This is a genomic window from Longimicrobium sp. (assembly GCF_048594345.1).
Lineage (GTDB): Bacteria > Gemmatimonadota > Gemmatimonadetes > Longimicrobiales > Longimicrobiaceae > Longimicrobium.
The window spans coordinates 1-57,671 of record NZ_JBMDXM010000117.1 but is presented as its reverse complement, the minus strand read 5'-3'; the positions used below and the strand labels follow the sequence as shown (position 1 = coordinate 57,671).

General features: G+C 66.5%; 37 protein-coding genes (1 of these 37 running past the window's edge). 20 read left to right on the top strand and 17 right to left on the bottom strand.

The window, feature by feature from the left end; genetic code table 11:
* Together ACOJUJ_RS12920 and ACOJUJ_RS12915 are read left to right on the top strand one after the other, a co-directional pair.
* A protein-coding gene (locus ACOJUJ_RS12920; RefSeq protein WP_420127295.1) for a M20/M25/M40 family metallo-hydrolase crosses the window boundary here: on the top strand, positions 1-841 show its 3' portion. The gene continues 734 nt to the left of window position 1, outside the view; only the last 841 of its 1,575 coding nucleotides appear in the window; the start codon falls outside the window, past its left edge; the stop codon is at positions 839-841.
* A gap of 158 nt (positions 842-999) precedes the next feature.
* Positions 1,000-2,574, top strand: a complete 1,575-nt coding sequence (locus ACOJUJ_RS12915) for a M20/M25/M40 family metallo-hydrolase (RefSeq protein WP_420127294.1) — start codon at positions 1,000-1,002, stop codon at positions 2,572-2,574.
* A gap of 187 nt (positions 2,575-2,761) precedes the next feature.
* Here the strand turns inward: ACOJUJ_RS12915 and ACOJUJ_RS12910 are convergent, their stop codons facing one another.
* Positions 2,762-3,817 carry a metallophosphoesterase gene (locus ACOJUJ_RS12910; protein WP_420127293.1) on the bottom strand — a complete coding sequence of 352 codons (1,056 nt, stop codon included), beginning with the start codon at positions 3,815-3,817 and terminating at the stop codon, positions 2,762-2,764.
* Positions 3,818-3,897: 80 nt separating this feature from the next.
* Complete coding sequence (locus ACOJUJ_RS12905; RefSeq protein WP_420127292.1) at positions 3,898-4,977, bottom strand: GIY-YIG nuclease family protein; 1,080 nt, start codon at positions 4,975-4,977, stop codon at positions 3,898-3,900.
* A 361-nt stretch (positions 4,978-5,338) separates the two neighbouring features.
* Between ACOJUJ_RS12905 and ACOJUJ_RS12900 the strand changes: the two genes are divergently transcribed.
* Positions 5,339-5,569 (top strand): hypothetical protein, encoded by a 231-nt coding sequence (locus tag ACOJUJ_RS12900; protein WP_420127291.1) that lies wholly within the window; start codon positions 5,339-5,341, stop codon positions 5,567-5,569.
* 71 nt (positions 5,570-5,640) lie between these two features.
* On the opposite strand, the gene ACOJUJ_RS12895 is transcribed toward ACOJUJ_RS12900, so the two are convergent.
* From ACOJUJ_RS12895 to purD, 3 genes are all read right to left on the bottom strand, one after another.
* Positions 5,641-6,933: a tetratricopeptide repeat protein gene (locus ACOJUJ_RS12895; RefSeq protein ID WP_420127290.1), complete on the bottom strand. Its 1,293-nt coding sequence runs from the start codon at positions 6,931-6,933 to the stop codon at positions 5,641-5,643.
* A 145-nt stretch (positions 6,934-7,078) separates the two neighbouring features.
* Positions 7,079-7,894 (bottom strand): bifunctional DNA-formamidopyrimidine glycosylase/DNA-(apurinic or apyrimidinic site) lyase, encoded by an 816-nt coding sequence (gene mutM, locus ACOJUJ_RS12890; RefSeq protein ID WP_420127289.1) that lies wholly within the window; start codon positions 7,892-7,894, stop codon positions 7,079-7,081.
* Positions 7,887-9,179, bottom strand: coding sequence for a phosphoribosylamine--glycine ligase (gene purD, locus ACOJUJ_RS12885; RefSeq protein WP_420127288.1), 1,293 nt, complete (start codon positions 9,177-9,179; stop codon positions 7,887-7,889). The genes mutM and purD overlap by 8 nt, the downstream gene beginning before the upstream one ends.
* Before the next feature lie 280 nt (positions 9,180-9,459).
* On the opposite strand from purD, the gene ACOJUJ_RS12880 reads away from it, so the two are divergent.
* Positions 9,460-10,407: a hypothetical protein gene (locus tag ACOJUJ_RS12880; RefSeq protein WP_420127287.1), complete on the top strand. Its 948-nt coding sequence runs from the start codon at positions 9,460-9,462 to the stop codon at positions 10,405-10,407.
* Positions 10,394-11,476, top strand: coding sequence for a hypothetical protein (locus ACOJUJ_RS12875; protein WP_420127286.1), 1,083 nt, complete (start codon positions 10,394-10,396; stop codon positions 11,474-11,476). Before ACOJUJ_RS12880 ends, ACOJUJ_RS12875 begins: the two co-directional genes overlap by 14 nt.
* Before the next feature lie 338 nt (positions 11,477-11,814).
* Here ACOJUJ_RS12875 and ACOJUJ_RS12870 read toward each other — a convergent pair whose 3' ends face one another.
* Positions 11,815-12,981 (bottom strand): cystathionine gamma-synthase, encoded by a 1,167-nt coding sequence (locus ACOJUJ_RS12870; RefSeq protein WP_420127285.1) that lies wholly within the window; start codon positions 12,979-12,981, stop codon positions 11,815-11,817.
* A gap of 405 nt (positions 12,982-13,386) precedes the next feature.
* Here ACOJUJ_RS12870 and ACOJUJ_RS12865 point away from each other — a divergent pair, with 405 nt between their 5' ends.
* The 10 genes from ACOJUJ_RS12865 (at position 13,387) to ACOJUJ_RS12820 (ending at position 27,746) form a co-directional block, all read left to right on the top strand.
* A complete protein-coding gene (locus tag ACOJUJ_RS12865; protein WP_420127284.1) occupies positions 13,387-13,860 on the top strand; it encodes an Lrp/AsnC family transcriptional regulator in 474 nt (157 codons plus the stop codon).
* Positions 13,853-14,842, top strand: coding sequence for a drug/metabolite exporter YedA (gene yedA / locus ACOJUJ_RS12860; protein ID WP_420127283.1), 990 nt, complete (start codon positions 13,853-13,855; stop codon positions 14,840-14,842). Before ACOJUJ_RS12865 ends, yedA begins: the two co-directional genes overlap by 8 nt.
* 81 nt (positions 14,843-14,923) lie before the next feature.
* Positions 14,924-16,294, top strand: a complete 1,371-nt coding sequence (gene glmM, locus ACOJUJ_RS12855; protein WP_420127282.1) for a phosphoglucosamine mutase — start codon at positions 14,924-14,926, stop codon at positions 16,292-16,294.
* A gap of 328 nt (positions 16,295-16,622) precedes the next feature.
* Positions 16,623-18,476 carry a glutamine--fructose-6-phosphate transaminase (isomerizing) gene (gene glmS / locus ACOJUJ_RS12850; RefSeq protein WP_420127281.1) on the top strand — a complete coding sequence of 618 codons (1,854 nt, stop codon included), beginning with the start codon at positions 16,623-16,625 and terminating at the stop codon, positions 18,474-18,476.
* A 190-nt stretch (positions 18,477-18,666) separates the two neighbouring features.
* Positions 18,667-20,586, top strand: a complete 1,920-nt coding sequence (locus ACOJUJ_RS12845; protein ID WP_420127280.1) for a TnsD family Tn7-like transposition protein — start codon at positions 18,667-18,669, stop codon at positions 20,584-20,586.
* A gap of 40 nt (positions 20,587-20,626) precedes the next feature.
* The gene (locus ACOJUJ_RS12840) at positions 20,627-21,475 is read left to right on the top strand and encodes a TnsA endonuclease N-terminal domain-containing protein (RefSeq protein ID WP_420127279.1); all 849 of its coding nucleotides are present in this window, start codon (positions 20,627-20,629) and stop codon (positions 21,473-21,475) included.
* Positions 21,475-23,655: a hypothetical protein gene (locus ACOJUJ_RS12835; RefSeq protein ID WP_420127278.1), complete on the top strand. Its 2,181-nt coding sequence runs from the start codon at positions 21,475-21,477 to the stop codon at positions 23,653-23,655. Before ACOJUJ_RS12840 ends, ACOJUJ_RS12835 begins: the two co-directional genes overlap by 1 nt.
* A gap of 14 nt (positions 23,656-23,669) precedes the next feature.
* Positions 23,670-25,268 carry an ATP-binding protein gene (locus tag ACOJUJ_RS12830; RefSeq protein WP_420127277.1) on the top strand — a complete coding sequence of 533 codons (1,599 nt, stop codon included), beginning with the start codon at positions 23,670-23,672 and terminating at the stop codon, positions 25,266-25,268.
* A gap of 487 nt (positions 25,269-25,755) precedes the next feature.
* A complete protein-coding gene (locus tag ACOJUJ_RS12825) occupies positions 25,756-25,890 on the top strand; it encodes a hypothetical protein (RefSeq protein WP_420127276.1) in 135 nt (44 codons plus the stop codon).
* Positions 25,887-27,746 carry a TnsD family Tn7-like transposition protein gene (locus tag ACOJUJ_RS12820; RefSeq protein ID WP_420127275.1) on the top strand — a complete coding sequence of 620 codons (1,860 nt, stop codon included), beginning with the start codon at positions 25,887-25,889 and terminating at the stop codon, positions 27,744-27,746. Before ACOJUJ_RS12825 ends, ACOJUJ_RS12820 begins: the two co-directional genes overlap by 4 nt.
* Positions 27,747-28,168: 422 nt before the next feature.
* Here the strand turns inward: ACOJUJ_RS12820 and ACOJUJ_RS12815 are convergent, their stop codons facing one another.
* The 4 genes from ACOJUJ_RS12815 to ACOJUJ_RS12800 all read right to left on the bottom strand — a co-directional run bounded on the left by ACOJUJ_RS12815 (position 28,169) and on the right by ACOJUJ_RS12800 (position 38,190).
* The gene (locus tag ACOJUJ_RS12815; RefSeq protein ID WP_420127274.1) at positions 28,169-29,683 is read right to left on the bottom strand and encodes a DUF1998 domain-containing protein; all 1,515 of its coding nucleotides are present in this window, start codon (positions 29,681-29,683) and stop codon (positions 28,169-28,171) included.
* Positions 29,684-29,870: 187 nt separating this feature from the next.
* Entirely contained in the window at positions 29,871-34,010 is a 4,140-nt protein-coding gene (locus tag ACOJUJ_RS12810) for a DEAD/DEAH box helicase (RefSeq protein WP_420127273.1), read from the bottom strand.
* Positions 34,011-34,135: 125 nt separating this feature from the next.
* Positions 34,136-34,984, bottom strand: a complete 849-nt coding sequence (locus tag ACOJUJ_RS12805) for a hypothetical protein (RefSeq protein ID WP_420127272.1) — start codon at positions 34,982-34,984, stop codon at positions 34,136-34,138.
* 266 nt (positions 34,985-35,250) lie between these two features.
* Entirely contained in the window at positions 35,251-38,190 is a 2,940-nt protein-coding gene (locus ACOJUJ_RS12800; protein WP_420127271.1) for a hypothetical protein, read from the bottom strand.
* 525 nt (positions 38,191-38,715) lie between these two features.
* Between ACOJUJ_RS12800 and ACOJUJ_RS12795 the strand changes: the two genes are divergently transcribed.
* Together ACOJUJ_RS12795 and ACOJUJ_RS12790 are read left to right on the top strand one after the other, a co-directional pair.
* A complete protein-coding gene (locus tag ACOJUJ_RS12795) occupies positions 38,716-40,239 on the top strand; it encodes an ATP-binding protein (RefSeq protein WP_420127270.1) in 1,524 nt (507 codons plus the stop codon).
* A gap of 20 nt (positions 40,240-40,259) precedes the next feature.
* Positions 40,260-42,266, top strand: coding sequence for a Druantia anti-phage system protein DruA (locus tag ACOJUJ_RS12790; RefSeq protein WP_420127269.1), 2,007 nt, complete (start codon positions 40,260-40,262; stop codon positions 42,264-42,266).
* Positions 42,267-42,736: 470 nt separating this feature from the next.
* Here the strand turns inward: ACOJUJ_RS12790 and ACOJUJ_RS12785 are convergent, their stop codons facing one another.
* From ACOJUJ_RS12785 to ACOJUJ_RS12770, 4 genes are all read right to left on the bottom strand, one after another.
* Positions 42,737-43,195 carry a YunG family protein gene (locus tag ACOJUJ_RS12785; RefSeq protein ID WP_420127268.1) on the bottom strand — a complete coding sequence of 153 codons (459 nt, stop codon included), beginning with the start codon at positions 43,193-43,195 and terminating at the stop codon, positions 42,737-42,739.
* A complete protein-coding gene (locus ACOJUJ_RS12780; RefSeq protein WP_420127267.1) occupies positions 43,192-44,556 on the bottom strand; it encodes a hypothetical protein in 1,365 nt (454 codons plus the stop codon). The genes ACOJUJ_RS12785 and ACOJUJ_RS12780 overlap by 4 nt, the downstream gene beginning before the upstream one ends.
* A 3-nt stretch (positions 44,557-44,559) precedes the next feature.
* On the bottom strand, positions 44,560-45,318 hold the full coding sequence (locus ACOJUJ_RS12775) for an HAD family hydrolase (protein ID WP_420127266.1): 759 nt from the start codon (positions 45,316-45,318) through the stop codon (positions 44,560-44,562).
* 463 nt (positions 45,319-45,781) lie between these two features.
* Positions 45,782-47,107, bottom strand: coding sequence for an IS1380 family transposase (locus tag ACOJUJ_RS12770; protein ID WP_420127265.1), 1,326 nt, complete (start codon positions 47,105-47,107; stop codon positions 45,782-45,784).
* Positions 47,108-47,324: 217 nt separating this feature from the next.
* On the opposite strand from ACOJUJ_RS12770, the gene ACOJUJ_RS12765 reads away from it, so the two are divergent.
* The 3 genes from ACOJUJ_RS12765 (at position 47,325) to ACOJUJ_RS12755 (ending at position 51,669) form a co-directional block, all read left to right on the top strand.
* On the top strand, positions 47,325-48,566 hold the full coding sequence (locus ACOJUJ_RS12765) for a hypothetical protein (protein ID WP_420127264.1): 1,242 nt from the start codon (positions 47,325-47,327) through the stop codon (positions 48,564-48,566).
* A gap of 1,076 nt (positions 48,567-49,642) precedes the next feature.
* Positions 49,643-50,611, top strand: a complete 969-nt coding sequence (locus tag ACOJUJ_RS12760) for a PD-(D/E)XK nuclease family protein (RefSeq protein ID WP_420127263.1) — start codon at positions 49,643-49,645, stop codon at positions 50,609-50,611.
* Positions 50,612-50,964: 353 nt separating this feature from the next.
* Positions 50,965-51,669 (top strand): GNAT family N-acetyltransferase, encoded by a 705-nt coding sequence (locus tag ACOJUJ_RS12755; RefSeq protein ID WP_420127262.1) that lies wholly within the window; start codon positions 50,965-50,967, stop codon positions 51,667-51,669.
* A 750-nt stretch (positions 51,670-52,419) separates the two neighbouring features.
* Here ACOJUJ_RS12755 and ACOJUJ_RS12750 read toward each other — a convergent pair.
* From ACOJUJ_RS12750 to ACOJUJ_RS12740, 3 genes are all read right to left on the bottom strand, one after another.
* On the bottom strand, positions 52,420-54,297 hold the full coding sequence (locus ACOJUJ_RS12750; RefSeq protein WP_420127261.1) for a M28 family metallopeptidase: 1,878 nt from the start codon (positions 54,295-54,297) through the stop codon (positions 52,420-52,422).
* A gap of 121 nt (positions 54,298-54,418) precedes the next feature.
* Complete coding sequence (locus ACOJUJ_RS12745) at positions 54,419-55,231, bottom strand: hypothetical protein (protein WP_420127260.1); 813 nt, start codon at positions 55,229-55,231, stop codon at positions 54,419-54,421.
* A gap of 29 nt (positions 55,232-55,260) precedes the next feature.
* Positions 55,261-57,543, bottom strand: a complete 2,283-nt coding sequence (locus ACOJUJ_RS12740; RefSeq protein ID WP_420127259.1) for a CHAT domain-containing protein — start codon at positions 57,541-57,543, stop codon at positions 55,261-55,263.
* Positions 57,544-57,671: the final 128 nt, after the last annotated feature.

Below are 57,671 nucleotides of genomic sequence, written 5' to 3'. Positions count from 1 at the left end.
CCCCGTGCTGAACGTGGGGTGCGAGGACTACGGCCTGCTCGCCCGGCTGGCGGAGCGCGGGCAGGGGCCGCGGCTGCGCGTGGACGCGAGCGCGGAGTACACGGGCGAGGCGCGGGCGATGAACACGGTCGCCATGGTGCGCGGCCGCCGGCTGCCGGACGAGTACGTGGTCCTTTCCGCCCACTTCGACTCGTGGGACGGGGCGTCGGGCGCCACGGACAACGCCAGCGGAACGGTGGTGATGATGGAGGCGATGCGCATCCTGCGTCGCGTCTATCCCCAGCCGCGGCGGACGATCGTTGTCGGCCTGTGGAGCGGGGAAGAGCAGGGGCTCAACGGCTCCCGCGCCTTTGCCGAGGACCATCCGGAGGTGCTGGCCGGGCTGCAGGCGCTGCTGAATCAGGACACCGGGACGGGGCGCATCGAACGAATCTCCCTGCAGGGATTCAGCGAGGCGGAGCCGTTCTGGCGCCGGTGGATGGGCCGCCTGCCGCCGGAGCTGACGGACGGTGTGGAGCTGGATGCGCCGGGGATGCCCAGCGCGGGATCCAGCGACCACTCGTCGTTCGTCTGCCACGGCGCGCCGGCGTTCTGGCTGCTGTCGAAGTCGTGGGACTACGGCACCTACACCTGGCACACCGACCGCGACACGTACGACAAGCTGGTCTTTTCCGACCTGCGCCGGAACGCGGTGATGCTGGCCATGCTGGCGTACCAGGCTTCGGAGGACCCGCGCCGCATGCCGCGTACGATGCGCCCGGACCTGCCCGCGGCCACCGCACCCGGCGAGCCCGGCCGCTGGCCCCGATGCGAGGCGGCGAGCCGGACGATCGGCGGATAAAAGGTTGCGATGGCGCGGATCCCTCTCCGCCGGAGCGCGCCGGCCGATCGTCGCCTGCTAAAAAACTCGCATTTTCCGCGAGACCACCCCTAGATTACGCGCGGACCCACCCCCCCCGCCGGCGGATACGGCCGGCATTCACACCCCCGGAGACTGGGATGAAGAAACTCGCATTGTGGGTGATGGGCGCGGCCGCGCTGGCCGCCGCGCCGCTGCAGGCGCAGCCGGAGTGGACGTCGAGCGATCCCGTGCTGCGCGGGATCTGGGAAGAGGGGACGCAGCGCTCCCGGCTGGAGCCGCTGGCGCAGGCGCTGATCGACTCGCTGGGGCCGCGGCTCACGGCGTCGCCGGGGATGTTCGCCGCGCAGGACTGGGTGGTGCGCACCTACGGACAGTGGGGGATCACGGCCCGCAACGAGCGCTACGGCACCTGGCGCGGGTGGAACCGCGGCTACACGCACGTGGACCTGCTCACGCCCCGCGTCCGCACGCTGGAGGCGATGTCGCTGGCGTGGAGCCCGGGCACCACCGCGCCCGTGGAGGCCGGCGTGGTCGTCCTTCCCGACGTGGCGGACTCGGCCGCGTTCCGCGCGTGGCTGCCCAGCGTGCGCGGCAAGTTCGTGATGATCAGCTTTCCCCCGCCCACCTGCCGGCCGGACGAGAACTGGCAGCGCTGGGCGGTGGCGTCGGACTGGGAGCGCTTTCGGCAGGCGCGCACGGAGGCGGCGCAGGCGTGGACGCAGCGCCTGGCGCGCACGGGTCTGGCCGCGCGCGACCTTCCCGTGGCGCTGGAGCAGGCGGGCGCCGCCGGCGTCCTGAGCAACCTGTGGTCGGCCGGATGGGGTGTGGAAAAGATCTTCAACGCCCGCACGCGCATCGTCCCCACCATCGACCTGAGCTGCGAGGACTACGGCCTGGTCTACCGCCTGGCCACCAACGGCGACAACCCCACGCTGCGCATCGACGCGCGCGCGGAGTTCACGGGCGAGGAGACGCCCGTCAGCAACACCATCGCCGAAGTGCGGGGGGCGCGGAAGCCGAACGAGTACATCATGCTCAGCGCCCACTTTGACTCGTGGGACGGCTCGTCGGGCGCCACGGACAACGCCACGGGGACCATCGTGATGATGGAGGCGATGCGCATCCTCCGCGAGGTGTATCCGCGCCCCAACCGCACCATCGTCGTGGGGCACTGGAGCGGCGAGGAGCAGGGGCTGGTGGGTTCGCGCGCGTTCGCGGAGGACCACCCGGAGATCGTGCGCGGGCTGCACGCGCTGTTCAACCAGGACAACGGCACCGGACGCATCCGCAACATCAGCATGCAGGGCTTTACCGGCGCGGCGCCCATCTTCCGCCGCTGGCTGGCCGCCATGCCTCCGATGGTGACGGACAGCGTGAACATCGACGATCCGGGCATGCCCAGCGGCGGCGGATCGGACAACGCGTCGTTCGTCTGCCACGGCGCGCCGGCGTTCGGGCTGGGGTCGCTGTCGTGGGATTACGGCACCTACACCTGGCACACCAACCGCGACACGTACGACAAGATCTCGTTCGATGACGTGCGGCGGAACGCGCTGATGGTGGCGATGCTCGTCTACCTGGCGGACCAGGAGCCGGAGCTGATGCCGCGGGACCGGCGGACGGAGTTCCCCGTGAACCAGCAGACGGGGCAGCCCGGATCGTGGCCCGCGTGCCAGGCTCCGTTCCGCAGCGCCGCGCAGAGCACGCGCTGAAAGAAGGAAAAGAATTGTCTCACGCAGAGTCAGCAGAGTTACCAGAGTTGAAGGATAACGGCACGAGCAAACTCTGCTAACTCTGGTAACTCTGCATGAGGCACATCTTTGGGGAGGGCTGAGGACGAACGAGAGCGGGCGGGGATCGCGATGATCCCCGCCCGCTTTCTGCTCGCCGCCAATCGACTCAGCCTTCGGGGGCGGAGTCGGGCTCGGCGCGGCCGGTGGTGTCGGGGGTGAACGTCTGGATGAGCGAGTCCACGTTCACGCCGGCGGGGGCCTGGACGGAATCGGCTTCTTCCTCGCCGCCCACGCCGCGCAGGGTGATCATCGCCACCTCGGGCGCGGCGCCAAAGCGCACGGGCACGTATCCAAATCCCAGTCCACAGGTGACGAAGAGCGTGCTGCCGCGCACCCGGTAGATGCGGGTGGAGGCGGGATTGGGCGTGCCGGGCAGGACCTCGGTGTTCAGCCAGGTAAGGCGCGGCGTTCCCGGCACCTCCACCTGGCCGCAGAAGGTGTGGCCGGAAAGCACCGCCGGGTACTTGTCCGTGGGCAGCGTGACGGCGGCGACGGGCATGTGCGCCAGGACGATCGGCGTTTTTCCGCCGCCGGGGATGCCGCCGAAGATCTCCGCACGGCGCCAGTCCGGCCGCCGCGCCGTGTACGGATCGATCCCCGCGATGTACGCGGTGTCGCTGCGCCGGATGAAGGGGGCGCGGCGGTTCTCCAGCAGCTGCACCCCCGCGCGGCTCAGCGCCTGGCGGGTGCGTATGGCGGTGCTGTCAGGGCCGTCGTCGGAGCGCTCCAGCATGTCGCGGTCGCCCAGGACGGCGAACACCGGCTTTCCGCGCAGCGGCGCCAGCACCTGCTCCAGCGCGGCAAAGTCGCTTCCCCGCGACACGTAGTCGCCCAGCAGCACAAAGATGTCCGGCTGCTCCGCGGCCGCGCGCTCCACCGCGGCGCGCGCCGTGGCCGCGTTGCCCGACCACATCCCCAGGTGAAAGTCGGAAAGGGCGGCGATCTTCATCCCCTCCCACCCGGCGGGAAGGCCGACGACCTCGATCTCCACCGGCACCAGCCGCACGTTGTCGGCGCCGGTTGCGCCGTAGATGATGCGCAGGCTGTCGACCCGCTGGGCTTCGTCGGCTTTCGCGCGGCCGCCGCCCGGCCCCCGCTCGCAGGCGGCGAGGGAGGCGGCGATGAGCGGGATCAGAACAAGAAAGCGGAAGGCGGTCCGCATCAACGGCTCCGTCGTGGGTCAGCGGCGTGGGGGAGAATGCCCCGGATGCGCTGGCCGGGCGCAACGGCTGTGCCGTGGGGTCAGGCGCTCAGCGGCAGCGCCTCCACGCGGGCCGGCGGCGTGGTGTTTTCCATCTCCTGCGGGCGGGCGCGAAACCAGCGCGCCAGCAGCAGGATCTCGTCCACCTGGTGCCGCTGCACCAGCGCCGCCTCCTGCTCCGGCCGGCCAAAGTGCTCCTCGCACAGCCGCGCCAGGCGCCGCTTTTCCGCCGCCGTCCGCGGGACGGAGATGGTCGCGCGCACCGTGCCGCGGCGGACCAGGTAGATGCGGTCGTCGCCGTCCACGCCGGGGACGCGGTAGGCAAAGGTCAGGCTGTCCAGCGCCTCGCGCAGCCGGGCAAACTCGTCGCGCAGGTGCTCCAGCCGGTGCAGGCGGTCGCGCAGCAGGCCGGCGTACTCGAACTCCCACCGGTCGGCCGCGGCGTTCATCCGCTGCTCCAGCCAACGGGTGGGCTCGTCGGCGTGTCCGTTCAAAAACGCCTTGGCCAGCTCCACCCGCGCATTGTACTCGCCCTCGCTGCACCGCGCGGCGCAGGGCCCCAGGCACAGGCGCAGCTCCGCGCGGTGGCAGCGCGGGACGTGCTCGAACGAGAACAGGTCCGGCTGGTCGGCGAAACGGATGGGGGTGGCCTGGGGGCAGTCGCGCAGCCCCAGCAGGTCGTTCAGCTCGCGCACCGCTTCCTGGATGCGCCTGCCCCCGCGAAAGGGGCCGTAGTACGCCGCCGCGTCGTCGGACACGGCGGCCACCACGAACAGCCGCGGCGCCTTGCCGGGCGCCAGCTTGAGGAACGAGTACCGGCCGTCGCGCTTGTGCTGCACGTTCATCCGCGGCCGGAACCGCTTGATCATCTGCAGCTCACGCAGCAGCGCGCTGAACTCGCTGGGCTCGTAGTCCCAGGTGAGCGTGTGGCACTCGTTGATGATGCGGTGCTGCTTGTCGCCCTTGCGCGCGCGCAGGTACGACAGCAGGCGCGTGCGCAGGCTCTTGGACTTGCCCACGTACAGCACTTCGCCGTCCGGCCCCAGCATGCGGTACACGCCGGGAATGTTGCGGGCTTCTCTGACGAGCGCGCGAAGCGGATGCGCGATGGTGGACTTCAAAAGGGCAGCAGGCGCGGCGGTGAACAAAAGCCGAAGCAATGCCCAAGGTACTGCGCGGTGACCGCAAGCGAAAGGGAAGCGGTTTCGATTCACGGAGTGGACAGGCGGAAGCCCGCGCTCTGGAGGGCGAAACTCTGGCAACATTGCTTTGTAAGGCGTGAAATGTTCATCGATCTATCCTTCACAAAGATTGTACACACGGGAAGGATGAGATAAAGTAGGCACGGTGGCGGAAATGGTTAAGGGTGCGAAGTCGCTAAGGGAGCGTTAACAGGCTACCAAGGCGTGGTCAAATGGATCGTGACGCATTATCTTGGTAGTGGTTCCCTGCCCATTTCGCCCCCCGATGGAGAATTTTCCCATGAAGATCAAGCGTAGTCTGCTTGCGGTGGCCATTACCTTTGCCGCCGCTGCCTGTTCAGGCGACGTTGCCGGTCCCGACTCATCTGCCCGTGTCCCTGCGCACCAGTCCGGCACGACGCCGCAGGAACCGGCAACTACGAATGGTTCGGCGACGACGACGACCGTGCCCCCGGAGCCGGACCCCGGCGATACCGGTTCGACGGGATCCGGCTGCTGCATGGGCCGGTAAGCTGGAGACGAGAAAGGGCGCGGCGCCGATGGTGACGCCACGCCCTTCACGTTGTCCAGCGGACGGGAAGCTTACACGGTTGCCAGTCCGGACTGCAGCGACCGGATGAACTCCGCGGCCAGGCTGTCCTCCGCCTCGACCACCTCGGGCCGCGCGGTGGCCCGGTGCGTTTCCACGGCCCGATGGTGCCGGACCGAATCGAGCGCCGCTTCCGCGGCAAGGCGGATGCGCCCCTCGCTGCGGCGCGACCCGGTTTCCAGCGCCTCGCGCGCGGCCTGCTCGGCCTTGTCCCACATCCCCAGGTTGGCGGCGCCGAGCGACATGTCCAGCAGCGCCTCGGCCGCACGCTCGTCGGCCGCGGTGCTCTGCATCTCGTCGTAGCATGCGTCCCACGCCTCGCGGAAGGCGGCGCGGTCGCCCAGTCCCCCCGCCGCCCGTGCAATGCTGCTCCACGCGCTCAAGCGGTCATCCGCCTGCGTGAAGTGCGCGAGCGAGGAGCGCAGCACCGGGAGCGCACGGGCGTAGTAGCCCTGCTGCGTCCACCAGTACCCCACGTCCTGCGCCAGCGCCGGGATGCGCGGGTGGTGGGGACCGTACGCCTCGAACGCGGCGCGGGCCAGGCGCTGTGCCTCTTCGGGCCGGTCGCCCTGGTTGGCCACCACGAACCAGTCGTGAAGCGCCGAGCCTTCGATGGAATGCAGGCTGTTGCGCTGGGCCGCGCGGACGGCCCGGGCAAGGAACCGGCGGGCCGCGGCGAAATTGCCGCGCTGCCTGTACAGGTTGCCCAGGCCGTTGAAGGCCTGCGCGTAGGTGGCCCAGTCGCCGACCTGCCGGGCCAGCGCGATGGTGCGGCGGAACCAGGTTTCGGCGCGCGCGTGCTCGGCGCGGCGGCGGGCCAGCTTGCCGACGGCGAACGCGGCGGTGGGGTCACCCGGGGTCACGGTGGCGGCCGCCTGCGCGAATGCCAGCGCCGTGGCCAGCAGTCCCTCGTCATCCGACCACTGCGAGATGCGCCGGCACGCCAGCGCCACCATCTCTTCCGAAATGCGGGTGGGCTCGCCCAGCATCCGCGCCAGCACCGACATCGGCTCTTCCACTTCGGCGGCGGGCTGCGCGGCCAGGATCATGGCCATGCGCGTGCGCTCGGCGTCGGACGAGAAGAGCGCGGCGCGCTCGTCGTCCTGCGCGTCCGCCCACAGAAGCGCGTCGCGAAGGGACTGCCACAGCACGAGCCCTCGTTCACCGGACAACTCGTCCAGCACGCCAAGGCCCTCGAAGATCTCGTCGCCGCGCTTGAGCGCGGGCGGAACGCGCCAGCGGCGCTGGGTCTTGCGCTGGGGGACGCGGAATTTACGTGCTTGCATGGTATGGGAAGTTCGGAGGAGCGCAGGGCGGGTTGGATGAATGGAGCAGGATGGGAGAATAATAATGCACCAGGCGAAGAAAACAAAGCATTTCATGCGCGCGGTGGCGCAAAACTGGGCTGCACCGCTCCTCTAGGGCGCTCCCCTAGTGCTGGCACGCCGGACAAAAGAAGGTGGAGCGGCCTCCCTGCACGATCCGCTCGACCGTTCCGCCGCACACGCCACACGTCTGTCCCTCGCGGTCGTACACCTTAAGCCGTGCCGCAAACGCGCCCTCCTGGCCGCTGGCGTCGCGGTAGTCCAGAAAGGTGGTGCCCCGGAACTCGATAGCCTCGGCCAGCACCTGCCGCACGCCGTCGCGGATGCGCGCCAGCTCGTCCGGCGCGAGCGAGTTGGCCGGGCGCCGCGGATCCACCTTCGCGCGGAACAGCGCCTCACTGGCGTAGATGTTTCCCACCCCCACCACGCGGGCCTGGTCCATCAGCCAGGTCTTGACCGCCACGCGCGAGCGGGGCGCGGCCTGCTGAAGCCACTCGGCGGTAAAGTTGTCGGAGAGCGGCTCCACGCCCAGCTCGCCATCGAACGTCCGCCACGCGTCGTCGGCCAGGGTCCACAGCCGGCCGAAGCGGCGCACGTCGTGGTAGCGCAGCTCGCGCCCCTTGTCCAGCGTAAGCCGCACACCCAGGTGCGTGGGCTCCTCCTCCCCCGCGCGGGCGACGAGCAGCCGGCCCGTCATCCCCAGGTTCACCAGCAGCCGGTCGCCGCCCAGGTCCATGACGATGTTCTTGGCCCGGCGGGTGACGCCGCGGATCTTCTTTCCCTTGATCTTCTTCGCGAAACCCTCGGGCGTGTCGTCCTCGATCAGGTCGGGGCGCACCACCTCGACCTTTTTGATGGTGGAGCCGGGAAGGAGGCGCGCCAGGTCGCGGACGATGGTTTCGACTTCCGGAAGCTCAGGCATGGTTGCCTGCCCGCGCGATCTCGCGCCATCCGATGTCGCGGCGAAAGTGCCGGCCCTCGTACGTGATGCGCTCCGCCGCCGCGCGGCTGCGCTCCGCCGCCTGGGCGACCGTCGGCGCCAGCGCGGTGACGGCGAGCACGCGGCCGCCGGAGGTCGCCAGCGCGCCATCTTCCGCCCGCTGGGTGCCGGCGTGGAAGATCACGACGTCCTCCATCCGCTCCACCTCGGCGGGAAGGTCGATGGCGACGCCGGTGGAATAGTCGCCCGGGTAGCCTCCGGAGGCCAGCACGGTGGTGGCGGCCGCGCCGGGGGCCCACTCCAGCGTGGTGCCGGCGATGGACTCGCCGCGGGCGATGGCCAGCATGGGGACCAGCAGCGAGGAGCGGAGGAGCGGAAGCACCACCTGCGTCTCCGGGTCGCCGAAGCGGGCGTTGAACTCCACCACTTTCGGCCCGTCCGGGGTGAGCATGAGGCCGGCGTAGAGAAGGCCGCGGAAGGTGTGCCCCTCGGCGGCCATGGCGGCGATGGTGGGGCGCAGGATCTCGGCTTCCACGCGCGCCATCAGCTCCGGCGTGGCCAGTGCGACGGGTGCGTACGCGCCCATCCCGCCGGTGTTGGGCCCCGTCTCGCCCTCGCCCACCCGCTTGTGGTCCTGCGCCGGAAGCATGGGGAGGACGTTCTCGCCGTCGGTGAGGGCAAAGACGGACAGCTCCTCGCCGGTCATCCGCTCCTCGATCACCACCTGCGCCCCCGCGACGCCGAACGCGGCGTGCTCCATGATCTCCGCCACGGCCGCGAGCGCCTGCGCGGTGTCGTCGCACACCATCACGCCCTTGCCGGCGGCCAGCCCCGACGCCTTGACGACGAGCGGGCCACCCATCTCGCGCACGTAGGCCTTGGCGGCGGCGCGGTCGTCGAACACCTGGAAGGCGGCGGTGGGGATGCCGTGCCGCTGCATCAGCGTCTTGGCGAACGCCTTGGACGCCTCAATCTGCGCGGCCGCTTTCGTGGGCCCGAACACGGGAAGTCCGTGGGTGGAGAAGTGGTCCACGATCCCCTCGGCCAGCGGCGCCTCGGGCCCGACGATCGTGAGGTCGATGGCGTTCTGCTCCGCCCAGCCGGCGATCGCCTGGATCTCACCGGAGGCCAGCGGGACGGAGGTGGCCAGCCCGTGCATCCCGCCGTTGGCGTGGGTGACGAACAACTCCGCCTCCGGCGCGTCGCGCCGCAGCTTCCACAGCAGCGCGTGCTCGCGCCCTCCGTTGCCCACCACCAGGATCTTCAAAGATCGCCCCGTCTCGACAGGTATGTTTGGATGAAAGGGGATTCTACGGTGCGAGCGAACTCCAATCAACGGGCGTCCTGCCGGTCGGGAAAGGAGCCGCGCATCCGCGGAGTCGCATTATGCCCGTTCGCCGCGAAGGTGGGCGATCGTATCAACAATGTACGGGTCAGACTTCAGGCCGTGCGGATTGGCCGAAAAAATGCTGGACGGCCGGTGCCGGTCATATTGCTCCCACCGGCAGGTTCGTTATGCCTCATCGACCCCTTTCCGGGAGTTCTCGATGACGAAACCGAGCGTTCGATGGCCGTTTGTCATGCTCGCGGTCAGCGTGGCCGCGGCAGGGGCGTGCGCCACTGACTCGCCCGCGCCCACCCACGCGCTTTCTCCTCCCCCTGACATCGAACGGTACGTCACCGGTGCTGCGGCGGCGGCACTCGGGGCTGACGGCCTGTTCCCGGACGCGGAGCCCGCGCCCCGCGAACGGCCCATGATCTCTCGCGCGCGGGCCAAAGCACTCGCGCTGGGCTATGTGAACAGCTACGGGCAATTCCTTGAGCCATCCTGGGAGGAGCGGCGCGGCGCCCCGATCAATCTCAAGGTCCTGCAAGCCTCACCGCGCGTGCATTACGCGGAATCGCCCTATGGCGCCTTTCCGGAAGGGCCCTATCACCCGGCGTTTCGGCGTGAGTTCGGACCGTACTATCTGGTTACGCTGACGGATGGGAACGCACCGGTGCTGCTGGTCGCCGTTTCGGCTTTCAACACCGACGTGGGGCTGGACGAGCGGGGGCAGGTGCACGAAACGCCACTCGGCGGGAACGAGTTCGTGAGCACCGCGATTCCTCGTGATCCGAAAGGGTACCGCATGCCAGGCGCCGAGCAAGCGGTCGAGCGGGTTGCCTTGATGACCGGCGCGCGGGCGAACGGCCCGCCCGAACTCCTGCAGCGGCCGCGCTGGCATCCCGCCGCCGCGTTGTGGAAGATTCCACTCGACCGCGTGGTGCGGGTGCGCGTGCGCAGAACATCCGCCCCGGCCATGGCGGACGCACTGTACATCGACGGCGGCGGCCGCTCCTTCGTGCCGAGTGCCGAGCAGCCGGATGCGGAAGTGAGGGACCTTGTGATCGGTCCTCCCTGGGGCCGCGGAGCGCGCACCATGCAGGCGCGCATCCCGGTGGCCCCCGGTCGAGCGACCCGGTTTGAGGAGGTGACCGTTGAGTCGAGCTGAGGCGGCTGTCGGCGCTCATGCCGCCCGCGATGCACGCGAAGTTCGTATCTGGGTCGTCCGGCGCCGGGCCGCGATGTTCATCCTCGTTCAGGCCGCCATGCTGGCTGGCGCGTGCGACGCCCCCAACACCCGGAACTGTCCTCTCATCGGGAAGGGTGGGTCGGATGTATACGAACTGGAATACGAGCTCCTGATTCCGTCCAACTGCCCGGTTCCGATCGGCACACCCGGTGAAATCAAGCGCGCCGGAGCGTACGTTCGTGACCGCGGCAAGGACGAGTTCGTGTACGCGGTCGCGATCGTCACGAACTCCGCTGGGCAGAACGTAGGCTTTGACTTCGACCTGTTCAGGTTGATTGACGGCGGAGATGACGGGGCCGAGGCGGAACCGACGACCACCTACCGTGCGGCGACCGCGGGTTCGGTGAATCTCGACAATGCGTATGACTACGGCTATTTCGAAGCGACAAACGATCTTAGCCGCACGGGGAGTGGTCCGCACGGGGAAATCAAGATCACCTACACCCGTTCCGCGATCGCCAACGTGATCGACGGCACCTCCATCCCGCCGCGCAACTCCACCGCCACGTGGCGTGCGTCGGTCACGGGCGGTGCGCCGCCGTACAACTACTACTGGTACCGCGATGGGACGCTGGTAGGCACGTCGGAGTTCTACACGGGAAACACCGGCACGGAGAACTTTGGGCTGCGGGCCGCGGTGGTGGACCAGACGATGACGGAACGGGTGGCGGTGATGCCGGTGGACGTGGGAGGCGCGCTGACGCACATCGACGGCCCCGGCATGGCGTACCTCTACACCAACAACCCGGGGATGAGCAGCGCCACCTGGACCGCGGCGGTGCAGGGTGGGACGCCGCCGTTTACGTACCAGTGGTACCGCGACGGCTACCCGACGGGTGCGAACGGCGCATCGCACACCGAGCACATCGACGAACGGGTGGATTTCACGCTTCGCGCACTGGTGCGGGACGCAACCGGGAAAACCGCGTCCAACGAGAAGTTCGTGCGGGTAGCGCAACGGGACTGCGCAACCTGTCCGGCGTACTGAACGCAGCGGGGAAAGCGAGCCGCTCCGGAGCACGGGCTCCGGAGCGGCTTTCACATCTACCTCTCGATCCTTGTCATACGGAATCCGGGAAAACACCTGTCATTCTGAGCGAGCGCCCCCGTCGGGCTCTCGGGAACGCCACGAAGCCTGTGGCGCGACCGAAGAATCTCCTTCCCCTCGCGCGGAACCCCTTTCCGGGCAACGCCCGGGAACCCCATCGTGACGGAAAGAACCGCGCGTTTCAGCATGGAGATTCTTCGGTCGGCGCCACTCTCCTGCGCGAACGGAGAGCGTTGCGCGGCGCCTCCCTCAGAATGACACTTTTGTCGGATCTGGTATCAGACGTGCGACAGCGCCTGGTCCAGGTCGGCGATCAGGTCCTCCACGTCCTCAACGCCGCAGGAAAGGCGCACCAACCCGTCGGTAAGGCCCATGGCGTAGCGGCGCTCGCGCGGGATGGAGGCGTGCGTCATCATGGCCGGGTGGCCGATCAGGCTCTCCACGCCGCCCAGCGACTCGGCCAGGGCAAAGATGCGCACCTGGTTCACGAACGCGGCGGCCTTTTCGAGGGAGCCCATCTCGATGCTGATCATCCCCGTAAAGCCGCGCATCTGCTTCTTCGCCAGCTCGTGCTGCGGGTGCGAGGGCAGGCCGGGGTAATAGACGGCCTGCACTTTGGGGTGCGCGTCCAGCCACTCGGCGATCTGCTGGCCGTTGGCGTTGTGGGCCTTCATCCGCAGGTGCAGCGTCTTGGTGCCGCGCATGGCCAGCCAGCAGTCCCACGGCCCCGGCACGCCGCCGGCGGCGTTCTGCAGAAAGCGCAGCCGCTCGTGCAGCTCGTCGTCGCGGACGACGATGATGCCGCCCACCATGTCGCTGTGGCCGTTGACGTACTTGGTCACGGAGTGCAGCACGATGTCGGCGCCCAGCTCCAGCGGCCGCTGGTTGTACGGCGACGAGAAGGTGTTGTCGACGCTGAGCCACGCCCCGGCCGCGTGCGCGATCTCGGCGGCGGCGGGGATGTCGGTCAGCTGCATCATGGGGTTCGTGGGCGTTTCCACGTGGACCAGCTTCGTATTGGGCTTCACCGCCGCGCGGATGGCGTCCAGGCTGCTGCTGTCGACAAAGCTGAACTCGATGCCCATTCGCTCGATCACCTGCTTGAACAGGCGATAAGTGCCGCCGTACACGCCCTCGCCGCAGACCACGTGGTCGCCCGCGCTCAGCAGCTTGATCATGGTGTCGGTGGCCGCCAGCCCCGAGGCAAAGGCGATGGCGTGCGCGCCGTTTTCCAGCGCGGCCACGTTGCGCTCGTACGCCTCGCGGGTGGGGTTGTGGGTGCGGGCGTACTCGTATCCCAGGTGCCGCCCCAGCTCCGGCTGCACGTAGGTGGACGTCTGGTACACCGGCGTCATGATGGCGCCGGTGGTGGGGTCCGGATGCTGGCCGGCGTGGATGGCGATGGTCCCGATCCCCAGGCCGGCCGTGTTGTTTCCGTCTTTCATCAGTCCGTACGCGTGTGATGGTGTGCGCTTTCCGGCCCGGGCCGCGGCGGTCCCGCGGCTGAAGGGGGGCAAGATACTTCCCGGTCGGACGGCGGAGCAACGGCGGTGCCCCTCCCCCGGCCCCTCCCCGTTCGTTCCTCACGGAGAGGGGAGAACTTCGATCCCGCATCCATGCATCCAGCCGCGTCGGCAAGATGCCCCTCCCCCGGCCCCTTCCCGTTCGTTCCTCACGGAGAGGGGAGAACCGCGGGTGCGGTTCGGCGGATTACGACGATGGGCGACGCTGCTTCGGCTCGGCGTTGCAGCTTGCGGCGGATGTTCACCGCATCTGGCGATTGGCCGAACGAAGGGCGTTGACATGATCTCACTGACGAATTATCGTCGGTGCGGGAGGAGAAAGCAAGAATGATCGACGAGATGGATATCAGGATCGTGGAGATCCTTCAGCAGAACGCCCGCACGCCCAACGCGGAGATCGCGCGGCAGGTGGGGATGGCGCCGTCGGCGATCCTGGAGCGCATCCGCAAGCTGGAGGAGCGCGGGGTGATTCAGGGATACGCGGCGCGCATCAACCCCGAAGCGTACGGCGTGGGGCTTACGGCGTACGTCTTCGTCCGCGCGGACGAGCGCGCGGGGGCACCCACCACGGCGGACCGCATGGCGGAAATCCCCGAAGTGCAGGAGGTGCACCACGTGGCCGGCGAGGACTGCTTTCTCGCCAAGGTGCGGGTGAAGAGCCCCCGGGCACTGGGCGAGCTGCTGCAGAAGAAGTTCGGCGCGATCGAGACCATCCGCTCCACGCGGTCGACGATCGTGCTGGACACGGTAAAGGAGAGCGCGGTGCTGCCGCGGCCGGCCCGAGGAGACGAGGATGACTGAGACGAAGACGGCGCACCCCTCGAAGGCGCTGCTGCTGGCCGCGTTCGCGGCGGTGTACCTGGCGTGGGGAAGCACCTACGCGGCCATCCGCATCGCCATCGACACCATGCCGCCGCTCCTGATGGCGGGGGCGCGATTCCTGCTTGCGGGCACGCTGCTGTACGCAGTCATGCGTTTGCGCGGCGAGCCCGCGCCGGAGCGCCGGCACTGGAAGAACACGGCGCTCATCGGCCTGCTGCTGCTGATGCTGGGCAACGGCGGCGTGACCATGGCGGAGCGCACGGTGCCCAGCGCGATCGTGGCGCTGCTGGTGGCGATGGTGCCCATGTGGATGGTGCTGCTGGAGTGGCTGCGCCCCGGCGGCACCCGGCCCACGGGGCGAACCCTCCTGGGGCTGGTGATCGGCTTTGGCGGCATCGTCCTTCTGGTGGGGCCGGGGAGCCTGGCGGGCGGGGAGCGGGTGGATCCCCTGGGCGCGGGGATCGTGACGGTGGGGGCGCTGGCGTGGGCGTTCGGCAGCATCTGGTCGCGAAGCGCGGCGCTGCCGAAGAACGCGCTGGTGGCGACGGGGATGGAGATGCTGTGGGGCGGCGTATGGCTGCTGCTGGCGGGAACGCTGCGCGGCGAGCTGGGCGCGCTGGATCCGGGGGCGTTCACCACCGCGTCGGTGCTGGCGTACCTGTACCTGGTGGTCGTCGGCTCGCTGGTGGGCTTCAGCGCGTACATCTGGCTGCTGGGGGTGAGCACGCCGGCGCTGGTGAGCACCTACGCCTACGTCAACCCGATCGTCGCCGTTCTGTTGGGGTGGGCGCTGCTGAACGAGCCGCTGAGCGGGCGCGTGCTGGCGGCGGCGGCGATCATCGTGGTGGCGGTGGCGGTGATCACGTTCGGAAAGCGTCCGCAGCCGGCGGCGGAGGCGGTAGTGGAGGATGAGGGAGGCGTGGACGGACGGGGTGCGGAGGGGCGGCGCAGCGCGGCTTGACGCGCCCCCGCACGGAAGAGACATTGCCGCCCCGGCCGGATGCGCCGGCGTGACAAAGCCGTTTTCAAGCAGCGGATTGCCGTGATCGATACGTCGAAATTGATGGTGAGCGTCTCCGGGGTGCGGGGACGGGTGGGCGACGGGCTTACGCCGGAGGTGATCGCCACCTTCGCGGCGGCGTTTGGCGCCTACGCGCGGAGTCGCGGGCCGGGCAACACGGTTGTCCTGGGCCGCGACTCGCGCGTGTCGGGGGCCATGTTTGCCCGCGCGGCGACGGCGGCGCTGCAGTCCGTGGGCTGCAACGTGGTGGACGTGGGCATCGTCCCCACGCCGACGGTGCAGCTGGCGGTGGAGGACCTGCACGCGGCCGGCGGGCTGGCGGTGACGGCCAGCCACAACCCGATCGAGTGGAACGCGCTCAAGTTCATCGGCCCCAGCGGGATGTTCCTGGACGGGGCCGAGGGGGCGGAGATGCGGGCGTTCCTGGACGGCGAGATCCCCCGCGCCACCTGGGACGGGCTGGGCGGATGGAGCGAGGACGGCGGCGCGGTGGAGCGCCACCTGAAGCGCATTCTGGCCATCCCCTTTCTGGACGTGGAGGCGATCCGGGCGAAGCGATTTCACGTGGCGCTGGACTGCGTGCGCGGCGCGGGCGGGAACATCTTTCCGCAACTGCTGGAGGCGCTGGGCTGCACGGTCGACGCCATCAACATGGAGACGGACGGGCGCTTTCCGCGCGAGCCGGAGCCGGTGGCGGAGAACCTGAAGGAGCTGGAGGAACTGGTCCGCCGCACCGGCGCGGTGATCGGCCTGGCGACGGACCCGGACGTGGACCGGCTCTCCCTTGTCAGCGGCGAGGGGCGGGCGATCGGCGAGGACTACACGCTGGCGCTGGCGTCGTCGCTCGTCCTTCGGCACCGGCCGGGCGCGGTGGTGACCAACCTGTCCACCAGCCGTCTGCTGGACGACGTGGCGGAGCAGGCAGGGGCCAAGCTGGTGCGCGCGGCGGTGGGCGAGATCAACGTGGCGCGGCGGATGCAAGCGGAGGGCGCCACCATCGGCGGAGAAGGGAACGGCGGGGTGATCCTGCCGGACGTGCACCTTACGCGCGACGCGCCGGTGGCGGCGGCGCTGGTGCTGCAGCTGCTGGCGGAGACGGGCCAGCCGCTGCAGGCGCTGGCGGACGGAATTGGCCGGTACGAGATCGTAAAGGAGAAGGTGGCGCGCCCGTCGCAGCCGCTGGACGCGGTGTACGACGCGCTGGCGGCGCGCTTTCCCGAGGCGGACGCGGACCGGCAGGACGGGCTGCGGCTGGACTGGCGCGCGGAAAAGAAGTGGGCGCACCTGCGGCCGTCCGGGACGGAGCCGATCGTCCGCGTGATCTGCGAGGCGCAGACGCGCGCCGAGGCGGCGGGGCTGGTGGAAACGCTGCGGGCGGCGCTGCCGGAGTAGGGGACGGCAGGGAATAGGGAATAGCGGGCAACGGGTGAGGCTGCGGCTAGGAGAGATCGGAGCGAGATGGTGGGCGCCCCCCTCCCCGGCCCGCCCCCACAAACTGCGTGGGGGCGGGAGGTGCGACGCACCTGGTCGAAGCGGGATTGAATTCTCCCCTCTCCGCGAGGAACGAGCGGGGAGGGGCCGGGGGAGGGGCGCACCGGCGGGCGCAGTTCGGAGCTGTTCGAAGCGCTTCGACCCTGCGCCGCAGGGACACGCCCGGAACTTGCCCTGTTCCACCATCGGTTGCATCAAGAGAGTCACACTCCACGCAGGACCATGAGCCATGTGCGGAATCGTTGGATACATCGGTGAGCAGCAGGTCGCCCCGCTCCTGATCCAAGGGCTGAAGCGGCTGGAGTACCGCGGCTACGACTCGGCGGGGATCGTCGTCTCCAAAAACGGGCACCTGGAGGTGCGCAAGGAGGCGGGGAAGATCGCGGAGCTGGAGAAGCTGATCCAGGCGGAGCCGGTGGAGGGCTGGTACGGCATCGGCCACACGCGCTGGGCCACGCACGGCCCGCCCAACACGCGCAACGCCCACCCGCACCTGTCGGAAAAGGGTGACTTTGCGGTGGTGCACAACGGCATCATCGAAAACGCCGGCACGCTGCGCAAGCTGCTGCAGGAGCGCGGACACGTCTTTACCAGCGACACCGACACCGAGGTGCTGGTGCACCTGATCGAAGAGGTGTACACCACCGGCGAGGGACGCGCCACGGAGTCGCTGGAGCGCGCGGTTGAGACGGCGCTTACGCAGATTGAGGGGACCTACGGCATCGCGGTGGTCAGCACGCGCGACCCGGGCAAGATCGTGGTGGCGCGGCTGGGAAGCCCGCTGCTGATCGGCGTGGGCGAAAACGGCGAGACGTTCGTGGCCAGCGACGCGGCGGCGGTGATCGCCCACACCCGCGACGTGATCTACCTGAACGACGGCGACATGGCCACCATCACCAAGGGCGGCTACACGGTGCACCGGCCCAAGCACGGGCCCGTGGACCGGCCGATCAACCGGGTGGACTGGGACCTGAGCGAGGTGGAGCGCGGCGGGTACGACCACTTCATGCTCAAGGAGATCATGGAGCAGCCGGAGACGCTGCGCGAGACCATGCGCGGCCGTCTGCTGGAGGAAGAGGGCGGGGTAAAGCTGGGCGGCCTGCAGGGGATGGACGAGGAACTGCGGCAGGCGCAGCGCGTGGTGATCCTGGGGTGCGGCACCAGCTGGCACAGCGGCGTGATCGGCGAGTACCTGCTGGAGGACCTGGCCCGCATTCCCTGCGAGGTGGAGTACGCGTCGGAGTTCCGCTACCGGCGCGCGGTAGTGGAGCCAGGCACCATCGCCATCCCCATCAGCCAGTCGGGCGAGACGGCCGACACGCTGTGGGCCATGCGCGAGGCCAAGCAGCAGGGCGCGACCACGCTGGGCATTGTGAACGCGGTGGGATCGACGATTCCGCGCGAGACGGACGCCGGTGTGTACCTGCACGCGGGGCCGGAGATCGGCGTGGCGAGCACCAAGGCGTTCACCAGCCAGGTGGTGGTGCTGGCGATGATCACGGTGCACCTGGGCCGGCTGCGGGGCACGCTTACGCAGTCGCGCGGCCGCGAGATTGTGCGCGCGCTCAAGCAGCTGCCGGAGCAGGTGGCCGAGATCCTGAAGATGGACGACGAGATCAAGAAGCTGGCGGAGCAGTACAAGGACAGCAAGAACTTCCTGTACCTGGGCCGCGGCTACAACTTTCCGGCGGCGCTGGAAGGTGCGCTCAAGCTCAAGGAGATCAGCTACATCCACGCCGAGGGCTACCCCGCGGCCGAGATGAAGCACGGCCCCATCGCGCTGATCGACGAGAACATGCCGGTGGTGGTGATCGCGCCCAAGGACGCGGTGTACGACAAGGTGCGCAGCAACATCGACGAGGTAAAAGCGCGCGGCGGCTGCATCATCGCCGTCGTAAGCCAGGACGACGACGAGCTGGAGAAGGTGGTGGACCACGTGATCCGCATCCCCCGCACGCACGACGCGCTGACACCGATCCTGGCCAGCGTGCCGCTGCAGCTGCTGGCCTACCACATCGCCGTGCTTCGCGGCGCCAACGTGGACCAGCCGCGCAACCTGGCGAAGAGCGTTACGGTGGAGTAGGACGGGGCCCGGGGCGCTTCTCGCTGTGGTGAACAAATAGTGTTGGCTAGTGACGAATAAAGTTGGCTAGTGGGAAATAAAGCTCGCTAGTGATGAATAAAGCCGGCTAGGAGGAAACAAAGTTAGCTAGTAGAATGGCTCCGCGCTTCCGAAGCGCGGAGCCGTTCCACTTTCAGCATCCAGTGTACCGGTGCCAGCGTTCTTTCCAGAGCCGCTCCCCGACGAGCTGTTCTACAGCATTGTGGCGCGCTACGCCACGATGAGTGGCCTATCGGGCGGACGTGTACGGCTCGATCTCTTCGGGCACAGCGAATACCGCGTTACCTCACTACCGACCGCTCTCAAACCATTCCTCGGCCGCCTCCCACCCGGGCACCCGTTCACCTTTCGAGGCTTGGTCGAGGAGCATACCTCGTTCCCGTACCACCGGCCGTTCCTTCCATCCGAGCGGGTGCAGAAGGTCATGCGCCTTATGCGCTATGGCGGTCGAAGCCCTGGAGCACTCGCTACTGGGACGAAGAACACTCGGCTGAGACACCCCGGGACTCTTCGGTGGTGTGGTGAGTGCGTAATCTCAGACCAGGCGGCATACGGATTACCCTACTGGCACCGGGTCCACCAGCTACCGGGGGTCCTTGTATGCCCAATGCACCGTTGCAACCTCACAGCCGGCTCGACCCCGCAGTGGAGTAGTTCACTCCTGATGGAACTTGTCCCGCTTCCCGAAGCTTTGATTCGTGGTGGGGTGCCGGTGGAACATCCCGGGAATTGCGCCGAACTCGTGCATGCAATCGCTGCGGACTCGGAGTGGTTGCTCAACCATAAGCTCAACTCACGCAGGCGGAGAGTCCTGGTGAATCGGCTTCACGGCTTTGGCGCGGCCGCGGGATGGGCGCAATGCACCGCGCAGCCGCGGGCGCGGAGAGACGCTATTGCGGCCGCACTCGTGGAGCGCGTCGGAGAGGAAACCCTCGCGGCACTCGGGGCCCCGTTGATGCCGAGGGGGGATGGTAAAGACTGGGTCTGGCTTGCATTCCGACAGGGGGGTGGGAATCCACCACCGTTGCACTATCTCATCCTGCTACAGTTCTTCGGGTTTTCGATTTCGGATTTCTTCACGGGCAGGCTGGTACCGCAGCCGCCGATGACGAGGCGGGTCGTACTCAGGGGCCCCTGCGGAAATCCACTCTGTAACCGATTTGATCCCCCGGTCCCGCGAACGCTTCCAAGCAGTAAGGTGGGGAGTGCAATCCGGGTACGCGTTGAATGCCCGGCGTGCGGGTTCGTCTACGGCCATCGCGCGCTGGACCCACTCGTTCGCCAAATCCTCAGTCCCGGACCTCTGTTTGAGTCGCGATTGCGTGCTCTCGTGACCGACTCCGCAAACTCGCTCCGCAAAATTGCGGAAGAGCTGGGAACGACCCCGAACACTGTCAAAGGCATTGCGAAGAAGCTCGGTTTATGGCGTAGCGATTGGCTGGGCCGCGAGAGGTTCGGGCGGAGCGCGGGCTATGCCGCCAAGCGCCAGAAGCTGCGTGACGATTTCAGGAGCCGGTTCCTCGTGCTTCGCCGTGACTACCCCAGCGCCACCAAGTCGCAACTCGCTCTCCTCAACCCGAGTGCAACGGAGTTTCTTCGTAAATACGATCGCGAATGGCTGGCTGAAAACGCGCCGCCAGACCGTCGCTCCACGGGTAGGCATCGGGTCGGCTGGGCATCACGAGATGACGAGGTCCTGCGGGCGGCTCGTAATGCCGTGGCAGGGTTAGTCGGTGGCCCAGCGCGTCCGCCTAGAATCACGCTTCACGGAATTGCATCAGTGCTCGGAACAAGCGGCCGAATGCTGGCGATGCGCATGGCGCAGATGCCGAGGACGCGCCAGTTCGTCGAAGGTGCCGTCGAGTCGCGGGTTGCAGCCGCTCGCCGCCGATTGCGCTGGGCAGTTCAACAATACGCGGAAGAGGGCACGGTTCCGTTCCCGACCAATCTAAGGAGGCGCGCGGGCCTCTTGCGCCTGCCGCAACTACGGCACGAGGTGCATACCGCCGTTCGGATCCTGGAAGCTTTTGTCGAGGACGGAGAACCGTTGCCGCCGGAATGGGCGTGCTGAACCAAGCCTGCTGTGTTCACTTTCTGCACCGGAGCACCCAATGAGCACACCTGATTACATCGCGATCGAACGCATGCGAAAACAGGGGTACGGGGAAGGCGAAGGCCAGAGTTACAAGCCATGGATTACGGCCTCGCGCTCCGGTTCACGCGGCGTGATCACGCGCCACCTCGGCGGGCTCACAGGCCGGATTCATCACCTTCTCAGCTTGCTAGAACTTCGCTGTCTGCTGCTTCTGGAGTGGGACACCGATGTCGTCGACATCCGGGAGCAGTTTCCCCTCCATTCAATCGACGAAACGCGCGAGATTGCGGCGGCACTCGGCTACAAACATCCGGGAGAGCGGAGAAAGACGCGCGGGAGCTTCCACTATCACGACATCGTGATGACCACCGACTTTCGCGTGCGCCTTGCGCCAGGGCTCGGGGCGCGCGAGGTCATGCTGGCCGTGAAGCCGACCAGCGCGTTGGCGGATGATCGCGTGCTGGAGAAACTCGAGATCGAGCGTACCTACGCCGAGCGGCTTGGAATCCCTTGGTTCCTGGTGACCGAGGCTGAGTTGCCAGTCGTCGTGACGGACAATCTTCGGCTGATCCTGAAATACCGCTCCATCGAACATTTTCCGCTTGAGCCGCGCGACATTCTCACGCACCTGGGTGAACTGTTCGGTGAATTGACGCGTAGTGAAGCCCCAACCGCCGCAGTGTGCCGTGAGTTCGATAAGAGACACGGCTTCACGCGTGGAGCCAGCCTCACGCTCGTGTGGCACGCAATCGCGACTCGCGCCTGGTCGGTCGATCTCTCGAAGGAGTTGAATCCGGATCGCCCGCTCGTCGGCCTCCAACTGGGCCGCCGCGCGTCGGCCACGAAGCGCCAGGAGGTGGCCTGATGGGTGCTGTCCAACTTTTCCGCGACACGTTGCTGAGGAGTGTAAGCGCGGACGGGGACCGGCTGTTCCGGCGCGTCCTCTTCATCCCCGCGGTGTGCGACCGCGTCGCAGTGATCACCGTCGCGATAGTGCCCGCGGGCAGGGATCCACACGACACTCCGCTCGCCCGGCGTGCGATGCCCGTGTGGGTACCGATGGAGGAACTCGTGGCGGCCCTGGAGACGGATGACCTCGTGGCATGCGACGAGGACCCGTTCTACGCCGACATGCGGCCAGAGCATGAGCTGTCTGAGTTCAGCCGCAACTCGTGCGAGCGCCGGTGGCGTGCCGTCGAACCGATCGTGTCGGTGCTCGATCCCGCCAGTGTCCCGGCGTTCCTGGATCCCGCCCTTCGGTGGGAACTCGTGCAGCAGGTGCGCGACCGCACCGGTTGCGCGGCCGACAAAGTTTACGACTGGCTGCGGATCTACTGTCAACGAGGGCAGGTCCGCAATGCCCTGCTTTCGAGCCATCACCGTTGCGGGGCGAGGGGAAAGCCGCGGAAGAAGGGCGCGAAGAAGCTGGGCCGTCCGTCGCTGCTCGCGCAACACGACGCGCGTTTCGCCGGAATCAATGTCTCGGATGACGTACGGCAACGACTCGCTACCGGAGGGATGCGCTTTTACGTGAAGATGGGGCTCAGCCTGACCGCGGCCTACCATCGCACGCTGGCCACGCTCTTCAAGGTGGGTGTCGAGGTTCGTGACGGAGTGGCGATCCCGATCCTCCCGGAGCAGAACGACCAGCCGACCATCCGGCAGTTCGTCTACTGGACGCGCGTCGCGCGGAATCTCGCGGCGGAGACGCAAGCGAGGGCTGGCGAGCGGCGCTGGAACCTCAAGCATCGTCCCGTGCTGGGCACCAGCGAGCACCTCTCGCAGGCACCCGGCGAACTGTACATCATCGACGCCACCGTAGGCGACATCCACCTGGTGAGCTCGCTCGTCCCCGGCCGGCTCATCGGGCGCCCGGTGATCTACCTCGTGATCGATCACTTCAGCCGGATGATCGTGGGCTTCTACGTGGGTCTCGAGGGGCCGAGCTGGGTCGGCGCGCAGATGGCGCTGCACAACACCTTTTCCGAGAAGACGGCATTCTGCGCGAGGTACGGACGGGAGATCACCTCCGCCGAATGGCCGTGCCAGGGAATGCCGTTGCGGATGATGTTCGACCGCGGCCGCGAGTACCTGGGCAAGCCGTCAGATCAGCTGGTCACGACTTTCCAGATCGACCTCGAAAGTGTCCCGCCGTATCGGCCCGACTTCAAGTCCTTCGTAGAGTCGCAGTTCCGTGTGAACAACGAGTATGGAATCCACTGGCAGCCCGGCGCGGTCTACCAGGAGCGCGACAGAGGAGATCCGGACTACCGGCTGGAAGCAGCGCTCACGCTGCCGCAGTTCACCCGGCTGATGATCGACCTGATCCTCTGGAATAACCTGTGTCGACCGATCAAGGGCTGGATTCCGGAGGGTGTGCCCCTCGCCGAGGCGGGCGATCCGACGCCGCTCGATCTCTGGGAATGGGGCATGGAGCACCGCGCGACCCTGATGCGGCAGGTACTCTCCGATCGCATCCGGGTCGACCTCCTTCCGCGCAGCAAGGCCAGTGTGACCGATCACGGCATCTACGTGCACGACGTACGGCTCCACTACCGCTCGGACGACCCACGCATCCAGGGCTGGTTCATCCGTAACACTGACGAGAAGCACCGCCCAAACCTGGAGGTGTCGTTCGACAGGCGGGCGATCGGCCGCTGTTTCCTCCGGCTGGACGGGGGCCGCACACTCTCCGAGCTGGTCCTCACGGCGGCGAACCAGCGGTATGCGGACATGACTCTGGAGGAGGTTCGGGATTATCTGAGCGTCAAGGAGATCCGGAGGCAGAAGTCGCGGGGCACACGGGCACAAAGCCGGGTCGAGATCATGTCCCGCATGGAGGAACACGGACGTCGCGCCCGCGCCCAACTGGCGGAGGACATTGGGCCGGGCGAGCGCGTGAAGGTGATCGACATCAATGAGGCGCGCGCTGCCCAGAAGCGCGCGACGGCAGCCGAGGAAGCGGTAACCGCCACGCCTCCCGCGCCGGTCCCCCCGCCGGCCGTCGACGATGACGACGATTACATCCCCATTCCACGCGTCTGAACCGGAGCGTGAAAATGCACAACCCGCTGCATCTCGGGCCGGTCGTTCACGCGGTCTATCACGACCAGCGTGTGGCGGAGTACAGGGGCAATCCGTGGATTGAGGCACTCCCTCCGGTCGTGAGCCGCGCCGAGGCGAAAGACCGCATGGCCTTTTACCCGGAATACGATCCTGCCGACCGAGAAGCGAATCCGGAGGAACGGGAAGATGCCGTGTCGGCGAAGCTGGGGACGGCGCGCCACCCGCTTTCCGTGCACGTCGAGTTGCACTCGCGTCTCTCGAAGCTGATCCGGCAGGGATATGCCCGCCGTAACCCCGCGCTTGCACGCTTTCAGCCTGACGTCGAGGCGGCGCAGCGAGCGCTCAGGGTGGAAGGGACGGGGCGGGATGCCGTGGTGCGCGGCTACGACGATCTACGCGCCGCGCCGGGCCCGTCCGCCACGGGGCTGTCGCTGATCGGGGTGACCGGGATCGGCAAGACGAAGATGGTGGAGATGGCGCTTGGGCTCTACCCCGCCGTCATCGTCCACTCGGAGTATCGCGGGAAGCCGTTCGTGCGAACACAGGTGATCTCGCTGACGCTCACCTGCACGAAGGAGGGAAGCATCAAGAGCCTCTGCCACAACTTTCTTCTGGAACTCGACAACGCACTGTCGTTCCTCCCCTATCCTCCCAGTTACCTGCGGGACTACACGCGCGGGAACCCGTCGATCGACCGTCTGGTCCCCCGGCTCGCAGGCCTCGCAGCCCAGCACGGTCTCGGCGTTTTGGTGATCGATGAACTCCAGGATCTCAATCCGCGCGGTAGCCGAGCGATCCTGTCGTTCCTCGTACAACTCGTGAACACGATCGGGGTGCCGGTGGTGCTCGTGGGCGGCATCGACGCGCTGCCGATTCTCCAAGCCCAATTCCGGCAGGCACGTCGCGGCGCGACTGAGGGCGACATGATCCTCGACCGGCCACGGAAAGGACGCGAGTGGCGAGAGCTCTGTGAGGCGTTATGGCGGTACCAGTACACCACGAAGGAAACCCCGCTGACCGACTCGCTCGTCGACGAGCTGTACGATCTTTCGCAAGGCATCACTCAGTGGCTGGTGACGGGGCTGAAGCTCGCGCAGAGTCGGGCGATCGCCACCGGACTGGAGAGGGTCACGCCACGGCTCCTCCGCTCGGTGTTCACCGACAGCGTCGTTGTCGCAGGGCCTGTCCTGCGCGCGCTGCGCACCGGTGACGAGGCTGAACTCCGGGGCCGCCCCGACGTGCGGCTGCCTTGGGATATCGCTCAGGTGGCGATCCCCTTCGCCGCAGCGGATCCGGGAGAGGTGCGACGCCTTCCGCAGACCCCGCCGCTGGAGCCGGCCGAACCCAGCCCTGTCGTACAACCGGCTGAGGATTTCGAAACTCCTCGGAGGCGGCGCGGCCAGCTGCGCTCGTCGCGCGAGATCGATCCGGAAAGTCTGCCTGCCCGAGCCACGCTTGTGGCCCTTGCAGCCGAGGCGCGTGCAGCCGGAACCAGCGAGCACGCCACATTCGCCGCGTGCGCTCTCACCGCCGAAGGACTGGATCGAGGAGTGGCTTGCGTAATAGCGCGCCGAAGCAGCTACGAACGTTGATAATCTGGTCGGACCAGGCGTCGTCTAACAGTCAGGGTCAGACAAAAAGACGGGCAACTCGTCGTGCGAATGCGCACGTCTAGTTTAGCCGTGCTAACCTGGCAACACCCCCCCACACGTCGACATCATCCGCGCGCACAATCACCGGCTGCACCTGCGGATCTGTCGAGACAAGCACCATGTAGTGGCTTGGGCGCGTGTTCACCGCGTGGACAACGGTATCGACGTCCCGCACATACGCGAGCACCACATCGCGCGATGAAGTCTCGCCCCTCGCAGTCACCTTCATGAGTCTTGAAGACCTGAACTGAAGTCCTGACTATCACTTCCTGATCTGCGAGGCGGGCGCGCCTCGCACGAACACCGGGAGAACGGATGGGCGAAACGGAGAGAGATTGGCAACCGCCACCCTCCCCACAATCCCAGGGCGCTCTCGCTCCGAAGCGGAATGCGCCGGTGGGAACCACACCCAAACCGCCTCCGATCCATGAAGACCAGACTCGAAATCGCCCGCGAGGCATTTCCGCTCGTCGCTCCGGCGGGCGATTCGATCTGCCTCACGTGCCCGTTCTCCGCGCTCTGTGAGGATGAACTGGCCGAGCGCCGGCAGACCTTGCCGTGACCGCCTTCTTCCCGAACCCACTGCCCGACGAACTGCTCTACAGTGCGGTCGCCCGCTACCGTGACATGCTCCGGCTCCCCAACGAGAAGATGCTGCTGGAGTCGCTGTTCGGATCGGTGACGATGGTAGCCTCGGTCGAATTCACGGGCCATGTCGACACCTGGCTGGAACGCCTCCCGCCGGGACACCCGCTGACCGCAACGGCCGTGATCCGGAGCCACACGACGCTGCCGTACTACCGACCATTCCTTCCACCCGACAGAGGGTCTGATGCCGAAGAGCGCCACCGCAGCCGCGGAGGCGCTTCTGTTTGCGAGATCCTCGGGGTCCGCGCCAGCACCGTTCCGAACCCGCCGAGGTTGAGGTTCTGTCCCGCCTGCGCAACCGAGGATCACGAGTGCCACGGTTCACCCTGCTGGCGGCGGGTGCACCAGCTCCCGGGGGTGTTCCTGTGCCCGAGGCACCTGAACGTGCTCTGGGAGTCTTCGGTGTCCCGGTCGCCGGGTGTGCACCGTCACGCCTTCGTCAGCCTGGCTGAAGCGATCCACGGCCATAGTACGCCGCTTCCGGTGGCGGTCGATTTTGCGGAACTGCTGGGTACACTCGCAAGGCAATCCCGCTGGTTGCTGGACGAGACCCCCATCCCGCCGGGTCTGGCTGCGCTCAATGCCCGCTATCGCGCTCTGCTCGCCGAGCGGGGCTGGGTGCGTGGGAAATGCCAGTTGCGGATGACCGAGTTGCGGGATGCGTTCGTCTCCGGTACGGGAAGACGACTCCTCGCGCTCCTCGGGTGCGCTCTCCCAGTGCGCAGCCACGACGCCGAGGCGGATGACTGGTTCGCGCGAATCCTCCGACGACCGCGGACCGCGCACCATCCGCTCCGCCATCTGCTGCTGATGCGGTTCCTCGGCATTGAGCCCGCGGAGTTCTTCGCCCTGAAGCCAAGCCGCGCCCCGGCCGCTCTAATCCCCATGCCGGAGCCGATGGTCACCTGCCGCAATCCGGTGTGTTCAAAGGAATCTGCGGGGTCGCGAGTCGCAGCGGGCGGCGCAACGATCGTCTCCTGCCGGCGTTGCGGCTTCACCTGCATGGAGCGGGACGGCCGCAGGCTTCGCGTGCTGCGCTACGGGCCTGTTTGGGAACGCCGTCTCGGGGAACTCGTTGCTATGCCAGAGGCGACTCTGCGCTGGATCGCGCTGCAACTCGGCGTCGATACCAACACCGTAAAGCGACAGGCGCAGCGGCTAGGCGTTCAACGGCCGACCTGGCGAGCACGGCACACGTCCAGCGAATCACCGGCGGACCGGCGGAAGGCGCTCGGTCGTCACCGCAAGGTATGGGAACAACTCCGGGTCGCTCATCCGCTCGAGGGGCGGAGCACGCTCCGAGAACGTGCCCCCGCCACGTACACCTACCTTCGCAGATACGACCGCACCTGGTTCGAGCAGCACCAGCCGCCACGTGCTCGCGCGGGTCGCCGCCGGCCGCGCGTCGACTGGCGTGCGCGCGACGCGGAGATGCTCGTCCTCGCGCGCGCTGCCGTTTCCCGGCTCAGAGATCGAACGCGCCCGGTCCGCATTAGCCTGCGCGCGATCGCCAGGGAGATGGGCCATATCTCACTGATCGAACAGCACCTGGACACGATTCCCGAGACTGCCGCGTTCCTGCGCGATGCCGTGGAATCACGAGTCGAGTTCGCAGCGAGGAAGGTCACCCTGATCGGCGCGGCGCGGGCAGGGAAAGATCCGATTCCGCGATGGATTCTCGTCCGTCGAGCCAACCTTCGTCCCGAGTTGGCCGCCGCGGTCGCGGACGAGCTGGAACTGTGGACATCCCCCGAAGGCGGGTGCCCATGAACCCGACCGGTACGGGGCCGTACGGCCGCTGCTCGCCTGGAGACGGGTTACGCCTGTACGGAAGCTGCGCCACCCAAATACCATCCCGATCCGACTACGATCCCGACGAGTTCCAGCGCACCTACGGAATACGTTTTCTCCACTGAATCCCGGCGGAACTGCAGGCGGGCTAAACCGCAGAGATCCGTCCCGCATCGCCCTCGCGAAGCTGCTTAGGATTGAAGCACGCACACACTGGATTGAGGTGGCATTTTGCTCCCTCCGTAGAGCTCGTCGGACAATCGCGACCTATTAAATTAATAAGCTTTGGCACGTGTAAACGCGGCACTTCGCGCAAGCGGGTATCCGCTGCCGGACGGCCGTCATCTTCTTGACCATCCCGACCGGGAACCCCCGGAGGACAGTTCGGCGCGTGAACGACCTTAGAACCCGAGGGCGGTGAGGACGCCGCGCGTCACCCAAGGGAGGCTTCGCCGCACCTTGATTTCATGTACCGGATCAAGGGGAATAGGCGTAAGCTCACCGAGCGCTTTCAGACCAGCATCCGACGGCGTTGTCGCGGTCAACGGGTGCGTGATGCATACGGCTCGCCGATGGCCGCCGGGGCCGGATACAAGAATCGGCACCGTAACCGGGCCAATCGTCGGCACATCGATCGTTGCCCCTGTCTCGACTGTAAGGGAAGCGCCGCCCTGGCGACGAAGGTCCTCGGCGAGGGTGGCACACGCGTGGTCGGCGCGCGCCTGAGTCACGACTGGTCGCGTGTCGTGGAGAAGGTATCGCAGGAGATCCGCTCCGATATGCCTATCAAGGCGGTCGTGCTCAAACTTGTTCTTGAAGCTGCGGAGGCACTTGTAGCAGGACACATCGCAGTCGCACCTGCTGAGAATCTCAAGGGCACGCTCGACGACCTCACCGGCGCGCTCTCCAGCCAGCCGAGAGAAGCCTGCTCCTCCCGGCAGGGTGTCGTACAGGTAGATCTCAGCCTCGTAGCCGTTCTGTCCTCCCTCGGTGAGCGCAGCTCGGAAATCAGCCTGGATCTCGCCAGGTTCAAGGCCGAGGACCTCGCACGCCGCACTAGCCAATGCCTCGGCGAGTGTACGCAGGGCGATCTCCGTCGGCAGAAAACCTGGAGCGAGCCGGACCGGATAGTCGAGTCGTAACGAGAGCAGCAGAATATCGGTGATGAAGTCCATCCCGAGGCAGATACCCTTCGCAACCCGCCCGCCGGGGCACCCCGGATCCCGGTCGTCAGGGAAGGGTTTCCGATGCGGTCCAGACAGTTCGCCACCGTGGGCTGCGGTCGGCTCAATGCGCCCGCAGGTCGTGCAATAGGTGTAGCCTTCCTGGCGCGGTCCACTGTTCGTCACAAGCAGGGTCTCGCGCATGAAGTGCCGACGTACACGACCCGTTACCATCGTCCAGGCCGCGTTTTCAGGCGGCGCAGGGGCCTCCAGCTTTGCACGCGTCGCATAGCTACGTGCCGGCTGATCGTCCGGCGACGTATCCTCGTCCCAGGAAACGGGGTGTGCAAAGCCTGGTGGGCGGACCCAGTAACGCGCTTCTCCAAACGCCTCCCTGGCGCCACAGGCTGGACAGTCAAGCTTCTCGCCACGATGCCCTTGTGCAAGCGGCTGCGTGCGCGCGTAGCGGCAGTTGCGGCATTCATAATAGAGCCGCTTCTGATGCCATGCGCGGGAGCGCTCACCCTTGATCGGCGAATAGAGAGCCCCCGAAGTGTACCGCTTGTTCGCGATCCACACCTCCTTGCCCGGCGCGTACTGCGAGAGCGCGACAGCTAAACCCTGTGAGGGAGTAAATCGGAACGTGGGGAAGCCCTGCCGCGAATTGGCGGGATCGAACACGTAGAACGTCGCGACGTCGGTCGGGAAGGCATAGCGCGGCAAGACACCCTTGTAGAGCAGACGGTCGAGCAAGTTCTCCTGCAACGGATCGCCGGCCGGACGCTCTTCGCCGGGCTCGGCGGGGACCTCGACAGCATGAGCCTCCACGGCTTGCCGGTCCGCAGGTTGGCCAACTTGTTGCCCGCCACCCGTAGCCACTCCGACCGGGGCGGGACCCAAGTTCTGGGTACCGCCTGTAGTGCCCGGTCTACGATTCGGTCTAGCCATTGAGACTCGCCTCCCTATGGAGATTCGCATCGCCTTCACCACCCGCTGCGGCGGCGGGGGAGGGCTCGTTTCCGATCGCAGCGTCGCCCTCGAGCGCCACGTCCAAACTCCCAACCGTGTTCGTCACGAGATTATCGAGCAGTCGATGCCGTATTGAGGAGCCGAGCTCCTCCGGCAACCATGAGTCGATCTCATCGCGGAGGGTACCCGCGTTGTCGTTCAGCCATCTCTCGAGGTCGTAACGGTTTAGTGGAGAGTCGGGATTGCGGAACGCCTGTACGCTACCGAGCACCTCGAAAAGCTGCGGCTGGGCCTCCGGCGCGATGTCGGGCAGCTTGGCTCCGAGGTACCGCTGCAGCAGAAAGGCGGTGACGTGCCGCCGTGCGATATCCTCATTGTCGAGCGTCAGCGTCGGGTCCTGGACGCTCCCAGCTACCAACTCGGCCGGATTTGCGAAGTAGTGCTCGTCGTGGCTGTCGGCGCTGGCGAGCGCGACCACGGTAGCGATGGCATCCCCCCGCCGCCCAGCTCGGCCCGCACGTTGCTGATAGTTAGCCCGTGCGGGTGGCATGTTGCGAAGTGCCACACCAGAGAGCGAGCCAATGTCGATGCCGACTTCCATCGTCGTCGTGCAGGAGAGCACATCGATGGCTGGCTGCTCCCGGCCGCGCTCGTCCGGGCCGAGCGCCACATCCTGGAACAGCAACTCGTGCTCCTCGGCGCGCGAATAGATCTCATGCGTCTGGGCAGCGCCGATTTGCGCGGTGTGCTCGGCGGCGATGAGTGCGAGCGGCGCGACGCCGTTTAGCGCCTCAATCGTGGAGCGGCGGTAGTATCCCTTCCGCGCTGAGAAGACCGTGTCCGTGTCCGGATCGACCGGGCGCACATCTGTGCTACCGCAATGGCGGCAGCGGGAAGCCCCCTGCCAAGGTCGCTGCACGCCGCGGCACAGCTGGCAGTATTCCCACTCCCCTCCTACATCCAGCGTCAGTTCGGAGGCGCGCAGGCGGTACACTCCACGCGCCGGTGTCCCTCCTACACGCTCCCCGAAGAACTCCAGCAGCCGTGGTAACCAATCGCGTTTGAACGCGGCGCGCGCACCGTGCTCGTCCATGAGCAGGCGGTCCACTGCCCGGAAAACACCACTGTGTGGACGAACGACCGTCTGCATCCACTGGTGCGGCGCGCGGCTGAGCCACACGCCCTCGTCGAGCCACTGTGCGAGCCACGTGCGCGCAAGTGCAAGCTTTTCCGCCGGGGTTGCGATGATCTGCCCGATGTCCGGGAGAGTTGTGAGTTTAGCCTCCAGGTTCTCGCGTTCCCGCACCGACGCGAGCGCGAGCGCCTCCAACCCGAGAAAGCGGTCGGTCAGCACCCGATAGATGCTGCGCAGGAGAGACTCCGGGGGACTTGAGCTACGGATATCCGCGAGCAATGCCATGGTTTCCAGCGGGTCGTTCAGTGCACCAGCTGCAAGCGCGTGCTCGACCTGCCTCTCTGCGTTGAAACTCTCACCGAACCGAAGTTCGGGCCGAAGTCGAACCCCCAGTTCATTGGTTGCGATCAGTACGGCCAAGTACAAATCGTCAAGAGAGAGCCGCTGCCGAATAGGTACGATCTCCTGAAGGCGTGCAAATCCTGCGATCGCCAGCGGCCGCAGGACATCCTGCATCGAGTACGTCTGGATGTTCGGCGCGAGTCTCGCTGCGGTCTGCCGGGAGTCGGAGAAGATCAGGACTTTCCGGCCGCGGTGAGGTGCAAGCGGCGTTGCCGGTTTCGGCGCCGGCGGTTGAACCTGCAGTTGCCGAGCGATCAGGGCTTGGAACGGTTGATCGCCCTTGGTCTGGTGGTCCTGGACCGAACTGCGCCCGAATCCAGCTCGCCGGCCACAGACGCCACATGGCTTGAACTCGCCCAAGTTGCCGACATTTGTTCCCTCGTTATCCTCCTCGTCGTCGCGTCGGGCCTCAATCGACCGGTCCTTCCGGAGGTACACAGTCCGCGTTCGTTCGCCCGCGGGAGCGTTGATCCGGCCGGTCAGCACGTCGTAATCAGCCAACTCAACCTCCTCGCGCGGAGTCTCGAGGAGCAGGTCGATCGGATGTAATTGCAACACGGCGCCCGTCTCGTCGCGGAATGACTCCCCGCCCTCAGCCCAGAGGAACGTGGGTTGCTCAAGGTTGTCGGTGTAGCCGCGGGCATAGGCGCTCCCGCAGTGGCGACACGTGTAGAGTTCGAGCACCTGCGCACCGCATTCACAGCGCTCGCGTGGCTGCGCATACAGCCGCCCGCAGGGGCGGTTGTCGGGGCCACGCTCTTGGTTCGGCAACGTGATGCAGTCGGGATCCATACATACCCAGAGGCCCGGGAGACCGCGAAAGAATGCATGCGCCCGGCACGGTAGGAGCCCGGGCTCGGTCCGGGACGGGCGTGCGGCGCTCCCAAGTGTCATAAGCGCGGTTGTCGCCTTCGCGGCAGCCTCGGGGGCTACAGACGGAAACAGTTCCGCCTCCAGAGCCGGCAGCGACCAGGCGCGCTTCATAGTTACGTTGATCAGCCGATTCATCGGCGGATAGGCCGCCAACGCCTCGAAGAGCAGAGTTTCGAGTTGCGCGAGCGACTCTATAGCCCCCGCTTCGTACCGCTCAGCTGGAATCCCGCGGTCGGTGAGGAACGCGTGCAGCGGCAGCACCCGTTCAACTGCCGAGTCAGCGTCGTGGTACGCTTTGATATCGATATCAGCAAGGATTTCGGCGTCGGCGCTTGTACCCTGAGCTTCCGGGGACCGGAGATCCAACTTACCCGTCACCACCTCGAAGCCAGCAGCCGGCTTCCCGGTGAGTTGAGCAGCGAATGCTGCCGCCCTGTCTTTGTTTGAGAAGCTTGCAGAAGTGCAGATAATCTGGAGCCGATCCGCACCGATGCCGAGCCGCGCACGCAGCCGCCGAATCAGGAGCGCCACCTCAGTGCCACCAGCCCCCCGGTAGAGGTGCGCCTCGTCCAGCACGAGGAGGAATCGCTCGTCGGGATTTTCCTGGAGCCATTCACGTGTGCGGTCGAATACGGGCCGCTCAAGCGGGCGCATCAGCATGTACTCAAGCATCGAGTAGTTGGTGATGAGCACGTCCGGCGGGTTGGCGTGTACCTCGTGACGTGTGAGCAGTTCTGCGTCATCCGGCAGCGTGTTGCAACGCAGGAAGCGGCCATCCCGGGCCCTCCAGTGCGTCCCCGGAGTGCCGTACCATGCCCGCAGGTCAGCCTTGGCTGGCCACTTGCCACGCTCCTGGAGTTCTCGAACCAGCGGCTCGGCGGGAGCACCCTGCTCAAGCTTTGCAACGTAGTAATCCCCGATTGGGCGGAGCCTCGTCTGGTCACGGTCAGCGTCCCGCACGCCGGGGTACAGGGTGCGGCTGGTGTACCGCGCGAATCGCGCGGGACGCCCCGACAGTCGTTTGAAAGTACCGACCACCCGCGGGTCCGCGAACAGCAGCCGCATCCGCCCGAGTTGGTCGTTCACGAGGGCGTTCATCGGGTACAGCACAAGCGCGCGGACGGCTGGCTGCGCGCCGTATCTTTCCCCCCGCTCCGCAGCCTCCTGAACCAGCTTGCCAAGGATCGGCAGGAGGAACGATTCGGTTTTCCCGGATCCGGTACCAGTCATGACTACAAGGTCATGACGGCGCTCCGCATCCCCGATTGGCGCGCCCACCAGTGCCGTTTCCACAGCCCGGGACTGGTGGTCGTAGGGTGGATCGAAGATCAGCCGCTTGGGCGCGTCGTCGCTCTCCGGGGGCTTGCTGATCTCGGTGAAGAGATCCAGCACGGGCTGTGGAAGTCCGGGGATGTCCCGGAAATGTCGCAGCTTCCGGTAACGCGGTGTGCTCTCGAAGAACGGTCGCTGTGAGATGACACCTGCTTGCTCCAAGAGGACGTGCCGCTCAGCCACCAGCGCAGGGTGACTGACGTGGTAAGTCGCCTCGATGTAGTCGCGAAGGGCGCGGTGCAACTCGCGGACAGTCTCTCCCACTGTCGGCGCCGGGGCACCCTGCCCGGTGTTCATGCCACCCGAATGCGCGGTTGCCGTGAGTGCGGATGTGTCGGACACCGGCCCGGAGTTGATCGATGCAGTCAAAGGGGCACCTCAGCAGGAGCAGCCTGTGGATCGCACAGGGGACGAGTTAGACAACGGTTTCGGGCCTGCAGGTGCGTGCGGCTCGGCGCGCCGTCCAGCCCCTGAATTGGATTGTGTCACGGCTCTCAGCGCTCGGTCAACCAGAGCTCTGTCTCGAAGGACTGGCGCTCGTTCAAGAACTCCGCCTCGGGGAAGCGGTACGCGAAGAGGCTGCCGCTGGGCGCCACCTCTTCGCCCAGCACGTCCCAACGGCGCCTCGCCCACAATGGGATCGGCGAGAAGAAGTCGATGATGACACTGCCCCGTGGTGATGCGGCACGTACGCGAAACCGCTGTGGATTTCCCGCCAGTGCATCGATCGCCATCTGCAGGCGCCATGCGTCATCGCACGCTCTAACGGTCGACTGCCGGGATTCGAGCGGCAAGTCTGTCAGCCGGGTTACAGCGCCGTCGGTGAGTTCCACGTACGACCACAGGTCTGCCCCATAGCGCTGCTCACGACGGGCGACAAATTTTCCCGACCGATGGTCGGGACTCGCCCAACGCCCCCGATAGTAGGTCGGCGGCGTTGCCGGGTCGAGCACGATGAGTCCGGGCACGTCCCCGTGCGTGGCCGCGCTGCGAAGAGCGCCATTCGCGCGTGCGAGGGTTTCCTCGGGTGATTCTCGGCGTGGCGGAGCGAGCCAAAGATCCCGGGGTAGATCTACCCACCCGATCGCGCTGAGCCGCGTGCTCGTGTCCGCCTCGTCCGTTAGGCGGAGTCTCCGGGTGTGGCTTCGATACTCGACCTGTTCGCGCAGATCCGACGGAAGCGCGTCGGCCCCGTCGAGTTCACCACCAATCAGGAACAGAACGCCTTCAAGCGCGACGAAAGTCGGTGGCGACAGGTAGAGCGTTCGTAGCGTCGTCCCCTCCTCGGCTGGCAACTCCAGCAAATCTCCATAGGCCACCAGTGATTCGATGGTGGAATCCAAGATAGTTCGCCACTTTTCTCGTTCGGCGTCGACCAGGCCAGTCAAGCTCCTGATAACCGCTTCACGTAAGACTCTCGGGGAGCAGGGTGCCGCCAAGGATGCAGCACGTCTCACGAGTGCAGCGAGTGCTTCGGGCACCTCCAGATCGAGCAGGGCGGGATCGAGCCCCAGCTCTCCTACAGCGACTGCGTGCACCTCGGTGCCTGAGAGCACCTGGCAGCCGGTGGTTTCGGGACCGGTTACGGCATTCATGTTCGGTGGCATCGTCAACTGCTCCACGGTAGCCCGCGGACCTCTCTGTGATCGATTGGCAGAGTGGCGCGGGTGGCGACCAGAAAGTACCGCGCGGCACGCACAACGATGGGATGAGTGAGCAACTCCTCAACGAGGTCCCGCATCCGCCCCTCGGCGGGGTCCACTGTTCCCGTTGGATCGCGGACCAAGCCGATAGCGGATTCCGGGCTGGCTGCGAGCCGCAGCGCGAACGGTGCGAGTTCCTCTACGTTCGGCACCTTCACGAACGCCTGAATGGCCTTGACAAGCGCCTGATCCGCCTCGGCCTGGGGGGCGCCTGCTAGAGCGGCCGTGTCGCGCGCGAGCACGGCTGCCACTCCCCGCTCATCCGGCCTGTTGGTCACCAGGCCGCGCATGACATCCGCAGCCCCACCTGGTCCACGGTCGCGAAGTTGTGCCTCCGCTGGCTCCCAGCGTTCCCCAGCTATCGTGCTGATCACCCGGGCCACCAGGGCTTTGACGGCCTCGGTTCGACGACTCTCGGCGAGCGAGCTTCCCGTTAAACGAGCTCGTTCCCAGATGGCAGCCAGGCTTGCGAGGTCCGCGATCGAGGCAGCCTCGCGGCGACAGGCACCGACCTGGGGACGCCGGCCAAGCGCGGCGAGAGTTTGGACCCGCTGGCGCGGCACGACCACGGTCGCTGCCTCCACGTCGTCACAGCGGGCCACCAGCAGCGCTCCCTCGTCGCCGATCTCGATTCCCGCGGCGGTAGTCGCTGGGTCGATAGGTTGGGCCAGCTCAGGCGCAGCGCTACTGTAGCTCCAAACCGACAGATCGTGACATCCTTGCGAATCGATCAGCACCGCATAGCGGCCATGTTCACGGACCACCCAACGGAGCGGCGTAAAGTCCCGCTCCGCCGTCACCCGCGCTCGCCCGAGGGCACCTGCATCGAATTCGAGCACACAGAGGTGCGCCTCGTCGTACTGCGCCTCGGCCGCCTCTCGAACGGGTGCAAACAAACGTCGCCACGCGTCAGAGTCCGTGAGGGAAGGTAGCGACACCATCCGAGGACCAAACTGCAACTGACCGCCCTTGCTGCGGAGTGAGACGCGGCAACGGATGTTCGCTGCGCCTGGTGCTGCGACGTGAACCTCGCACCGGTCTTCCCACACATCTTCCAGGGATGGCGTTTCAGGATGAAGCGCCAGTAGAAGGGCGCCCGCCCCCCTGGCTGCTGACCGCGGCTCACGAATCACGCACTCGAGCTCTCCACGGAGGCCGAACGCCCGCTGGTCCTCTTCTGGTGGCTCTTCGCAGCCACCCACCGTCCGTGCGGCAAAGACGAGCCGGTGGTGACCCGGCTGGAGAACCGGTAGCCTCACGAACAGCGGTTCTCCCAGCGGAAGATCCGGCGACAGCACCACATCGACCAGCGGCAGCCCATCCAGGGCGATGTTCAAGTGCGTCATGCGCCGATCTGCGCGCACGCCAAGCATCACGGGCTGACCCGCAACCCACTCTCCTCGTCCGTCACCCGTCCATTCAGCGGCCGGCAGGCCCGCTGGCCAGACCTCCAGCGTCTGAGCCACTTCGAGACCGAGCATGCTTAGGACTGATACGAGCGTGTCAGGAACACTCTGAGGCACGTCAATCCTCAGGGCATACACGCCCTCGGCCGCAATATCTGTGGTGCGGATACCCACTGCGGTGTTCCGTTTCTCTTTTCGCTGCAGAAGGAGGTATGACTCACCTGGACGCAGAACCCGGTTAGACAGTTCGCGTGCTTGGCCGTCAACGCCGATCAGGAACAACCAGCGATCGCCAGGTGGCAAGCGAAAGCTCGACTGCAGCACTGCGTCCAGTTCGGGAGGAGCGCCATCGAATGCCAGCAGCGGAGCCTCGGGCGAGGGCCATGCCGACAGCACGACCGCAGGCCACGACTCGGAGATGATTCGACTTCGAGCGAGCAGCGGTCCACCCTGACCCGCCACTCGGCCCTGTCCGCGAGCGAGCACATCCCTGGCACGCGGGAATCGAGCGATCAGGTGGGCCAAGTTCGGAAAGTGCACCCGCACCTGCCAACGATCTGGCGCGACCTCCCGAAGGACGAATCGCGGGCGTGCTACCGTCAGCTGACCAGCCGCGCTGACGCGCAGGTCAGGCGCATGGTCCCTCGTCCGCAGAGGGATTCTGCCGAGCCCGCGAACACGGAACCGTGAGGCCGACGTGCGCGCTTCGGCCAGCCAATCGCGAGCATCACGCTCGCGACCAAGATCCTCGATGATGCGGGCGAGCGTTGGCGCATGAATTACCGACGTCGAGCCGGACGCGTACGGTGATTCGCTAACTTCATGTTGAAGCAGGAGGGCGAGAGCGATCTGTCCGAGAAGGGTCGTATTTTCCGCGAATTGCCTGAAGCGGGAGGAACAGCGATCGCACCGGCCCTGCAGGTGGCGACCAAGAGATTCTGCCGATGCGAACGTCTCGGCTCGAAACGACACGCGAGCGTCGTACAAAAGCGCCGCTAACTGCCGCTGTAGATCCTTGGGCAGGATGCCATGCGTGATCGGCCACGCGATATTCTTGAATTGGCGTGCCCAATCTCCCTCGGGCGCGGCACCATGGTATGCTTCGGCAAAGGCTTCGAACCGCGAACGGACCAGGCGGCGCCACGTCTCTTGCCACCCGGGCGTTCTTGCCGCGAACGTCTGCCAGTACTCATAGCCGGAGTACTCGTATCCGAACTCCGCAGCATAGACGATCCACGGTAGAGGTGTGTGCCTCGCCGGACCTTCAGCAGCACAAACTCGGACGTCTCCGATCAGAGCCGCGCGATCGTCCGCCCCGAGACCATGCTCGAGGGCGAATACGGGCCAGCCCGCCTCTCGCCGGGTTGCGGCGAGCTTGCTGAAATGATTCTCGAGACGGTGTTGCCAACCCTCCAGCCGCATTCTCTGGTCTTGCGACATCGTGCCATTTACGTGCGGGCGCGAGCGCGCACCGCTCGGTAAGGGTTTAGCGATCCGAGGTCCCCGCTTGAGACCCGGCGTCTGCTTCATACTCGCCCGAGCGCGGTGCGCCTGTCACCGGAGCCCACCGGGCGGCTTCCAACAGGATGTCTGTCAGAATGGGGAGAAGGAACGCCTCGGTCTTCCCCGATCCATGGCTTCCTTGACCTGCTCGAACGTCTGGCTCGGGATCAGTTGCATGGGACGGTTGGTCCGGCGGTGGAATCAATCATGACGGGAAGGTCCCGGCCGGCGGGCCGGGGACCCCGAAGAAGGGGACTGCGCACGTAAGGAAACAATAGTAGCAAAAAAGCCGCTCCCCCGCACCCCTACGGGAAGTGAGATTGTTGGAATGTCTCCGTTCCGCCCGGAGGGCTGAACTCTCGCGCTTCTTTGCCCAGTGGCCTTTTCCCTTCCATATCGATCACGCGCCGCTACTTTCGGCGCCGCGAAGCGGGATGCATGGTCGATTCAGCCGATCAACAAATGACCACTACGAATTCGCTTCGGAGGGGCGGCCGTGCCGAGGGCGCCGTCCGTTCACCCAGGCCGCAGCTATCCCGAGAACGCCGGTGTCCTCTCATCGAAGAGCGACAATTTATCCACGCCACGCGGGATACCGGATACCGTAGCACGGAGGCCGCTGTCGCCGAACTCGTCGACAATGCGCTCGAGGCGGGGGCACGACGCATCGCGGTTGCGGTCGAGCGCGAGGAGGACCGGAGCGGACTTCGGCTGCAAGTGCTTGATGACGGCTGTGGGATGGACGTGGAGCGTCTCGCCCACGCGCTTCGCTTCGGCGGAAGCGAGCGATTCGACAGCCGAACGAGCCTGGGACGCTTCGGAATGGGCCTGCCCAACAGCTCGGTCAGCCAGGCCCGGCGCGTCGACGTGTTCTCATGGCAGCGCCGCGGCGCGGTCCGCCACGCCTACCTGGACGTTGATGAAATCGCCACCACGGGCACGGGCCTACCCCTGCCCCGCGACGCCGCACTCCCGCCCTCGGTGAAGGTCCGGTCCCGGAGCGGCACCCTCGTGGTGTGGACCCGGTGTGACCGGGTCGTGTTCCGGCGGGCGTCCACGGTCGCCAGCCGGCTCAGGGAGGCCTTCGCACGCTGGTACCGGTATGCGATCTGGTCCGGTGTGGAACTCTTGGTGAACGGGGAGACGGTGCACGCCCGGGACCCCCTCTACAGCCACCCCTCCTGCCCGTACCCGCATTCGCAGGCCTACGGCCGCACCCTGGAGTACCCGATCCACGTCCCCGGGACCGAGCGAACCTCAACGGTACGCATCCGCTTCGTCGAGATCCCGGTGGAGGCGTGGGCCGAGAGGAGTGTAGAGGAGAAACGGGCAGCGGGGATCATCGGCGGCCCGACGGTTTCCGTCGTACGCGCCGGCCGCGAGATTGACGCCGGCTGGTACCTGATGGGCGGCAAACGCCGCGAGAACTATGACGACTGGTGGCGCTGCGAGGTACGCTTCGAGCCCGACCTGGATGAACTCTTCGGAGTCACTCACAGCAAGCAGGGCGTCTCCCCAACTCCACTGCTTCGGGCTATCTTGTCTCCCGACCTTGAACCCATAGCCCGGACGCTGAACGCCCGGGTCAGGAAGCGGTTCGCCGCGGCGAAGACCCCACCGCCGACGCTCGCGGCGCGGCGTGCGACGGCGCGGGACCCGTTCCTGCCGCACCCCCGGACCGGGGATTCCCCGGACCATGGTTTCGGCTACCGGATCGCGGCGCGCGCACTCGGCACCGACGAGTTCTTTCGGCCCGAGCGGAGCGGCGACGTTTTGGCGGTAACCATCAACACCGATCACCCCTTCTTCGAGCGGGTGTACGCGCCCAGTTGCGCGTCTCCCGACGCTACCCACCGCTTCGGCCTGGAGGCCACGTTGCTGGCCGCAGCCCGGGCGTTGCTCGACCTCGAGCCCGCGAGAGCCGGCGCTGTCGCCGACGGGTACCGGACCTCGTGGAGCGACGCGCTTGCTGCCTTTCTCACCTGATGACCGATCCCCAGAAGACGATGTCCTGGCTGATGCTGCGGCCCAGGGCGCTCGAGGATACCCTTGGCCGCCGCGCGGTCTGCGCGTGCGTCCAGGCGCTGGAAAGTGCATCCACGGCTGCGGCGGTCGCGGCCGTACGGGAACGACTGACCTCCGAACTGGAAACCGACGATCCGAGCCTCGGCCTGCACACCCGGATCGCGATCGGGGTGCTTTGCGACCTCAAAGCCCAGGGCTGGACCTTCCAGTTGCAGGATGGCCACATCGCCGCCGCTCCTCCACCCGTCGAGTCTGGCCCGGCCGACGCACAGAAGGCCCGGGTGCGAGAGGGTCACCGGATCGAGCGCGACGTACAACTCGCGCAGCGGGCGACCGCCAGCTTCCTCCAGAGCATGGAGCGGAAGCGCCGGGGCCCCCGCGGCGACTGGGTGTCGATTTTCTCCCTGATGCGCGACGGTGCCGCACTCGAACGGGCCATCGCGTGCGCGAGTGCCTGCCCTGCCGGCACGCAGCGCGACTCGGCATTGGCCGCACTCATCCAGCCCTACGTTCAGGTGGTGCGGCGTGGAGAACCGTGTGTCCACACGGGGCTGGATCTCAGCCACATATGGCGTTATTTCCGGCACACCTGGACCACCACGTACCAGAGCACGCCCGGTCGGCATCTGGCGTTCCTGGTCCGGGACGCCGCCGCACCGCATCACCCCGTGATCGGCATCGCGGCGCTCGGCAGTTCGATCGTGCAACTGGGCGTGCGGGACGAGTGGATCGGTTGGGCCCCGGACGCGTTTCTGCGCCGCATCTCCGAGGAACTGGATGACTCCTGGGCTGCGTGGCTCGACGAGTCTCTCCGGGCGCTGATCGGCGAAATCCTGATCGAAGACTTCGTTGACGAGGGTCTCCTGGCGCTGGAAGACCTGGTGCACCCCCGGCACGAGACGATCGAAGCCCTGAGAGAAGCGGGTGTAGAGGCGCGGCGCGTGCACCGGCTCTTCCCGCAGCGCGACCGTCACAAGCGCCAGGCGGTGGGGGAATCCGTCGACTGGGAAGCCCGGGCGCGGACCCGCCTGTTCCGGTCGAAACGGGCGCTGGCGCTCGCCGACCTCCTGGAGATCCGGGCGGACCTCCATGACCTGGGCTTCGCCGAGCCGTCGGCCGAGGCCCTGCGCGCGACTCTCGCCTCCGGCCAGGGACGGAGGGCGATCAAAGGAGTGCTCCGGCGCATGAAGGCGCGTCAGGTCGGTGTGGGGATGATGGACCTGACCGTCTGTGGCGCGATCGCCCCGTATAATGCGATTCTCGGTGGCAAGCTCGTCGCCCTCATGATGGCGAGTTCGGAGGTCGTCGCGGCCTACCGCCGGGCGTATCGCGCCAGCGAGAGCGTCATCGCCTCCTCGATCGCCGGGCGGCCGGTGGTGCGCGAGCCGAACTTGGTGTTGCTGGGCACCACGAGCCTGTACGGAGTGGCGTCGAGCCAGTACAACCGCATCCGGATGCCGGCAACCGTTGCCGGGGGCCGGCAGGGGACTGAACTGCGCTACCACCGAGTGGGCCGGACGGCAGGATTCGGGTCCTACCACTTCTCCCAGGAGACCGTCGAAGTGATGGATCTCCTGCTGGCGAAGACCAGCAAGGGGCGGGAGGTGAACAGCATCTTTGGGGAGGGCGTCAACCCGAAGCTCCGGAAGGTGCGCGCGGCGCTTACCGTTGCCGGCTTCCCGGCAGACCTGCTGGTCCAGCACGGGCAGTCCCGGCTCGTCTACATGGTCCCGCTCGCCGAGAATTTCCGTGAGGTACTAGTGGGGCGCGACCGAGAGCCGCGCTACCTGCTGCCGCAGTCGGCGGAGGTCGCCCCTCGGATTGCGGAGTTCTGGCGCTGCCGATGGCTGTCCTCGCGAGTCCTCCAGGAGCAGGTGCGAAACGAGGTGGGGCGGCACATTCTGAGTTATCCGGTACGACATGGTGCGCAGGTCCACGTACCGGGGGAAGAGGACGAGGACCTGTTCGCGGAAGCCGCGGCGCCGTAGACCGCGCTGGGCACGTACTCCGGGTCATCAGCGACGGCGGGGCTACGGGGTACCCGGCACGGCCGGTTCGGGTGGTACGTGAACAGCGCCGAAACCGCGGCCGACTACCCCGCGTTGGATGGCGCCGCCAGCGCGGGGTCCCCCCATTCCGGGTCTGCCCCGCGTCGCTTTTCACCCCAACAAAGACGGGCCGCTCCGCCCCGCTGAGCGCGGTCCGCCGGCCCGGCTCCGCCGCCTAGAGTCGAGCCTCTCCGCGCGCTAGGCCACGGAACACAATCTCCTCGCCCGCTACGACGCCCTCATCCGCCTGCTGGAGGCGCGGTTGATCGACGGGCGGAGGCCGTTCGCCGATTCTGCCCTCACCGAGCTTCGCTCCAGGACATACGCCGCGGCCGGCGTGCCGTGGACGTTTCTGAACGAGATCAGATCCCTGCCACGGCGGGTCACGTCGGGAATTCCTCCGGCGTGCTTCAGGATTCCGGCCTGTCAAAGAGACCAGAGCGGAGCTTGGTGCTGAGATCGTCGAGGCCCGCGCGTGCGGCAAGCCTCTCGGCTCGCTGCAAGGTTTCCGCGTTGAGCTCGGCCCACCCTCGCGTCCTTGTCTGTGCATAGAGGGTTCCACTCGGACCGCTCCGGACTGGCGGACCGCCGAACTGGTCCGCGGTAAGATCGACGTCAAGGTCGCCACCGGCCCGCACTCCACCAGGGAAGCGGTTGAACCAATGGGACTCCCCTTCGACACGCGTGCTTACGAGTTCGCCTCCTTCTCTGAGGTAGGTCAGCGCGGCGACTACGGCACAGTGTCCGGTGCTCGGCGGAGACGGAGCGCTTCCCGAAACCGCTGTGTCGGGCCCGAACGCCGGCTCCAGCGTCCTGCGGAACTCTGTCAGTCGTTGAAGCAGCTCGGTAGCGTCATCATGGGTTGTCATACGGGTTTCTTCCCAATAATTCGGAGGAGGGCAAGCAGCGCCAATGCCTGGACAAGGGCGGCCGCAGCCTTTAACGGCAGATGCCACTCGAGTGGCCACAGGCCCGGCGTTCCCGGCGATCCGGCGGTCGGCGCAACCGGGGCAGGCACCCCGAGCACGAACGCTGCGGCGGCAAACACCAGCACGAGGAACAGGACAACCGGCCAGAACCACTTTTGTTCCCTTACAGCGAGCACGAAATTCAGGCGAGCGCTCTGCACGTCCTTCACCGTCGCGCTCTCCGCCGGCCGCACATCCACTCTTACGAAGCTGTAGCTGTCGTCTGCATAGCGCTTGACCGCGAGAGGAACCACGAAATCGTCGGCCCTCGCCTCCACAGGCACGGGGCCGCTGGTGAGCAGTTGCAGGTTGTCTCCTACTTCCGTGTGGATTTCCACCCGGGAAGGGAGGGCTGAAACCGCACCATGCGCTGGCGATTCGGGGAGACCGCTTGACTCAGACTCGGCGCTCGCCTTGTCGTAGTAGTTGATACGAAGGTTGTAGAGGTTCTCTCCGATTTCTGTGTGAACCTCCACCCGGGAGGGTAGGACCATATCCGCGCTATCAGGAGCCGGCGAGCCGGGGAGATTAGGAGTTGCGGGGTGCGCTTCGTCGTAGTAGCTGATGCGCAGTTGATATGCAACGTTTTTCTGTACAACCTGGCGCTCCAGCCCGCGACGGATCGAAACGCTCGCCTGGGGACCCGCCTCCTGTTGAAGCTCGGTCCGAAAGAACACTACCCTGCGGTCACTCCGGTTCTTGAACTGGGTGGTTTGTGCTAACGTCGCGGTCGCGTCTTTCCAAGCTTGGTCACGTTCCACCAACCCTTTCTTCTTCTCACAAAGCCTGATTCCTTTCAATACGAAAGTTCCGACCACCTTCTCGCCGTCGAGTCGCGGACCAGCGTTTCCCACCGCCGTGGCAATTCGCGCCGAGACATCATCGACACTCTCCGGCACAGCCGCGAAGAAGTCGTGCCACTGCACGCGGAGATAAAGCCGCCCGTCGCGCTTCCACGTGTGGTAGAGTGACCCCTTGCGCAGAGGATGGTACCGCAGGGGGGGACCGCGGTCGACGAACACGAAAACGACCTCCGTCACTCGCTGCAGGCGCCCCACCACGTTCCAGAGCGACAGACGCTGCGGACGCAGTTGCGGCTTCTTACCCCCGGTCCAAATGCCGCTCTCTACGTGCTCCTGCTGGTAACGGTGCACGGTCGTCGCGCCCTGCGGTGCAGCCAGGACGTTCAGCACGTTGATTTCGTAGAGCGGTCGGGATGCCGAATTGAAAAGATAGAGAATCTCTTGACTGGCCGAGCCCATCTGTCACCTCCGTGAAGGATCCTCCAATCTGATTCCATCAGCCCGCGCCGGTCCATGCGTCAGGCTCAAAATTATATCGGCAGCGTCGGTCAGCGTCTCCGCGCGCCACACCCCGGCGGAAGGCGAATAGGAGCCTTCTGGTGGGAGCGACGCCTGCTCATACGCCCAACTCCGCGCCGCGATCAAGACACAGCGCAATCCGAGTTCGAGCGCCGGATTGATGTCCGAGCGTACGCTGTTCCCCACCGACCACGTGCGCTCAGGAACCGCGCTCACCTCTTCCAGCAGCGCACGCCAAGTACCGACCGTCTTCTGCGCCACTACGTGAACGTGGTCAAAACGGCCGGAGAGACCGGAACCCTGTATCCGCGCCCACTGCACATCCGGATCACCTGCGGTGAAAAGAATGAGGCGGAAGCTTCCCTCCAACCGCTCCAGCGCCGCTTCGGCGTCCGGGCGGAGTTCGGGAGTGGAATCGAAGACCCACGTCGCGAAGGTACGCGCTTGCACCACACCGGCAGGATCGGGCTCACGGCTCCGGCTCGAGCACAAGGCTCTGTACGTCGCCTCCATGGACGAGGGAAACCGTTCGCGCGAGAATCCGAGCCGCGCCACATTCGCGAGGTCGATCTCCGTGTAGGCGGACACAGCGGCACCCGGGTCGTGACCCAGTTCCGCCAGCCACGCGAAGAACCGCGCCTTCGCCTCATCGTACAGTTCCTGTGTCCTCCACAGCGTATCGTCCGCGTCGAAGACGATCACTGGAGACGTAGCCTCATGTCCCTCGAACTGTCGCATTCAGGCAAAATCTGAACGACTTTGAAACGGCGGACCTCGGGAATCTGAAGTTATACGCGGTCACCCTGTCTCTGCTAGACATACCCCGACGGAGTCATTGGCGGCGCATAGGCCGCCCTGGGTGACTGTCGCCTCGTTGTGAAGCGCGCAACCCTATAGATGCAGCTTTCGGGATAATTGTAACGAGACGGCGGCTGGCGCACGCCATGCGCACCATTTAAACCCAAATCCTGCATGGGGGAGTCGCGACGGCACTTGCGAGACCTCCATCCGCAGATTGGCGGCACCCTATCCCCCGCTCTGCTGCTTTCGCAGGCATTGCTGACGCAAAGCGAGCGGCAGACTCCGGCTTCTCCTCGATTTGAGGAAGGCTCCGCCCGCGCCGACTACGAAGCCGGCGCCGTGGAGGCGCGAGGCCGGTCTGCGCTTACATCACCGGGGCGAGCACGCGGTTCCCCTGCAGACTTCGCATCGCCCCACGCAGCACGTCCGCGAGCGGCTCGCCCCGCGTGAGCTGGACCGACCAGCGCCGCGCGTGCCTCACCAGCTTCGCCGGCATCCGAAAGAGCCACGCCCGCAGCCGCTTCGGCTGGGCACTCGTCCACGCGGACGGAAGGGCGGAGGTCCGCAGCACGTGCGTCAGCTCGTACGCGAGTGCGCCCAGCGCCCACAGCAGGGCGTTGCCGCCCAGGTCGTCCACCGCCGTGCGACCCACCGACAGCTGCGTCAGCTCCTCGATCCGGTGCTCCACCACCGCCCCCGCGTTGTACAGCGCCCACGCCTCGTACGCGTCGATCCCCTCCACGTTCGTCAGCATGGTGGCGCGCTTGACCACTTCGTAGGCGCCCAGGTCCAACTCCCCTTTGCCCGCGCCGATCTCCTCGCGCTCCTCCACGCTCAGGAGCCGATATCCCCAGCTCTGCCCCTCCGAGCTCCAGAGATGCTTGCAATCTTCCTCCGCCGATTGCACGAACTCTCCCTTGCGCGCCCGCACCGCCTTCGACTCCGGCACCTTCAGCACGAACTTCACCCCCAGCCCGTCCAGCACCCGCGCCGTCGCCTGCGCATAGAAGCCCTTGTCCAGGCGGACCGTGATCTCTTCCACCCCCGCCGCGCGAAGCCACTCCACCAACTCCCGGATCCACTCCGTCGCCCCGGCCGCACAATGCGAGTCCCCGGCTCTCCACCGTACCCCCAGGCAGTCGCCCGTCGAGAGGAACGCCACCAGCGGATGATGCGAGGGCCGACCCCGTTTCTTCGGGTTGTAGCCCACCTCCGCTCCCGCCTGCTTCGTCCCGTACCGCAGCACCACCGTCGCGTCCAGGATCAGCATCACCGCCTTCGGAACCGCCTTCCCCCAACGCGCCAGCACCACCTTCCGCAATGCCTCCTCCACGCTCTCGCGCTTCAGCTTCGCGTTGCGCCGCAGCCACCGCCCGAACGTCGTCGGGTGCGGGATCTCCTCCCACCCGAACAACTCGCCGACTCCCCGCGCCTTCAGCCACGCCAGGTGATCCATGTGGCTGCCGCCGTACATCAGCAGCGCACTCCACATCTCCACCATCAGCGACATCCGATACTCCTCCTGCCCACCCACCTCCCTCGCGTCCAGCCAACGCCCCAGCTCCAGTGCGTCGAACAACCCCCGCAACTGCAACAATCCGGCGCCATCCGTCAGCTGGGTCGCTCCCTCCCTCAACTCCACTCCCGACCGATCGCCTTGCACGTGAGGCCGCGCCTGGATACGTTCCATTTCGCACCGCCTGGGTGTTGTAGATGGTGAGGATACTTCTTGGCCGAAGTCCTTTCCATTCTACTACATCCAGGCGGTGTTCGCTTTGTTCACCGCTGGATCTGGGTTAAAACAAGATTTTGCTTGCAGTATCAGCTCCGCGCATCAACGATGTTCTTCGCGGCGACGGTCCGCGTGATGCAGCCCATTACGAAACGCTCTCCAGAAAGATGTGCTGATGGTCAAGTCGTCGACATTCCTCATTGTTTCGACCTGCAAGGAAGATCGTTATCGGGACAATCTGCTTGCCGTCCTCGCCCTGCCTCCCGGGACGCACGTTCAGTATCGATACAGCAGGGACCTGGTAATGTCCACCGATGCTTCCGACGACTTCCCGGGAAGAGGGACTCTGTTCCCCGCCGCGGCCAAGCGAGGTGAGGCGATCCGAGGAGCACCGGTGCTCCTCGGCTACCTTGCCGATACGGAACCTGTCTGCGTCGTGCCTGTCCGGTTCGGACAGATCGCGGACTATTGCTGGTACGGCAGCCACGTGGTGCTTCAGCTCACGTTGCGAGAGTTCGCATACGCGGAGAACCTCGACGCATTCACCGCGGCTCTTCGAGCATCTGCCAACCTCCCGGAGACGCAAGGATTCAACTCAGAGGACATCCAACTCGTGCATCAGATTCCTTCCCTTGATCACGTACGGCGTACCACCGACAAAACCGAGTGGGAGCAAATCGCGACGCAGCTCTCTGGCAAGCCCGAGTTCACGGACATACTTGCCTACTGCCTGGTCGCCGAAATCGCGGATGAGGGCGGTGACTGGAGCTTCCCGTGGCCGATGCGCGCCACGCCGGGCGCTCCACGCATTCTCGAACCCGATGAGCACGGCCGCTACCGTATGAGTCCGGGGCGTTTCCACGAAGTCCGCGTCTACCACTTCACGCCGCCTGGATCGCGGGCGCCCCAGCCCTCCCGCCGCGGGGACCTTCTGTTTGAGACCCAGGATCCACTGCTGGACATCCTGAGCGCGGCCTCTCAGCCTATCGATTCACCGTATGACGTGAAACGTTTCCGGTTCCGGACACCTCTGTCCCACCGGACCGAGTACGCGCGAATCACCATTACCCAAACTCTCATGTCTTCACCGTCGGCAGAGCGTCGTTCCCGAGATGATCGGAAGCCGGATGCCGCGGACGGTCGTGGCGACGCGCGTCCCGATGCAGTGGATGCCGAAGTCAAGCCACAGCGCCGCCTGTCCTTCGACCTGAACCTCGTGGTTCGCGGCGCAAAGCTGCGGGTGGCGTTCACCGGACTCTTGGCAGGCCTGCTCCTTTCGGTGCCATCGATCATGGCTGTTCAGACTGCAGCGAACCTCACACAGCGCGACGTATCTGACATTCGGCTCGCTGCCATCGCCTTTGTCGGTATGTTGGCTGGCATGTTTGCAGCCTTCGGACTCAAGAAACCGCTCTGACCCGCGGCAGCCGAGCCGGGTAGCAATCGGAGCAGTAACCCACGACCCGGTCGGTGAACTGCCGGCGATCGCCACGGGCTCGCCCTTCGAGTTCCCCACACATACGCTATACGCTGCGGCGGGCCCGGCGCGAGGTCGGCACGCAGCGCCCCCCATACCAATAGGGGGAGAGGGCGGCGCTCTCCCCGGGAACGCGGTGATCGCCTCGGAGCGCCCGCCGGATAGGTATGCCGACGCTCCTCTCCTGTTGCACCTAATATAATAAGGCCGGGCCCGCAGCAACGCGGGCCCGTCTTCGTGTTGCGCCTCCTCCTCCATGCGTTTCCCCGCCCGCGGGCGGGACTGCGGCGCGCCCCGAGCCAAGCCGCCGGCCAGAGAACGGGATTGCCGAGCTTCGCGCGCTGCGCGTGCAGACCTACGTGGCCGCGCGCGTGGCGCTCACCGCCCCGGCCGAGACCCGCCAGCATCTCCCCCCTGCACTTGTAGTCCCGAACAGGCCCCGGCAACGCGGGCCCGACTTCGTCTTCCCAGCGGACGCCTCCGCCCTGCGCCGGACACGCCCCCCCCGCGGGCGGGGGGGGCGCCCCAGCCGCGCCGGTGGAGAAGGGAACCCGCGATCTCCCCCCAGGCTCCGTGCCGCCAAGTCGGAGTGGCTCCCCGTCGAGCTACCCTGTCCATGCAATTCGACCTGTACTGCTACTCCTCCCGAAAAGCCCGCAGCCTCACTCCACCGTAATGCTCTTCGCCAAGTTGCGCCGGGAACTGATGCCGCTGCCCGAACTTGTCCACGAGGCTCGGGACCGAGGTGATGATGACTCGCATACGGCGTTGAGTGCCGCCGGGTTGGTTGCGGATTCTTGTGGGAGAAGATCGCGGGCGAAGACTGGGTGGCCGCACGTTCTGCCTGATACTGGCCATTGTCGTTCAGGAAAATGTGGGAGGGGCGCCGATCGATTCGGCGCCCCCCGCGGTTTGTGCGCCTGCGATTAACCCTTTGGAGAAAAAGAGTGGGTGTGTTGGTGGCTGCTGGGGGTTCGCCCTCGGCAACCTTGAGTTTTCCTGACCGAGGAGAGTTCATGCGTATTGAAGGGCAGTTCCCGGAATTCAGTTGGTCGCACTCGCGAGATCGGACTCTGGCAGAGTGCACGCGCGCCTATTACTGGCGTTACTACGGGAGTCACCGAGGCTGGCAACCGGACGCCGAGAACGAGGTGCGGCTCGCATACGCCCTCAAGCAGCTCACGTCGTTCCCGATGCTGGTGGGCGGCGCTGTGCATGCCTGCGCACGTGACTGCGCGAATGCCGTACGCCGCGGGAAGCGCCGGCCGCCGTTCGAGGCGATGCTTGCGCGTGTGTCCGACGCTCTCAACCGCGCGGTTATCGGCTCGCATCATCGCGGGTTGTTTCAGCGCGATCCGAAGCGGGTGGTGATGCTGCACGACGCCTGGTACTCCAGGTCGGGCAGCGGTGCAGATCTCGTCACTGCGGTCGCCAAAGCACGCATCTGTCTCCGGAACCTGGAAGCCTCCCCGGTCTGGGAGGATGTAGAGCGATGCCGTCCCGAGTGGATCACCGTGCCGAATGGTCCAGAGGCGTTTATCCACGAAGGTTGGCCGATCTACGCCGAGCCGGATCTTGTCTACCGACCCGATGAGCGGCGCGTGGTCATCGTCGACTGGAAGACGGGCGACGACACCGACGCCGAACTGCAGATTCTGCTTTACACGCTTTACTGCCGGACGGTGCTCGGCCTTCCGTTCCGCGATAAAGCGTGGTTTGGTCGCGTGGTGAATCTTGCCGCCGGCACGGACAGCACGTTCGAGATCTCGCGCTACGATGTCATCCAAACCGCGAAGAGAATTCGCGAGAGCGTGCAGACAATGCAGATGCTGCTCGCCGTTCCGGATAGGAACGAACCCCGTCCGATCACCGACTTTCCTCTGCCTGATCCAGAGCGGCGCCACAACTGTCCTTACTGTCCCTTCTACGCCCTCTGCCAGACAGAGCTCGAAACCGCGGATCTCGATGAGCGGGGGGATTCATGATCCAGAATGCTGTGCATGTTTCTCCGCTCGCGTGGTCCGGAACGAGGCAGCCTCTGTGGGGGCGCCGCTGTCACACGCCTACGCCGCTGATCTACGCGATGAGATCGAGCGGATGTATGACCCTTCCGCCGGCTCGTCTTGCACCCGTAGCGGCTCGTACGGGACCCGCGGCTGTAGCCCGAAGCCGAAGCCGTTCTGGGTGACGGGCCTGAACGTATCCTCAAAGCTCAACGACCTAGTGGCGGGCCGGTGTGAACACTCTGGTCCACTCTGGAAAGAAATCTCCGATGCCGAAATCAACTCCAATCCGTGTCGCCAACACCTCCATCCACCTCCCGGAGAACGGGCCCGCCGTGCAGCCCACCATCCGCCACAAGTGCATCGCACGATATGGTGGATTCGCCGATCTGGACGGGCTCTATGGTCATCCTCCGATCTCGCATGTGATTGACGTTACCCTCAGTCAAGACGACCTGGAGATCGGGAGCGGAGCATGGTGGGCGAAGCTGACGGCGACATTTCGACCCGAGAAATCCGATGGCGAGGAATGGGTCAGGATCGCGACCGTCCAAATCGACGAGTTCCCTGCCCGGTTCTGCTGGGATCTCAGGACCTCGTGGTTCAACTGGCTCGATTCGATGGACGGTGATCTGGCATTCGTCGGGGAACTAGCGGACGAACTGATGGAACTCGAACACTCGGTGGCGCTGATCAGTGGAAGTCTGCTCTATCTCCGTGCGGTGGACGTCCATCCCGCATTCGCTGGCCAGCAGATTGGCGCGCGACTGGTCGCACATTCGCTCTGGAGTCTGTCACGGAGCACAGGTGATGTCGCGGTGCTCCTTGCAACGCCAGTCCAGAGTGAGTTTCGCGACGGAGAGCCGGATTGCAGCGCGGCAGCGATCCGCCGGCTGGCCGACTATTACCGCCGCATGGGATTCGAGCGCTCCCGTCAGCGCGGGCGCTTCCGTGACGATGGCGCGGTGCTCATGCACGCACGGATCGGAGAGTTCACGCTGCCTTTCCGCGGCTTGGGTGATTTGGGGTTGAAAGGATAGCACCCGATGCGCTCGGCGTGTCCACGCAGCATGCGTAGCTACTGATCCAGCAGGGATCATGAAACTGCGGGAAGTCGCTGTGTGCACTGTGGTTGACGCCGTTCCGTCGAGTCGCGCAACGAGATTGACAAAGGAGTTGGCGAGGAGCATTGGGAGACGCCGCAGGCGTGGCGGAGAGCACTGCTGCGCCGTGCTATAGTGGCGTCCGGTTGGCCGAGCGCCAGGAGGTGCGACGTGGGTGCCGCTATTGTCCATCAGCGGTGGCGAGGGTGTCGGCCTGGACGCCCCCGGCTTGGGAGGCCGACCAGCTGATTTCCTCGGGCACCGACGCGGGGGTTTCGAATGTATCGGCGCACTTAGCGCGCGCGTGATCTGCAATTGTGGTGGAACGGGAGGCGGCATATACTATGTGCACGCGTCGCCCTCCGCGCTCGGCAAATATGAGAAACAGAAAAGAAGGCGCCGCCTCTCGACCATCAAAGACGGATACTAGACAGGGCATTTTCCCATCGGCTCTAGGCTGGCCGCGTTTATTCGCGGGTCGGACCGCAGCCTTCCACTTGCGGTGGAACTCTCGTTTCTTGCCGAAGGAGACTGGCAGCTTCAGTCGCTGCCCTGGCAGCGTGCGAGAGACGTGCTGTGTGGGCCGGTACCCCCGCCGAAGTGCGCGCTGGATTGCTCGAGGCACGCAGCACGGCCGTGTGCCCCGCGTGCTAGTCGAGAACGTACCAGCATCGGGTGCAGGGATCGCTAGCGCGTTGCGGCGATCCACGCGGCTGCACCCACTAGCCGCGCGATCTGCGCGGCATAGTCCGCCTTGATCGTCAGGTCCTTCCTCGTGTGGTAAGCCGGATTTTTGTCGCTCCGCTTTCCGCTTTCGGGGAAGAAGTCCTCCGTCACCCAGCATGCGGGGTAGCCGGCCGCGTGGAACATGCAGTGATCACTACGGCCCGCTCCACTTTCGTCAGGCGACGTGGTGATTTCGGTCTTGGGGAGTGTGGTGACGATCGGACGCAGATACTCAATGAGATCGGCCTGTTCCGCCGACCGGGCCGCCGCGGCCTTCGCGTCCTTGGGCTTGGTGGCGGCGTATCCCGCATGCACCTCGAACACGGCGGGAGGCTTCTGGTCATACCCGATCATGTCGAGGTGAAATGCCGCGGTCACCTGCTTGCAAAGCGCCGCCTGCGAATTGGTGTAGGTCTCGCTCCCGGCCTTGTCGATCTCCTCGGAGTTGAAGAACGCGAAGCGGACTTCGCGGTGAGGCCGCAGCTTGGAAAGCTCCACGAATGCGTGCGCGGCGGCCAGAACCGCGGCCATGCCGCTTCCGTCGTCATCCGCCCCGGGCGCCGGCCACGTCTCCGGATCGTAATCGATCTCGCAGTCGGCGGTAGAATCGAGGTGAGCGCTAATGAAGACGATGCCTTCTTTCTCCCTTCCAGCCGCCGCAGGCAACGTCGCCACCACGTTGGTGAGCGTGTCCTGCGCGAACCCGTGGCGCTCCACCTTCAACCGTCCGGGATCGACCCTTTCGAGCTCGGCGATGAGCGCATCGACCGCGAGTTGGTTCCCTTCGTGGTACACATTCCGGCTGTCGAAGCCGGCCCCGGGGGCCGTTCCCGCATACCTGGCCACGGTCGTTTCCATGAAATCAGGCCTGAAGTGGCGACGAAGCACGTCCTGCTCGTCGGTGGAGAGCGGCTCCGCGGCCGCGGCCCGAGTCAGCTCGGTGGCGCGCGGCGCGACTGTGCACCCGCGCTGAAGGAGGGTCAGCGACGGCGTACGCCTGTGCGTGTGCCCATCGAATGAGTCGGCGAAACGGAGCTTGTCGACCCGCGCATTGCCGGGTAGCGCGACCAGGAACCCCTCATGCGTCGAGGCGAGCACCCGCGACGCGGCGGGTTCGCTCGCGAACATGCTGGATGCATTACCGATGGGCTCCAGGAACCCGTGCTGTTCGTGGAGAGCGTCGCGGATCAGGAAGATTGCCGTGGTCTGGGGCTCATCGGGCGCGCCCAGCCGGTCCACCCAGAACCCCAGGTCGTCCAGCGCCGCGGTGGTGCGAGTGTCGGCGATCGCGTAAATCGTCGGCGCGCACGCACCCGGCTCGGTCGTGAGGTGAAGTGGAACCACGCGCTCGGCACGCAGCGCATACACCCAGTCGATCGTCTGCTCCAGCAGCGGAACACGAATCCGCAGGTATCGGAGCGGCCCGTCTCCCCGCAGGACCGGCAAGGCCAGTCTCGGGTGGGGTGCCGTGAGGATTCCCGCGTTCCGGACGATCTCGCGATCAGCCGCCTCGGCGCCGACGAACAGGAGCTTCACGCCGTCGACCCTGCGTTCTGCCGCCTGGGCGAGTAGGTCGCCCAGCCCATCCCGGCCCAGCACCAAAGCGTCGGCCAACTCCGGAAGCCGCTCCGCCAGGGTAGCTCGCACCTCCTCCTTCGGCACGGCGGAACTGCAGACGATGAAGCGGTCGACGCCGTTCTCCATCAGTTCCCGCAGCACGTCCGCCACGCTGGGATAGACCTCGAGCGTCGCGATGTGCTGGCCGTCCGCCGAGGTCTGCACGAACGCCAGCGTGCTGGCGAGGTCGAAGACGGCCGTGATGGAAGGTGTCGAGCTCATGGGCGGATCCGGTTGCGGAGGTGGTGAAAATCCGGGCGCGACCGTTCCTGAATCCCGGTCCCGTCCGGGAAGGTGCGGACGGGACTCCGCGGATGCCGATGCGCTCCCCATGGTACGGTGCTCAGCGGGGCGGCGCCGTGGTGACCATGCAGGTGAGTTCGCTTCCTCCGGCCGCGGCCGCGGCCGGAGCGAGGCGCACCCGGGGCTGCCTGGCTGCCCGGGGCGGGCACAGGCCGAGGGCCCGCGACTTCACAAGGTCGAACTCCGGCAGCGTCAGCGGCGGGCTCCGAGGGTCGAGAAGGTCGGCGTAGTGCTTGAAATGCACAGCCTTCTCGCCGTTCGGCCGGCATTGGGTGTGCGCGGGAACGTTCGTGCTGGAAATCCGATCCCGCTCGTTAGCAGTGACATTTACGATCAGCACCTTGATGACGCCGGAGCGGTTCGGAAATGCCTCGAACGTCTCACCGCTCAGCCGGTCGACGACCTTGAGGTGCGAGCCGGTGACGCCTTGGATCTCCCAGTTCACCGCGGTCGGAAGGCGGATGGGGCCGCTGATGGAGGGGAAGTTCCAGGCGCCGCCCAGTCGGGGGATGCCCCCGGCCTTCCCCGCTTTGAGGCGGACGCGTGTACGCACGTCGTCGGGGAGCTTGGAACCCAGGCTCAGGAGCGCTTTCGGAACCTTCCGGACTCCGAGCGGCGACGTGCCGAAGTTGAAGATCTCGGACTGCACGCCCGAGATGAACGCGCCGGTCACGTTTGTCAGGTCGAGATCCAGGCCCGAAATTCTCTTCTTTCTGAGTTTGCCGGAATTGTCAAGCAGGACCAGCCGGGGGTGATGGGGATGTCCGTCCGTGTGCGGCATCAGCACGTGCAGCGTGCCGGCTTCGGGCACCAGCAGACACATGCCGGCAAACGTGACAGTTACAGTGGGCATCGCATTTCTCCTCTCGAATGGAAGGGTTCCTAATTGCCGGCGTAGCGGAAGCCGGCCCAGGCGGCCGGGGAGCGGAGCGCCGGATCCGGCGAGCGCAGCATCTGCAGCTGTGCGTCGCGAAGTGCCTGCGGACCGTCGCCGGAGCGGCGGTACGCGCGGTGGAACTCGATCATCAGCGGCGTGGTGAGGCGGTCGTCCACCCGCCACAGGCTGCCGACCACGCCGCCGGTCCCCGCGTCCAGCAGCGCCCCCGCGAACCCCGCGAAGCCGTCGCTCCGCCCGTTGCGCGCGCGGAGCGTCTCGCACGCCGACAGGACGACCAGGTCGACGTGCTGCAGCGGCATCTCCTCCATCTCCGCTGCCGTCAGCCGGGCGGGGCCCGTGCCGCCGCGCTCCGAGGCGAGCACCAGGAACGAGCGCTCCGGCCGCTGGTCGTCGAACACGGCGTGTCCCGCGAAGTGGACCACCCGGGCGCCGGGGAGTGCCGCGGTCAATGCGCCGCGCGCGGCCCCCGAGTCGCTCAGCACGTAGTGGCGCGGATACGCTGCCGCGATCGAGTCCACCTCCGCCCGCGCCCCGGCGAGCCGCAGGAGGTCCGGCTGCATCCGCGCGTCGAACGCGGGGTCGGCCACGAGCAGGGCGGTGAGGTCGTCCGGCGGTGCGTGCGCGCGGGTGCGGACCGCGTCACGGAGGCTGCCGGCGTACCGAACCGGATGAGTCTCCATCAGGTGGCGCCGGTGCCTGGCGTCGTAGAGCGCCGAAAACGGAACCGGCGCCAGCTCTCCGTCGGCAATCAGCACCAGGGTGGTGTTCACGTCCCCGAGCCTCGACTCGATGGGCCGCACCAGCCGCTCGTACAGCGCTTCGAGTGCGTGGCGCACGGACTCTCCGTCCATTCCACGCTCGAGCGACGAGCGCAGCTCGTCAATCGCGCCGACCAGTTCCTCGCGATTCACCGTCCGCCGGAAGAGGCGGAGGTCGGTACCGGCGACGGTCCACACCAGCAGGGTGTCGCCGACCATGGCGTACGCGGCCGCTACTTCCCCGGGCCGCATCCTCCACCTTCCCTCTTCCTGTCCGACGCTGTCGCGCCCGGTCGGACCGAACGAGGTTCGCCCACGCTCCAAGTACCTGAGCGCGCCCGCGGTGTCGCGCGCCGCGAGCCTGATCATGGTGAGGCGGTCGAATACGCCTCGTGCCGCGTTCAGCAGCGACGCCCGAAACTCCGTCACCGCAATCGCGTCGCGCTCTCTGGCCAGGAGAACGGAGGCGGCGTTCAGGTCCTCCTCTGCGCCCTGCACGTTTCCCATGGCAAGACGCGCGTCGGCGCGCCCGACCCATGCCCGGAGCAGCCGGGGTGCAGTGAGCGAGCCGGCCGAGATGGCGAGAACGCTGTCGAGGGCCGCCGACGCGCGCGCGGGACTGTTTGAACGGAGGATCGCAGCGCGCGCGAGCCGCAGGTCGGCTCCAAGCCACGTCCGGCTGGGCCCGGCAGGCAGCCCGTTCACGAGCGGCTCGCTTGCGTCAACGTCGGTGCGTGCCTGCTCGAGCATGCCCGCGTCGGCGAGCAGGCGCGCACGTCCCAGGCGAGCTTCGGCGACGCGGACGGGGATCTTGAGACGCTCTGCCCGCATCACTCGCTCCCCTTGGATGCGTATTGCCGCAAGCGGGAGCCCGTCTGCCTCGGCGGTCTTCGCCGCAACTGAGAGAGTATTGAGAAGCCAGATGGAGCCATGGTTGCGGCGAAGTGCGACGAGCCCCCGCTGGGCAGTCTCGTGCGCCGCCGGCATGGCGCCGAGGTAGAACTCTGCGTCGGCGGCGACATACTGCGCTGCGTACTGCAACTCGTGCTCGCCGGCTCGGCCGAGCAGGCGAGCCCCGTCGCGCGCGGAGCCCAGCGCCGCCTCGTACCGGCCGCTGCGCAGCAGGGCCGTCGCCAGCGCCCAGCGTGATCGTCCGGCCAGGGCCGGACCCCGAAGCGTGTCGGTCTGGGAGGCAAGAGCGCGGAGCATTGGTTCGGCTGCGGCCGCCTTGCCGGTTGCGATGAGCATCGATGCGTGAAATAGCCGCGCCCAACTCTCGAGGGACGGCGAAGGCGCGTGGATCTCCAGCGTCCGGGCGAAGTGCTCGCCTGCGGCCGCGTAGTCCACGCCGTAGTAGGCCGCCTGCCCCGCCGCGTACTCCACGTGGGCTTGGGCGAGTTTGCCGGTCGCCGCCGGGTCACCCGTGCGAGCGAGGATCGCGTGGGCCGCTGCGGCGAGCGTCGCGTCACCGCCCCGCCGCACCAGCGCGTTGCCGAGCGCCTGCGCCAAGCGCAGGCGCTCGGCGGCGCGCGCGGTATCTACCCGCAGTTCCGCCTCTCCCCCCTCACCCAGCAGGTGGTCCCATCCGTAAAGCCGTGCTTACTGCGGCGCAAGCATCACGTAGGCGACGATCTCCG

Coding starts and splice junctions, on each gene's coding strand:
- ACOJUJ_RS12835 (WP_420127278.1), top strand. CDS start 21,475: ATGGGTGCTGTCCAACTTTTCCGCGACACGTTGCTGAGGAGTGTAAGC.
- ACOJUJ_RS12765 (WP_420127264.1), top strand. CDS start 47,325: ATGGTCAAGTCGTCGACATTCCTCATTGTTTCGACCTGCAAGGAAGAT.
- ACOJUJ_RS12785 (WP_420127268.1), bottom strand. CDS start 43,195: ATGACAACCCATGATGACGCTACCGAGCTGCTTCAACGACTGACAGAG.
- ACOJUJ_RS12790 (WP_420127269.1), top strand. CDS start 40,260: ATGTCCTGGCTGATGCTGCGGCCCAGGGCGCTCGAGGATACCCTTGGC.
- ACOJUJ_RS12865 (WP_420127284.1), top strand. CDS start 13,387: ATGATCGACGAGATGGATATCAGGATCGTGGAGATCCTTCAGCAGAAC.
- glmS (WP_420127281.1), top strand. CDS start 16,623: ATGTGCGGAATCGTTGGATACATCGGTGAGCAGCAGGTCGCCCCGCTC.
- ACOJUJ_RS12780 (WP_420127267.1), bottom strand. CDS start 44,556: ATGGGCTCGGCCAGTCAAGAGATTCTCTATCTTTTCAATTCGGCATCC.
- ACOJUJ_RS12795 (WP_420127270.1), top strand. CDS start 38,716: ATGACCACTACGAATTCGCTTCGGAGGGGCGGCCGTGCCGAGGGCGCC.
- ACOJUJ_RS12800 (WP_420127271.1), bottom strand. CDS start 38,190: ATGTCGCAAGACCAGAGAATGCGGCTGGAGGGTTGGCAACACCGTCTC.
- mutM (WP_420127289.1), bottom strand. CDS start 7,894: ATGCCTGAGCTTCCGGAAGTCGAAACCATCGTCCGCGACCTGGCGCGC.
- ACOJUJ_RS12840 (WP_420127279.1), top strand. CDS start 20,627: ATGAGCACACCTGATTACATCGCGATCGAACGCATGCGAAAACAGGGG.
- ACOJUJ_RS12750 (WP_420127261.1), bottom strand. CDS start 54,297: ATGAGCTCGACACCTTCCATCACGGCCGTCTTCGACCTCGCCAGCACG.
- ACOJUJ_RS12870 (WP_420127285.1), bottom strand. CDS start 12,981: ATGAAAGACGGAAACAACACGGCCGGCCTGGGGATCGGGACCATCGCC.
- ACOJUJ_RS12830 (WP_420127277.1), top strand. CDS start 23,670: ATGCACAACCCGCTGCATCTCGGGCCGGTCGTTCACGCGGTCTATCAC.
- ACOJUJ_RS12915 (WP_420127294.1), top strand. CDS start 1,000: ATGAAGAAACTCGCATTGTGGGTGATGGGCGCGGCCGCGCTGGCCGCC.
- ACOJUJ_RS12900 (WP_420127291.1), top strand. CDS start 5,339: ATGAAGATCAAGCGTAGTCTGCTTGCGGTGGCCATTACCTTTGCCGCC.
- ACOJUJ_RS12910 (WP_420127293.1), bottom strand. CDS start 3,817: ATGCGGACCGCCTTCCGCTTTCTTGTTCTGATCCCGCTCATCGCCGCC.
- ACOJUJ_RS12895 (WP_420127290.1), bottom strand. CDS start 6,933: ATGCAAGCACGTAAATTCCGCGTCCCCCAGCGCAAGACCCAGCGCCGC.
- ACOJUJ_RS12880 (WP_420127287.1), top strand. CDS start 9,460: ATGACGAAACCGAGCGTTCGATGGCCGTTTGTCATGCTCGCGGTCAGC.
- ACOJUJ_RS12825 (WP_420127276.1), top strand. CDS start 25,756: ATGAAGACCAGACTCGAAATCGCCCGCGAGGCATTTCCGCTCGTCGCT.
- yedA (WP_420127283.1), top strand. CDS start 13,853: ATGACTGAGACGAAGACGGCGCACCCCTCGAAGGCGCTGCTGCTGGCC.
- ACOJUJ_RS12745 (WP_420127260.1), bottom strand. CDS start 55,231: ATGCCCACTGTAACTGTCACGTTTGCCGGCATGTGTCTGCTGGTGCCC.
- ACOJUJ_RS12770 (WP_420127265.1), bottom strand. CDS start 47,107: ATGGAACGTATCCAGGCGCGGCCTCACGTGCAAGGCGATCGGTCGGGA.
- ACOJUJ_RS12760 (WP_420127263.1), top strand. CDS start 49,643: ATGCGTATTGAAGGGCAGTTCCCGGAATTCAGTTGGTCGCACTCGCGA.